We start from the raw sequence: 57,671 nt of genomic DNA on the forward strand, positions 1-57,671 counted from the left end.
TAATGGTCCTTCTTTCTTTTTCATTTTTTGGTCCATTTGATATTTTGGTTTGTAATCAGCAACTGCAGCCGATTTGATTACAATATCCTGTGTATCGAAATTTTCTAGAACAGCTTGATACATTTCTTGAGCTGTACTTACTTTTATTGTATTAATTCCAGCAATCGCCTTCAGGTGGACAGGTCCTGAAACAAGTGTCACATCCGCACCTAATTTCTTCGCCTCTTCAGCTAATGCATATCCCATTTTTCCTGATGAATGATTAGTAAAATATCTAACAGCATCGACGGATTCCTTAGTTGGCCCAGCTGTAATTAATACTTTCTTCCCTTTTAAAGGCTGCACTTGAGATTCGGACTCTTCAATTACTCTAATAATATTTTCTGGTTCTTCCAATCTTCCCTTCCCAACATAACCACAAGCCAAATAACCATCACCAGGCTCAATAAACTTATAGCCATAGTGATCTAGAGTTAATAGGTTTTCTTTTACAGCAGGATGATCATACATATGAACGTTCATCGCTGGCGCAATATAAACAGGTGCAGTTGTTGCTAATAAAGTAGTGGTTAACATGTCATCAGCTAAACCATTAGCGATGCGCCCTAATAAATGTGCAGTAGCAGGAGCTAAAATCACTAAATCTGCCCAATCAGCTAAATCGATATGTGCTATTTTTTCTGGGTTCTTTTCATCAAAAGCATTCGTATACACTGGGTTCCGTGATAAAGCCTGAAATGTTAAAGGTGTAACAAATTCAGTAGCTCCTTCTGTCATTATAACTTTTACTTCAGCCCCACTTTGCACTAATTTACTAGTTAATGCACAAGCTTTATAAGCAGCTATTCCACCTGATACGCCTAGTACAACTTTTTTCCCTTGTAACATTGTTTTCTCCTCCATTAGAGTTAATTTAAACTCCGTTAGGTCTTGATAGTAGTTTAACATGTATGAATAATCATACTTACAAATGCTATGCTAAAGTTTGAAGTTGATTCTACGAATCGCTACAGGCGGACGCTTACCGCGGGCACGGCCTCAACTTCCCCAAACTCACTACCGTTCGTTTTGCGTGATTTTCGGCTCGTGCTGTTCCCGCAGGTGTCGCCGCCTTTCGCTTTTCATATACAATATCCTATATATCAACATTAAGCTTTAACAACGCCTTGCAAAAAGAAGAACAACCTGAACTTCAGGTTGTTCTTCAGACAAAATACATTCAGACTAAAACTTTCAACCCAATCTCAGTCTAAAATGATCTATCAAGTTATACGACATCCTCATCTAATGTCAATTTTTCATCCATAATTTCTTCTAACGCCACACCAACGTTTTTGGTTGATTGAGGTGCTTCAACCATTACATTATCAACATCCTGCAATTCACGAGCACGTTTAGAAGAAACAATAACTAACGCATATTTTGAATTAATTTTAGTTAATAAGTTATCTACAGACGGTTCTAAAATCACAATTATTCACTCCCTAAAGCTTTTTTATATTGCTTTGAAACACGCTCACGCTTACAGTGTTCACTAACCACAATGGACTGTATACGTCTAACAGCGCGTTCAATTTCATCATTGACAACCACATAATCATAAGCATCCATCATATCGATTTCTTTCTTTGCTTCCATTAATCGATTACGGATTAAATCTTCAGACTCTGTTCCACGACCAATAATTCGATTCTTTAATTCTTCTAGGCTTGGTGGAAACAAGAAAATGTATACACCTTGAGGGAAACTCTCTCTTACTTTCATAGCACCTTGCACTTCAATTTCAAGAAATACGTCTTTACCAGACTCCAAAGTATCCTTTACATACTGTTTTGGCGTGCCATAGTAATTCCCTACATATTCAGCGTATTCAATTAATTCATCTTGTTCAATCATTTCTTCAAACTGTTCTCTAGATTTAAAGAAATAATCTATACCATTTTGTTCGCCTTCACGAGGTTGGCGTGTAGTAACAGAAATTGAATATTGCAATTCTGAGTCTTCCTCAAACAATTGCTTTCTTACCGTACCCTTTCCTACTCCGGAAGGGCCTGATAATATAAATAAAATCCCTTGCTCATCCTTCAAAACTTGATCCTCCTAGTTGTCAATGTTCATATCTTCATTAACGACACGTTGTCCTACTGTTTCTGGTTGTACAGCCGATAAAATAACATGATCACTATCTGTAATAATTACAGCTCTTGTGCGTCGTCCATATGTAGCGTCTACTAATTTGTTAGCATCTCTTGCTACTGTAATAATTCGCTTAATCGGGGCTGACTCGGGTGACACAATCGAAATAATACGATTGGCTGAAACAACATTACCGAACCCGATATTAATAAGTTTTAAATTCATTTCATACTCCCCTAACTGTTAATTTTATCATTAAATTTATTTGTTTGTTTTTTCTATAATTATTATTATAGTCTAAAAATAGGTAAAATCTCAAATATTATTCAATATTTTGTACTTGTTCTTTAATTTTCTCTATTTCACTTTTTAATGCTACAACAATCTTACTAATTCGAACATCATTTGATTTAGAACCAATTGTATTCGTTTCTCGTAATAGTTCTTGTGTAATAAAATCTAATTTCCTTCCTATAGGTTGATGAAGATTAACCGCCTCTTGAACTTGAGCGACATGGGAAAATAATCGTGTAATTTCTTCGGTTATATCTGATTTATCGGTTAAGATTGCAACTTCTTGAATAATACGCGACTCATCTTGCGCTGTATCATTCAAGTGGGAATGAATGCGTTCTTTAATTCTTTCCTGATATTCTTTCTGAATCGTATCAATATGTTGCTCTAGCTCATTTGTATAATCTTTAACATTATTGATTCGATTTAATACTTCTACTTTTAATGCTGCCCCTTCATCCTGACGCATAGCATTAACTTTCTGAAGAACCTCTTCTAATAATTCTATTATTTTATCTTGTACCTCTCCATCGACTTCAGCATTCTCTTCTTCTATAAAAATCCCTTCCAATTGAAGAAGGTCTTCAAACTCAATGTCACTTGATATGTCTCTTTTTTCCTTTATTTCTTCAAGTGCTTTTAAGTATTGATCTAATGTCTTCCAATTAACTTGTATGTCTTTAGAACGAACGCCTTCACCAGAAATGTTAATAAATACATCAATTCGCCCGCGGTTAAAATACTGTCTAATTTTTTGTTTCATCGCATCTTCAAATCCCAGGAATTCTCTTGGCATTTTAAATGAAAAATCTAGAAAACGATGATTAACTGTCTTGACTTCAATTGAAATGGTGGTTTGGTCTATTTTACCTTGAGCTTGACCGAAACCAGTCATGCTATTTACCAATTGCTTCACCTACTCCATTCTTTTATGTGACAAAACGACTACTTATTTATTGTTGCATTAAATAAACAACTTTTTCAATAGTTATCCTTTTACCCCTAACGTTTTAAATATTATTCATGCTATACTATTCTTCGTATAGAGGTGATTATTATGGCATTTGATGGAATCGTAACTCGAGCCGTCACTGAAGAGCTTCAACAAGAATTATCAAGCGGACGAATTACAAAAATTTATCAACCAACTGAAACAGAACTTATTTTTACAATTCGTAAAAATGGTCAGAACAAACATTTACTTATTTCAATTCACCCGAATTATTCGCGTGTTCATTTAACCGATGAGAAATATAACAACCCAAAAGAGCCTCCGATGTTTTGTATGGTATTACGGAAACACTTGAGCGCTGGTTTTATTGAAACAGTTGAGCAAGTAGAATTAGAACGGATTATTCACATATCTGTTCGCAGCAAAGATGAAATTGGTGATGAGAAAAATAAAACACTTATTATTGAAATCATGGGTAAACATAGTAATGTTATTTTAGTTGACCCTGAACGTGAGATGATTTTAGATAGCTTTAAACATATTAGCTCACTCCAGAATCGACATCGTTCTATTTTACCTGGTCAAAATTATGTATCACCACCAGATCAAGGAAAGATGAATCCATTAAAACTGGACAGTGAATCCTTTGTACGGAAATTGGACTTCAACCAGGGAAAAATGGATAGACAGATATTGAATTTAATAATGGGCGTGTCTCCGAATGTAACTCAAGCTATAGCAGGAAAAGCTTATCTTGGCACAGCAGATACGTATAAACAAGTTTTTGAAGAGTTTAAACAACAGTTATCTGATCATGATTATGCACCTTTTATAACTACTGGTAAAAAAGATGATTTTCATGTACTTGATTTAGTTAGCCAAAATGATGACAAAGTATCCTATGATCAAGTAAGCGAAATGTTAAACCAGTTTTACAAAGGAAAAGCTGAACGTGACCGAGTTAAGGGTAGAACTCACGATTTAATGCGTTGGCTAAAAAATGAGCGGGACAAAAACTTACGTAAAATCAAAAAGCATGAAAAAACATTAAAGAAAGCTGAAAAAGCCGATGAATACCAGAAAAAAGGTGAGCTTTTAACCGCCCATATGCACATGATTAAATTCGGTGATACTCAAGTGAGTGTCATGGATTATTACGATCCCGAACAAAGTGAATTAACTATTGAGCTTGACCCAAATAAATCTCCTAGCCAAAACGCTCAGCATTATTTTAAAAACTATCAAAAGCTGAAAAAGTCTAAAGAAATTGTATTAGTAGAAATTGATAAAGCTAAAGAAGAAATTGATTATTTTGAACGACTCATTCAACAACTTGAACAAGCACGTGAGGAAGATATTGAAGATATTCGTGAGGAATTACAAGAACAAGGCTATATTAAACAAAAACAACAATCTAAAAAGAAAAAAGGTAAAAAGAAAATTCAACCCGATTACTACCAAGCATCAGACGGTACGGAGATTGTAGTTGGACGAAATAATAAACAGAATGAATTTGTTACTAACCGTATGGCAAGTAAAGATGATGTCTGGTTGCATACAAAGGATATTCCAGGTTCCCATGTAATTATTCGCTCAAACGAACCAAGCGAAGACACTTTAGCAGAAGCTGCAACCATTGCTGCATTTTATAGTAAAGCAAAACATTCTTCTTCAGTCCCGGTGGATTATACGTTTGTTAAACACGTTAAAAAACCAAATGGTGCAAAACCTGGATACGTAATTTATGACAATCAACAAACGCTTTATGTCACACCTGATGAAAATAAGATCAATCAATTAAAGCAAAAATAAAAGGTTTACACTGTATGGCCTTTTAAATAATTCGTTTATGATCTTTATAAGCGAACACTTACAAAAAACAAGGCACTTTGGAATACATTCCAGAGTGCCTTGTTTTAAACTAAAATGACCTACATAAAAATTTTAGAAATAACAATTAATCCAAAAGTTAATATAAAACAGCCTATGAAAAAGTAACCTATAATTCTTATAGGTAATGGAAGATGATTCATTCTTGCAGGTTTAGTAGGCATGCCCTCTACTTTTTGAAAGTGATCAACAACATCATTAAAAGGTTTATTCGGCCCATTGTTATTAGACAATTCAATCCCTCCTATTATACCCATCACTTATATTTACCTTAACATCAGGACTGCGTTTTTTAATCTCAGATATAAAGGACTGTTTGTCTTCAGGTGAAATTTTGACACTTCCCATCCAACCTGACTTATAAAAAACTTCTAAAGCATCTCTTGAGGACAATAACCGATAACCTGTAAAAATATCTTTAGTTGTAGTAATTAATGTAATTTCTTCATAACTAATTTTACTTCTAACAGGTCCAGCCTTTACCAACAAATAGTCTTCAAACATAGTATATTTAATATCAAATGACACCCATACAATAAACCCAGTTGTGACAATAAATATTGATAAAAGCATAAGTAATATTCCATCGGTCATTTCGGGGTCAAATAAAATTGGCCATAGGATAGCAATCCCCGTGATTATGATTGAAATACATATAATATTAATAAAAAATTGATCAACTTTTGAACGAAAGACCATAACCTCTCCACCTCAACAATCTATAAATCTATATTATCATATTGATTCATGGAGAGGTTTATGTAATGTATATGGCAATTATAATGCATCTCTCCACTGCAATAATGTCTCCACTTGGTTATGATTAAAATGGTTTTTTTGCTTTAATTCTTCAATAAGTGAATCAAATGTAAGTAAACTGGTTGAGTTGTATTTATGTTTATCCATATTATCTTTACTCGCTTTCAAGTTATAGGAGAAAATAGATAGAATTCCTAAAACATCTCCACCCGCTTCTCTAACTGCGTTAGCAGCTTTAATGGAGCTTCCACCTGTTGAAATCAAATCCTCAATGACTACAACCTTCTGACCTTCTAGTAAACGGCCTTCGATTTGATTGTTTAATCCGTGACTTTTCGCTTTATCTCTTACGTAAATCATCGGCTTTTGCAGTCGATCAGCAACCCAAGCTGCATGCGGAATACCAGCCGTTGCACATCCGGCAATCACATCAACATCTGAATAAGACTCTTCAATTAAACTTACAAACTGTTTAATAACATCTTCTCTGACGTTAGGGTAAGAGATTATTAAGCGGTTATCACAATATATAGGTGACTTTAATCCAGACGTCCACGTAAAATATTGATCTGTATTAACTTTTAAAGCCCCTATATTACTTAATTGTTTGGCTATACTCATCTTCCCACTCCTTTAATGCTTGATTATAAGCTTCTTTAGGGTTATCAGCTTGTGTGACACTCCTGCCAATCACAAGATAATTTGTGCCTTGCTGTTTAGCTAATTGTGGAGTAGCTACACGTTTTTGATCATTAGCGCGATCACCTTTTAAACGTATTCCAGGAGTTAATGTCAAAAAGTCACTGCCACAACGTTCTTTTATTCGTTTGACTTCATGAACAGAACAGACAACTCCATCAATACCTGTTTTTTTTGACATCATGGCATATGAATCTATAACTTGATCAATTGGAGCGTCGATTAATAATTCATCTTTTAACATCTCAGAATCAGTAGATGTTAATTGAGTGACTGCTAATAACTTAGGGGCTTTGCCTTCCGCTCCATCACGCAACCCTTCACAAGCTGCTTTCATCATTTCAACACCACCAGCTGCATGAACATTAACCATATCAACTTCTAATTTTCCAAGACTTTTCATCGCAGCATAAACCGTATTAGGGATATCATGAAGCTTTAAATCCAAGAATATAGAATGACCTCGCTGTTTCAATTCTTTAATCAACGACGGACCTTCACGATAAAAAAGTTGCATACCTACTTTTACTGGCACTCGGTCTAATTGATGTTCATCTAAAAATTGTAATGCTAAGTCTTTGGAGGAAAAATCTAAGGCAATATACAGTGAGTCTCTCACGAAACCGCCACCTCTCTTAATTCATCAAGCGATGTAAATTTATAGCGTTTCAATGCTTCTGGTAATTCATCGATGATTTCTTTACAAACTAATGGATTATGAAAGTTTGCAGTTCCAACCGCAACAGCATTAGATCCGGCAAGTAAAAATTCAATAACATCATCCGCTGTGCAAATTCCTCCCATTCCAATGATGGGCAAATCAGTTTGTTCTCGAACTTGATGAATCATTCGAATAGCTATAGGTTTAATAGCTGGCCCCGATAATCCGCCCGTCTCATTTGCGATCAGAGGTTTACGAGTTTGCTTATCAATAGCCATCCCTGTAAGGGTGTTAATCATTGACAATCCGTCAGCTCCAGCTTCTTCAACAGCTCTTGCCAATTCAGTAATATCAGTGACATTTGGTGATAACTTTACAAATAAAGGTTTTTTTGAGACTTGCTTAACAGCTCGTGTTAACTCATAAGCTAGATTAGGGTCTGTCCCAAACTGAATCCCACCTTCTTTAACATTTGGGCATGAAATATTTAATTCAAGAGCTTTAATGGTAGGATGTTGAGATAATTTTTCTGCTACTTGAACATATTCCTCTAAAGTACTTCCAGCCACATTTGCAAAAATAGGTGTATCATATGAATCCAGGAATGGTAGTTCTTGTTCCATAATCTTATCAACGCCAGGGTTCTGTAAACCTATTGCGTTAAGCATGCCAGACGGTGTTTCTGCTACTCTTGGCGTTGGGTTACCAAATCGCTGTTCACCTGTTGCAGCTTTTATCACAACAGCTCCTAACTCACTCAAATCATAAAACTGACTAAATTCTTTCCCAAAACCAAAGCATCCTGAGGCAGGCATAATTGGATTCTTTAACTGTAATCCTCCTAAATCAACTGATAGATTCATATAATGTCACCTCATTAGAATGAAATACAGGACCATCTTGACAGATCTTCACATAACCTTTTTCATTATCAGCTTCACAAACACAAGCAAAACAAGCTCCCACACCACAGCCCATACGCTCTTCAACAGATAATAGACCTTGAGTATCCCTCAATTGGAGTTGGATAGCTCCTAACATGATTAAAGGGCCGCAAGCAAAATAGTAATCAACTTGATTTTGCATTTGGTTAATCACATCAGTTACAAATCCTTCTTCTCCATAACTACCATCATTTGTAGCGACTGTTGTGTTTGCATATTTATTGAATTTTTCTTCATAAAAAACCGAATCGCTTGATTGATAGCCTAAGACTGCCTTAACGTCATTGCGTTGACTGAGCTGTTTAGTGAGGGCGTATAGAGGAGGTACCCCCACTCCTCCACCAACTACAAGCACGTTTTGGTTAGCCAGATGGTCAATCTCAAACCCGTTCCCTAATGGCCCTAATACATTAATGAAACTCTGATCTGATTGTTTACTTAACCATTTAGAACCTTCTCCAATTACCTTGTAAATAATGACGAGTTGGTTTGTTTCAAGCGAATAATCGGCAATGGAGAAAGGGCGTCTTAACATATGTGAAAACCCTTCTCCAATTTTTATATGAATAAATTGTCCTGGCCGCTTAATTTGTTGAACTAAATCCCCTTCAAGCACCATTTCATATGTGTCTTTGGCAATAACTTTATTTGAAACAATGGATAAGTCTTGTTGTAAAATCAAACTAACACCACCGTATCCTGCTTAGGCATTGGCTGAGCAGTAAATGTCATCGACTCGATTACACTAAGAATTGCTTTTGCTGTATCTAATGAAGTCAGGCAAGCCACTCCATGTTCAACCGCTTCACGACGAATTCTAAATCCATCCGTATGAGGTTGTTTTCCTCTTGATAAAGTGTTCACGACAAATTGGACTTTTCCAGTTTCGATTAAATCGAGTAGATCATTTTGGGCTCCAATTTTGTTAACAGTTTGAACTGGAAGCCCCATTGATTCAATAACCTTTGCTGAACCTTCCGTTGCATAAAGTTCAAACCCAATGGCGTGGAATCGTCGTGCAATGGCCTGCATCTCTGTTTTATCCTGGTCTGCAACCGTTAGTAATACAGCGCCTTCAGTTGGTACTGATAGGCCGGAAGCAATCATCCCTTTGTATAAAGCTTTTTCCATCACCCGGTCTCGCCCAATGACTTCTCCTGTTGATTTCATTTCAGGCCCTAAAGTAATATCAACACTTCTTAACTTCTCAAAAGAAAATACAGGTACTTTAACTGAAATCAGGTCTTGCTCTGGAATTAACCCTTCTGAATAACCTAGTTCATGCAATGATTTACCTAACATCACTTGAGTTGCTAGATTGGCCATCGTCACTCCAGTAATTTTGCTCAAAAACGGTACGGTTCGGCTTGAGCGTGGATTAACTTCTAATACATATACTTCATTGTTGTGATAAACAAATTGAATATTGATTAAGCCGATAATGTTAAGTTCTTTAGAAATTTGTTTTGTTATTTCAACACATTGTTCTTTAATACTAGGGTGTATGTTCTGCGTAGGATAAACAGCAATCGAATCGCCTGAGTGAACGCCTGCTCGCTCGATATGTTCCATAACTCCAGGAACCACAACTGTTTCTCCGTCACATATCGCGTCCACTTCCAATTCGACACCTGTTAAGTATCGATCAATTAACACAGGTTTATCTCGATGAACTTCTACAGCATGCTTCATATAATGTTTTAGATCACTCTCGTCATATACAATCTCCATCGCTCTTCCACCAAGGACGTACGATGGGCGAACTAATACAGGAAACCCTAATGATTGAGCCTGTTCAATAGCTTCAACCTCACTAGTTGCTATGCGAGCCATAGGTCTTGGTACATTTAACTTTTCAAGCATATTTTCAAATTTATCGCGATCTTCAGCACAATCAATGGATTCTTTTGATGTACCGAGAATTGGTATACCATATTTCTCTAAACCGTCTACTAATGAAATAGCTGTTTGACCACCGAATTGTACAATCACACCTTCTGGCTGTTCTAAATCAATGACATTTAGTACATCTTCAAGCGTCAGTGGTTCAAAATATAATTTATCTGATATTTGAAAGTCTGTTGAAACTGTTTCAGGATTATTATTCATTATAATTGCTTCATATCCGGCTTCTTTGAGTGCTAACACTGAGTGTACTGTTGCATAATCAAATTCAATTCCCTGCCCAATGCGTATTGGACCAGACCCAATTACCAGAATCTTTTTTCGGCTGGTAACAATTGATTCATTTTCCTCTTCATACGTGCTGTAAAAATAAGGTGTTTCTGACGTAAATTCAGCTGCACACGTATCTACCATTTTATATACAGGTTTAAGTTGGCTGGATAAACGGAACGAGCGAACTTCTTCTTCTGTTGATTCCCAGAATCTCGCAACCGTTTCATCCATAAAACCTTTCTCTTTTGCTTCTTTCAACAGTTCTGCATTCCAATGATTAGTCTTTAAAAGCTGTTCTAGTTTAATTAACTGATCCAACTTGTATAAAAAGAACAAATCAATCTCTGTGTATTGATGGATATCTTCTAATGTAAAACCTCTTCTGAATGCTTCAGCAATTAAAAACAAGCGTTCATCATCTGCAACTTTTAGTCGTTTCATCAGTTGCTCCATCGATAAATCGTGAACTTTTGGCAGTAATAAATCTTTCGTATTAATTTCAAGTGAACGAATCGATTTTAATAATGACTCCTCAAACGTTCGACCAATTCCCATGACTTCCCCTGTTGCTTTCATTTGTGTACCAAGCTTACGGTTAGCTGCATGAAATTTATCAAACGGCCAACGAGGTATCTTTGTCACAACGTAATCTAAAGCAGGTTCAAAATGTGAATATGTGGATCCAGTAACTGGGTTGATCATTTCATCTAACGTTAACCCTACAGCAATTTTCGCTGCAATTCTTGCAATTGGATAACCTGTTGCTTTAGAAGCTAAGGCTGACGAACGGCTAACACGCGGATTAACTTCAATCACATAATAATTAAAACTATATGGGTCCAATGCCAATTGAACATTACATCCACCTTCAATTTCTAACGCTCTTATAATTTTTAATGAAACATTTCTTAATAATTGATATTCACGGTCACTCAATGTCTGTGATGGTGCAACAACTATTGAATCGCCTGTGTGGATACCAACTGGATCGACGTTTTCCATGTTACAAATAATAATAGCGTGATCTTCTCCATCTCTCATAACCTCATACTCAATCTCTTTAAAACCGGCAATGCTTTTCTCAATCAAACACTGGTTAACAGGAGAGGCATCTAAACCATTACGAATAATTTCTGTTAGTTGTTTTTCGGTCTCACATATACCTCCTCCAGTTCCACCCATCGTATAGGCTGGTCTTACAATAACTGGGTATCCAGTCAATTCAGCAAACTTTAGTGCTTCATCTACAGTTTGAACGATTTCACTTTCAGGTACTGGTTCGTTTAATTCATACATTAAACTTCTAAACGATTCACGATCTTCAGCTTGTTGAATAGCACTTAGTCTAGTACCTAATAACTCAACATTGTTCTCTTCCAGAATTCCTCTGCGGTCGAGCTCCATCGCCATATTTAATCCTGTTTGACCACCTAGAGTTGGTAAAATAGCATCTGGTTTTTCTTTTCGAATAATTTTTGCCAGGAACTCAGGAGTTAAAGGTTCCATATAAACTTGATCAGCCATTGTATCGTCAGTCATGATTGTGGCTGGGTTTGAATTGGCTAGAATTACTTCATAGCCTTCTTCTTTTAATGCTTGGCAGGCCTGTGTTCCTGCATAATCAAATTCAGCCGCCTGACCAATAATGATTGGTCCAGATCCAATTACTAAAATTTTCTCAATATCAGTTCGTTTAGGCATGAATCATTCCTCCATTTACTTTTTCTAAAAACACATCAAATAGCGTGTTTGAATCTTGAGGTCCAGGTGAACTTTCAGGATGATATTGAACAGAAAAAACTTCATATATTTCGTGTTCTAAACCCTCAACAGTATGATCATTTAATGCAACTTGGGTTTCTTTAAGACTTGTTTTTGCTAATGATTCACGTGTCACTGCATAACCATGGTTTTGAGAAGTCATCCATACTTCGCCTGTTTTCAAATCTTTTACTGGGTGGTTCGAACCGCGATGTCCAAATTTCATTTTGTGCGTATCAGCTCCACAAGCTAAAGCAATTAACTGATGACCCAGACAAATTCCGAATACAGGAACTTTGCCAATTAAACCTTTAACTAATTCAATGCCTTCTTGTACATCTTTTGGGTCACCTGGTCCATTTGACAGCATGACTCCGTCAGGTTTTAACTGTAAGACCTCAGCTGCAGTGATGTTATATGGGACAACCGTCACATGACAATGGCGTTGAGTAAACTCTCTTAAGATCCCGTGCTTCATTCCGAAATCTACTAGCACAATCCGTTCACCTTGGCCAGGTACGACATACGGTTTAACAGTAGAAACACGTTTTACTTGATCATTTCTAAGTTTCGTTTCTTTTAATTTTTCTTTAATCTCGTCTATTTGATCGATGTTGTCTGTCATAATTCCTGTCATTGTACCTTGCTGACGAATAATTTTAACAAGTTTTCTAGTATCAACATTAGCTAAACCAGGTATATCTTTCTGTTGTAAGTATTCATGTAATGTCCATTCTTTTCGAAAGTTTGAAGGGTATTCAGCACACTCTTTAACGATTAACCCTGAAATAGGTGGTTGAATCGTTTCAAAATCATCTCGATTGATTCCATAATTACCGATTAAAGGATAGGTCATAACAACAAATTGATCACAATAAGAAGGATCAGATAATGTCTCTTGATAACCTGTCATACCAGTGTTAAAGACGACTTCCCCAACTTTCTCGTTTAAAGTAGCCCCGAATGCTTTACCTTCAAAAATCGACCCGTCTTCTAGTATTAAGTAACGTTTATGCATGTACTTCTTCCTTTCTCCAAGCAATATTTCCATCCACAATGGTTAACATCGGTATTCCTTGAACTTTCCATTGATTAAAAGGCGTGTTAGAACCTTTTGAAGCAAATTTCTTAACATCAACTGACTCTAATTGTTCTAAATTAACTAGTACTAAATCTGCTGTTGAACCAATCGTTAATTTTCCATAAGGAAGGTTGAATATTTTAGAAGGCTTGATTGTTAACCAATCAACCAACTGTTTTAGAGTAAAAATATTTTTCTTAACTAGATTTGTATATAAAAGTGGAAAGGCCGTTTCTAGACCAACGATTCCAAATGGTGAGTTGAGGAAACCGTTAGATTTTTCCAGCTCTGTATGAGGAGCATGATCAGTTGCGATACAATCAATCGTACCGTCCAACAATCCGTCAATTAAGGCTTGGCGATCTGCTTTCGATCGTAATGGAGGATTCATTTTATAATTCGCATCGTCTGATGGAATATCATTTTCAGTAAGTAATAAATGATGAGGAGTAACTTCAGCTGTAACTGGAATACCAGCGCCCTTGGCATCTCGAATAACTCTTACAGATTCTTTTGTGCTGACATGACATACATGATAATGACAACCCGTTGCTTCAGCTAAAAGAACATCACGAGCAATATGAGCGGATTCACTAATGGATGGAATGCCTGGTAGGTTAAGTTCAATGTTTTTGTTGCCATCATGCATCACACCATCGTAAACAAGAGTGTTTTCTTCACAGTGTGCAACAATCGAAGATCCAGCTTTTTTTGCTTGCTTCATCGCACGATACATCATGTGAGCTGACTGAACGCCTACACCATCATCGGTAAAAGCAAATGCACCTTGTTCTTTAAGCGATTCAAAATCCACTAGCTCTTCACCCTGTTGATCTTTTGTAATAGCAACATAAGGTAATACACGAACATGAGCTGTATCTTCAATTCGTTCTAATACATGTTGTAATGTTTCTTTTGAATCAGGAACAGGATTAGTATTCGGCATTGGGCAAATTGTTGTAAATCCACCTCTAGCGGCTGCTAATGTTCCTGTATCAATCGTTTCTTTAGCTTCACCACCTGGCTCGCGTAAATGAACATGCACATCCACAAAGCCTGGGAATAAGTAGTTACCTTTTGCGTCGATCACTTCAGCTTCTGTGCTCGATAGATTTAAACCAATAGATTTTATTTTGCCTTCTTTAATAAGAACGTCTGTTAATGACTCGTGATCTAATAATTGAACATTTTTAATGAGTAATGTCATATGTTAACCCTCCTTGGTTTATATAAAAATTTATAATCGCTTGCCTCATGGCTACCCCGTTTGACATTTGTTTAAAGATACGAGACCGTTCACACTCCACTAGCGAACTATCAATCTCGACTCCCCGATTAAAAGGGGCTGGATGCATGATAATACTTTTTGGTTTCATTAGTTTTCCTCTTTCAACAGTTAATCCGTACTGATCTAAATAATCTTCACATTGATAAGTTTGTTTGTGTCGTTCGTTTTGCACTCGTAATAGCATGATGACATCAGATTCTTTAACAGCTTCATCCATAGTGACATATTCAAAAGGTAAGCTTTGATCATGCCATTCTGATTTAGCGACAAATTGAACTTTGGCACCAAGCTTTGATAAAATTTGAGCATTAGATCGTGCAACCCGGCTATGAAGTATATCACCGCAAATAGTTATAACTAGATTTTCAAAGTGACCAAAGTCTTGTTTAATCGTTAGTAAATCCAGAAGACTTTGTGTAGGGTGCTCACCTGAACCATCTCCTGCATTAATAATAGGTATGGATATTTGGTTTAATTCATCATAGTATCGTTCTTGATTATGACGAATCACTACAAATTCAGCACCGATTGCTTCAACAGTTTTTACTGTATCGTAAAGGGATTCTCCCTTTGTAACGCTTGAAGTTTCAGGTGCGAATGATAAAAGATTCACACCTGAATTTATACAAGCCATTTCAAAGCTCATTTTCGTCCGAGTCGAAGGTTCATAGAATAATAGAGCTCCTGTATGTGGTAAATGCGGCGACTCTGATGACTCAATAATCTCATTAGCATCATCAATTAATTGATGAATATCTTCTACTGACAAGTCATTAATTGAGAATAAATGATTCATATAAAGCCTCCTTAGCTTGCTTGTTTATGATCCGTTTCAAACATTTCATCATTACCCTTTGCTTCTTCTCGCCCAGGTAAAATCAAGTTCAGAATGACACCGATAATTGCTGATAGAGCCATGCCTGAAAGCTGTAAATCAAACTCTGGTAGTTGAATTTGAATATACATACCACCGATTCCAATAACCAGAATGACTGATGAAATAATTAAGTTGCGATTCTTACCTAAATCGACGTTGTTATCTATTAACATTCTTAAACCACTTGAAGCGATAATACCGAATAGAAGAATTGATACCCCTCCCATAACTGGCGTTGGTATTGATTTAATTAGTACTGAGATGATATCGATAAATCCGAAGAAAATCGCTAGTACAGCAGCTCCTCCGATTACAAATACACTGAAAACTCTTGTAATGGCTAGAACCCCAATGTTTTCGCCATATGTTGTGTTCGGTGGTCCACCAAGCATTGATGCAATAATCGTAGCTACACCATCACCTAGAATTGAGCGGTGAAGTCCTGGTTTCTTAATGAAGTTTTTGTTTGTAACTTTTGATAATACCATCTGGTCACCAATATGCTCTGTGATGGTTACTAGAGCGATAGGAACCATAATACCAACGATTGACCAACTAATCACATCAAATGGTGAAAAATCAACAAACGGTATTAGGAATTCTGGTTTTGTGAAAATAGCAGCAATCAATTCTCCAAAACCATTAGCGTTCAACAATTCGTTCCAGCTGTATTTAATTCCACTGGTGTCTACCACACCAAGTATTAGTGCGAAGATATATCCTCCAACAATACCTAGAAGAATCGGGATGATCTTCCAGAAACCTTTAAAGAAAATTGATGCGACGATTGTTATTGTTAAAGTAACAAGAGCGATTCCAATAAACGTTAAATTGTAGTTCCCATCTTTATTCATTGCCATATCAATAGCTGTAGGAGCTAATCCAAGACCAATCACCATAATCACTGGTCCAACAACAACTGGCGGTAAAATATTTAGTAACCAGTTTACACCTGCCAATTTAATAAATAAGGCGACAATTCCATAAACAACACCTACTAAGAAAGCACCAACCATTGCGCCAGCCAGGCTCTCCACTTGCGTTGCTACAACAATTGGCGTAATAAAAGCAAAACTAGAACCTAGATAAGCTGGAATCTGACCTCTAGTAATTATTAAGTAAGCAAGTGTCCCTAATCCACTTGTAATTAAAGCAATGCTCGGAGACATTTCAGTTAAAAATGGTACTAAAATTGTTGCTCCAAACATCGCGAATAAATGCTGTAAACTTAGAATTAACCACTTGTTCCAATTTGGTACGTCTCTTACATCTAATACTCTCTCATTTGTGTTCATGTTTTTCTCTCCTTATTTTTATAATTACTCTATAGTTATTGCCATAAAAAAAACTCTTTGCGAAAGGTCGCAAAGAGGTATACCTGTACATACTACTCCCGGTAATATGACACAAGTTACATTCACAACCTTCTTAGCCTCTCTGGACTATCTTTTAAAGGTTCGATCTATTAAATTATTCAAAAATACTTACTTGATCCATTTCATCCGATTCAACGAGTTGAACCTTAATGACTTCATCCTTTGAAGTTGGGATGTTTTTGCCTACGTAATCAGCTCTGATTGGTAACTCACGATGTCCTCGATCAATTAAGACAGCTAGCTGTACACTTTCAGGTCTTCCAATATCGATAATCGCATCCATTGCTGCTCGAACTGTACGTCCAGTAAAAAGAACATCATCTACAAGAATAATTTTCTTTCCAGAAATGTCCTGTTGAATATTTGTTTGGTTAACCGTTGCTTCATCGACAGAATCCTTGTTAGATAGATCATCTCGGTAAAGTGATATATCTAATTCACCAGTTTCTACCTTTACATTTTCAATTTGTTCAATATTTGTTTGAATACGTTTTGCTAAAGGCATTCCTCGAGTTTTTATTCCAACTAAAACCAAGTCATCAGTACCTTTGTTTCGCTCGATAATTTCATGAGATATTCTTTTGATTGCTCTTGCTATAGCTGCTTCATCAAGTAGCTGAGTTTTTTCTTGCATAACATCCCTCCTAAAACAAATCACACAAAAAAACCTCTTTTGGCACACAAGGTGACAAAAGAGGTTTTAGATATACTAATCCCCAAATATCCGTACAATTTGTCACCTTGATAGCCTCTCTGGACTATGTTTAAAGGTTTATATTCTAATTGCTTATTTTACTTGATAATGTATAAATGTCAATAGATTTTAGAGACATTTTCTAATGTTTCTTTAAAAATATTAGGTGGTTCACAGGTGAATTCTAACTTTTCCCCTGTGATCGGATGTATAAACGATAATTTCCTAGCATGCAGAGCTTGTCCTTGGACATCTAACGTTTTTCTTCTGCCATATTTAGGGTCACCAACAAGTGGATGATCAATGTATTGAAAATGAACACGAATTTGATGGGTTCTTCCAGTTTCTAAATCACAGTACACATGAGAAAACTTATCGAAACGTTCAACTACTGAGAAATGAGTTATCGCTGGCTTTCCATTTTCCACAACAGCCATTTTTTGACGGTCATTAGGGTCGCGGCCAATCGGCGCATCAATAGTGGCTTTATCATGATTAATGGTGCCATGAACTATAGCCTCATATTGACGTTTTATTTCTTTATTAGAAAGTTGTTCTGAAAGTTTTTCATGCGCTTGATCATGTTTAGCTACAATCAATAAACCACTTGTATCTTTATCAATACGATGTACAATACCAGGACGATAAACCCCGTTTATTCCTGATAAATCGTTACAATGATAAAGTAATGCATGTACTAATGTTCCAGTTCGATGACCATGGGAAGGGTGAACAACCATACCTTTTTCTTTATTAACAACGAGTAAATGCTCATCCTCATAAATAATATTTAGCGGTATATTTTCAGGTTCAATTTCAAGTTCTTGCACTTCTGGTTCTTCCCAAGCTAACTCGTCACTTAACTGACACTTATAATTACTTTTGACATGTTCACCATTAACTGTAACATAACCATCTTTAATCCAAGACTGGATTTGGCTGCGTGAGGCAGTTAGGTTTAATTGAGTTAATACTTTGTCAATACGCTTATTTTTGTATTCTTCTGTTACAACATATGTTTGTTTATCCATTGAATTTCTTTCCTTTGTTTTTCATTTCATCAATCAACATAAACACAATAAATAATACTACCCCTACAGTTAGTGCTGAATCAGCTATATTAAATATTGGGAAGTCATAATTAAATATATAAACATCAATGAAGTCTATTACTTCTTGAAATAAAATTCGATCAATAAAGTTACCAATAGCACCACCAAGTATAAATGCAAATCCGATCATCAAACCAGGGTAACTATCTTTGTATAAATTCATGTAATAAATCAGCACACCAATAACAATGACAGTTACTATATAGAACAGCCACATCTGTCCCTCTAAAATTCCCCAGGCAGCCCCGGAATTTCTATGAGAAGTAATGGATAAGAATCCAGGGATCACTTCTATTGATTCATACAAATCCATCGACCTTGTGACGGTCCATTTAGTTAATTGATCTAGGAAAACAATGATTAGTGTTAATATGTAATATCTCACAATGCTACCTCCATTACTAACTATCCTATTGAATTTTACCATAAAAACAACGTTAAGACGATTAATAATGGAATAAAAAAAGAAATGCCCTACTTTTGTAAATAAATAAAAGAGCCCTACTAAAATGATTAGTAGAGGCTCGTATAATTAAAAGTAATCTTCTATTCAAATAAATCTTAAAGCTGATTAGTTAAATGGCTACATTAAAGTATGTTGTTGATTCTACGAATCGCTACAGGCGGACGCTTTCCGCGGGCACGGCCTCAACTTCCCAAAACTCACTGCCGTTCGTTTTGCGTGATTTTCGGCTCGCGCTGTTCCCGCAGGAGTCGCCGCCTTTTGCTTTACGTATTAATAATTTTCACTTATTTTATCAACATTAATATTTAACAGCTCCAAATAAATGACACGATAAATCTATTTCTAAACATAATATATCTTAAAAAATTAACCTACAATATCTGCGCAACGCTCACATAATTCAGGGTGTTTTTCATTGTTACCAACCGTGTGAGATGATACCCAACAACGCTGACACTTTTCACCTTCATGTTTTTCAACAGCTACAGATACACGATTATAGGATTTAGCTAAATCGTGATTCTGAGATAAATTAACTTCAGATACGATTAAATATTGATGCAGATGTTCCATTGAGTTTAATAAATCCATAGTCGCTTCATCTTTAGGGACGATTGTTAGTTTAGCTTCTAGTGATTTTCCGATGACCTTATCCGCACGTGCTTCTTCAAGAGCTTTTAAGACATCTTCACGAATATCCATAAAGTCTTCCCATTTTTGTTTGATCGTTGCTTCGCCTTCAACAGATCTACCTTCTGGCATATCAGTTAATTGTACACTGTCTTCCTCAACACCAGGAATATATTGGTAAACTTCTTCTGATGTATGAGATAAAATCGGTGATAATAATTGACTTAAGCTAACGACCATTTCATAGTAAACGGTTTGAATACTACGACGGCGGTGATCATTCGCTTGCTCAATATATAAAATATCTTTTGCAAAATCCAAGTAGAAAGAACTTAAATCAACTGTACAGAAATTATTAACTGTATGATAAATGGTTGAGAATTCATAATCATCATAAGCTTTTCTTACTTTGCGAACCGTTTCTTGTAAGCGAATAAGCATATAACGGTCAACTTCTTCTAAATCTGAATCAGCCACTGCATCAGTTGCTGGGTTAAAGTCATGTAAGTTACCAAGTAAGAAACGGAATGTGTTACGAATCTTACGATAGACTTCAGCTACTTGTTTTAAGATATTATCAGAAACTCTTACGTCAGCTGAATAATCTGTACTTGCAACCCAAAGGCGTAAGATATCCGCTCCAAGCTGCTTCATAATCTTAGAAGGTACCATCACATTACCCATAGATTTACTCATCTTACGTCCTTCACCATCTAGCGTGAACCCATGGCTTAAGATGCCTTTGTAAGGTGCTTTACCAGTTACAGCAACAGATGTCGTTAATGAAGAATTAAACCAACCACGATACTGGTCAGAGCCTTCTAGATAAAGGTCTGCAGGTCGAGCTAAATCTTCGCGTTCTAACAATACACCTTGGTGAGTTGAACCTGAATCAAACCAAACATCCATAATATCTGTTTCTTTAGTGAATTCACCGTTAGGGCTTGATGGATGTGTGAACCCATCCGGTAAAAGCTCCTTAGCTTCACGTTCGAACCAAACATTTGAACCGTGCTCTCTGAATAAATCAGCAACATGCTCAATCGTTTCTTCAGTAATAATCGGTTCACCATCTTCACCATAGAATACAGGAATTGGTACACCCCAAACACGCTGACGAGAAATACACCAGTCTTCACGGTCTTTGACCATGTTGTGCATACGAACCTCACCCCATTCAGGATGCCAATTCACATTTTTAATCTCTTCAAGTAAAGTTTCTCTAAAATCTTTAACAGAAGCGAACCACTGAGATGTCGCACGGAAGATTGTTGGCTTTTTTGTACGCCAGTCATGCGGATACGAGTGAGTGATAAACTCAAGTTTAAGTAAAGCACCTTCTGCTTCTAATTTCTCTGTAATTTCTTTATTCGCCTTGTCATAGAATTGACCTTCAAAACCAGGTGCTTCATCAGTAAAGACACCTTTCTCATCAACTGGGCAAAGAACATCTAAACCGTATTGTTTACCAATCCAAAAGTCATCTTCCCCGTGACCTGGAGCAGTATGAACACAACCCGTACCTGATTCAGTTGTCACATGAACACCTAAAATAACTAATGAATCACGGTCATAGATTGGATGCTTAGCCACAACATGTTCTAATTCAGCGCCTTTTAATGTTTTAACTACGTTAACTTCTTGCCATTCTAGTTTTTCAGATACTTCATTAAGTAAATCATGAGCAATAACAAAATTACGTCCGTCAGCTTCAACGACTACATATTCTAGGTCCGGATGAACAGCAATAGCTAAGTTTGCTGGAATCGTCCAAGGCGTTGTCGTCCAAATGACGATTTGCTCATCACCATCTAAGACACCTTTACCATCAGAAACATCGAAAGCAACATAAATTGATGGTGAGCGCTTATCTTGATATTCAATTTCAGCTTCAGCTAATGCGGATTCAGATGAAGGCGACCAGTAAACAGGTTTCTTACCTTTATAGATAAAGTCACGTTTAGCCATCTCACCAAATACTTTAATTTGTTGTGCTTCAAATTCAGGCTTTAATGTAATATATGGATTATCCCAATCACCACGCACACCCAATTGCTTGAACTGTTCACGTTGCCTGTCAATTTGATCTAACGCATAGTCTTTACAACGTTCTCTAAATTCAGCAATAGACATTTCTTTACGTTTAATTTTCTTTTTCTTAGTTAATGCAACTTCTATTGGAAGACCATGAGTATCCCATCCAGGTACATAAGGAGCATGGAAACCAGACATTGACTTATAACGTACAATAAAGTCTTTTAAAATTTTATTTAAGGCATGCCCCATGTGGAGATCACCATTAGCATAAGGAGGTCCATCATGTAACACAAATAACGGACGACCTTTTGTACGGTTTTGTACTTTTTCATAAATATTTTCTTGATTCCAGCGTTCTTGCATTTCCGGTTCACGTTTCGGTAGATTCCCGCGCATCGGAAATTCAGTTTGCGGCATTAAGAGCGTATCTTTATAACTCATTCAAAATCCTCCTAAAATAAGTTCTTTATTCGTTCTAATTCATACTTTCTATCATTGACCAAAATAAGAAAGTATAAAAAAAGAGTTTCCTCGAATCCCTAAATAGGGACGAGAAAACTCGCGGTACCACCCTCATTGAGTAACATCAATTTGTCACTCCACTCGACATTCGTAACGTGAATGAAACGTCCTCTTTTACTTCATTCAAAAAGGAACTCCGGGATGATCTTCCTTAAAAGGTCGTTACCAGGCTTTCACCAACCCCAGCTCGCTCTAAACGATTGTCTTTTAAGTACTGTTCCCATCTTCGTTTTCAAAATTTTATTATTCTTATACGATATGAAATTATATGAAAAAATGATTATTTCGTCAAGACATTTATTCAGAAGTAGAGTATTCACCTAAACGGTGGTTGTCTTCTTCATTCGATTCAATTTCAAATAAGTCTTCCCAATCATCATTATCAATAATGTCTAGTTGAGCTTCAACAAGCATCTTTAAACGAGTACGGAATACCTTCGCTTGTTTTTTTAGTTCTTCAATCTCTATAGAAACTGATCTAGATTTTGTTAAAGCTTCATTCACAATACGATCAGCATTTTTCTCAGCTTCTTTAATGATTAATTTTGCTTCTTTATTCGCATTATTTTTCACTTCATCTGCTGTTTCCTGAGCAACTAAAATTGAGCGGTTAAGTGTTTCCTCAATGTTATTAAAGTGACCATTCTTCTCTTCTAATTCAGATACACGTTCCTCTAAAGACTTCTTTTCACGAATAACTTTTTCAAAATCCTTAATAACTTGATCTAAAAATTCATTAACCTCATCTTCATCATAACCACGAAATCCTCTTGCAAATTCTTTATTATGAATATCTAATGGCGTTAAACCCATTTTGTAGCCCCCTTTTGTATTCATACGTCTCCAGATTTATATAACTATTTCGACAAGAAATGTTGAATTCCTTCAAAATTAAACGTTATTTTAATCTGGCAGTTCTTATTCTGATTTTATTTTTCTTTGTTTCTCCCAATAATCCAACGACTTTACTACGACCTTTTTTCTTAACTGAAATTAAATCACCTGACTCAAGGCTAAATGAAGGATCACTTACGACCCGGTAATTAACTTTAACAGCTTCTTTTTGAATATATTCCTGAGCTTTTTGACGAGACACTTGATAGATATCTTTTAATATAACATCCAGCCTGGTTGAAGAAACTGTACTATCTTTTTCATACCAATTATGATTTTGGTTAATTACCACTTGGAAAGGCACTTCTTTTAATGTTATCGACGTGTTTTTTATTTTTGTTAACTGCATTTGTATAAATACTGCAATTTCTTGATCAGCTATTATTTGAAAAAATCCGTGATCAACTAAGATGTCTCCAACTTTTTTCCGATGAATGCCCAATGACATTAGAGTTCCTAGCACATCTCTATGTGTTAAAGTGACAAACTTCGTATGAAATGAACCTTGTAAAACTGTGATATTAAAGCTATTAGATTGTATATCTTCATAAAATGGAGCTAGTATTGCTTTTTTTCTCTCGGCTTGCTTGTATCCCCCATAAAAGTCAAGGATTAGATCACTTTGCTTGCCAATTATGGATTGAAGTATCGTTTGTTCTCTGGGATTCAAAAAGTCAGTGACAATGGTTTTGTACTGGATTTCAACTTGCTCTTTCCAGTCTAGCGCTTGGTCAATGAAAGGTTGTTCATCTGGTCTGTAATGTTGATAAATATCCATGTGCTACCTCACTAACTTATTAAAGAAATCTTGTAAATAAAGTTATAGCACCGTCAACGGCTAAATTCAAAACAATAATAGCTACAATTGGTGAAATATCAATCATTCCAATTGGAGGAATAATTTTTCTGAACGGCTCTAAAAATGGCTCGCAAATTTTAGCTAAAAATTGCCCAATTGAAGATTCTCTTGCCCCTGGAAACCAAGACATTAGGATATAAGCAATTAAAGCAAAAGAATAACCTTGAATAGCAAAAATAATTATGGTACCTAATAATTCCATTGATTTACCTACTTTCTATTAAATTGTTCTTCATCAAATAATTCTGTGATATTACCCGATATATTCACATGCTCGGGTGTACATAAAAAAGTTTGTTGACCTAACTTCTGTATATTTCCATTTAATGCATAGACTGTCCCACTTAAAAAATCTACAATCCTGCGTCCAGTTTGATGATCCAAGCGTTGCAAATTAACTACGATTGATTGCCTTTTCTTTAAATGGTCTGCTATGCTTTGTGTTTCATCATAGCTCGTGGGCTCACACAAAACCATTTTTGCATCATTTTGTACCGATGTTAGGCTAACGATATTATCTTTTTGATCTTGATTTGAAGGTTGTTCCCGGTAGTGTTGATGAGTTCGCTCGTTGTGTTGTACCGTTTCTTCAACCTCATCGTATTCTTCAAAGTCAAAGAAAGCTTTGAATTTATCTTTAAACCCCATAATAAACCTCCTATTGTAGCTCTTTTCCTACTAAGCTTGTCCCTATTCGCAAATGTGTGGCTCCCTCTTCAATAGCAACCTCAAAATCCTGACTCATTCCCATTGATAGGTAATGACAAGGGGCATGATTCAAGTTCATCTCTTGAATTTGATCTCTAAGATTACGCAATGACTTAAAACAGTTACGAACAACATCTTGTTCTTCAGTCAATGGTGCCATGGTCATTAATCCAACAACCTCTATATTCTCATAATCCCCTAATAATTTTATGAAATCATTCACTTGTTCAGGTTGGAGACCATGTTTTGATTCTTCACCACTTGTATTAACTTGTATAAAGCAAGGGATTTTTCTATTAGATCGTTTGTTAATTTCTTTAGCCAATGATTTACGATCTAATGAATGTATGTAATCTACATCGTCTATAATTTCTTTCACTTTTCGGGACTGTAGAGTCCCAATAAAATGCCAAGTAGCTTGTTTACCAATCACTTCAAATTTCTCTTTAAAGCCTTCTAAACGATTTTCGCCTAAATCTTGAATACCTGCTTTAATCGCTTGGTTAGCTGTTTCAATTGACACATATTTAGTTACAGCGACAACAGTTATTTCATCTTCCTGACGATTGGAACGCTGACATGCTTCATTTATTTGGCTCATGATTTGATTATAATTTTCTTTAATGGTCATTAGACATCCCCTCTTGTTGATTAACTATTGTTAAGATAAATAAATGCCATCATACGTCCAGTTTCACCTTGATCTCTACGATAGGAATAAAATAATTCCTCATCTTTAAATGTGCAATATTCAGTTATATATATATAATCACTTATGACATCAGCATCGACTAAATACAGAAAATTTAATCGTTTTAGATCTAATAAAAAATGACCTTCTGTAGTCGGAGTTAATACCTCATCATGATAAGCTTCCGGTATATGATCAACGACACGTTGGTCAACCTCATAATTCTTCTTTGAAATACACGGTCCAATAATGACTTCAATTTCACCAGGTTTTATCCCTTTTTCCATAAACTTATTAACCATTAGTGGCCCTATGTTTTTTACCGTGCCTTTCCAGCCGGCATGAGCAATCCCTATCAAATTAGAGTGTTTAGCTTTAAATAGTAATGGAACACAATCAGCATAAAAAGCCGTTAGCACATGATTAGGGGTATCGGTTAACATACCATCCGCATCAATTGCAGCCTCGTCATGCTTTAATTTATTTAAGTCCCCATCCCATGTAGTTAAATCAATAATCTCATTACTATGAACTTGATTAAGGGATTTCCAATCACTTAAAGGTCGTTTAATCCATTCACTAAACTTTTGCCTGTTTTTTAGAACATGTACTCGTTGATCCTTCACATGTAGACCTAAGTTCATAGAATTAAATGGCGCTTGACTATAACCATTTTGTCGAGTAGAAAATCCAGCTGTTACATTTGATCCTTTCCATGGTTTCACTTCTAAATAATTTTCATGATGTTCCAAGATTTCCATACGATCGCTCCTTGTATTACTCCCTATTTTACCATAGATATCAACAATTTTCTGCATATTATTATTCAAATTGTCTATTCATATGCGGTATCTTCACAAGGATTACATCTGCTCCAATTCGTTCGATGTTTGACCATCGGATTAATAACTCTTCCTCTTCACCGAATAAACCAAACCATTTGGCTCTTGTGGTTACAACTAATGCTAAAACAACCCCTATGGTGACATCAACCTCTAAATCGTTAATAAATCCAATTTTTTCACCGTTATCAACATTTATAATATCTTTTGTTTGAAGTTCTGATAATAACATGAAAATCACCCCTTTGTCTTACATATATGAAAAGACACATAAAAATAGCCCCTGAAAATTTCAGGAGCTACTTTAAAATTAGTTTTGTTAAAGTTGTGTTAATTCTACGAATCGTTACAGGCGGACGCTTTCCGCGGGCACGGCCTCAACGAAGGAACTTCAATGAATAACCCTCATTGCACCATTGCGCCGAGTAAGCTTACTTCGAAGCATTACTAGTAGACGCAGGTGCATCCAAAGCGATTTTCGCTCGTGCTGTTCCCGCGAAGACCTGGACGGTCAAGTGTCGAAGTTGGCCACAAATGCTACTTGAAATACGTCTTTGCATTAGTTTCCGCCGAGTAACCGCAGGCGCAGGACGTGGCCGTTTTTAGTCGACCAGGAGTCGCCGCCTTTCACTCTTCATTAAATTCATATATGTTACCTTTTCTTGTATTAACATTTAGCTTTAACAGTGATTAAGAACTAGTTTTCTAATACACTTTTATTCATTTCTTTAATTGCTGATTTTTCAAGTCTTGAAACTTGAGCTTGTGAGATTCCTATCTCATCTGCAACTTCCATTTGTGTTTTTCCTTCAAAGAAACGTTGATTAATGATAAGCTTTTCTCGATCATTTAAACTTTTTATTCCTTCTCGAATGGCTAAATCATTAACCCAAGAAGAATCTTTTTGTTTCTCATCTTTTAGTTGATCCATAACAAAGATTGGATCGCTTCCATCGTTATAAATAGGTTCAAACAATGAAACTGGATCTTGAATGGCATCTAATGCAAAAACCACATCTTCTTGTGGAACATCCATCTCTTTTGCAATTTCTTGAGTCGTTGGTTCAGTAGATGTTTTACTCATTAATTGTTCTTTAATTTGTAATGCCTTATAAGCTATGTCTCTTAAAGACCTTGAAACTCTTATCGGATTATTATCTCTTAAATACCTACGAATCTCACCGATGATCATAGGTACCGCATAAGTCGAAAATTTTACATTTTGACCTAAGTCAAAGTTGTCAATTGATTTCATCAAACCGATACAACCAACCTGAAATAAATCATCTACATTTTCTCCACGATGATTAAAACGCTTAATGACACTTAATACTAATCTTAAATTACCATTCACTAATTCTTCCCTTGCTTGTACTTCTCCAGACTGCATGCGTCTAAATAAGTCACGCATTTCTTCATTCGTTAAAACTGGCAACTTTGAAGTATCAACACCGCATATTTCAACTTTATGTCTCGCCATTTTTGCCCCTCCCGCATGGAGATGATGTTCAATTTAAAGTTTCTCCAGTACGGAAGTTTTTATGCGGATTTATTCATTTTCAAAATATTGTATATCTATTGATTAATTTATTTGAAATGGTGCAACCCTAGTTACTACAAGGTTTTTATACCATTTTATTAAATTCTCGTTTTAAACGTCTGATAATTTTTTTCTCTAGTCTTGAAATATAAGATTGTGAAATTCCAAGTTGTTCAGCGACATCTTTCTGAGTTTGTTCCTTGTTACCACTCAAACCAAATCGCATTTCCATAATTTGCTTTTCTCGTCCTGATAACTTTGATAATGCCGATTTTAATAAATTTTTATCAACAGACAAATCCAGGTCTTTAGTAATAATATTTTCTTCAGTGCCTAAAACATCAGATAATAATAACTCATTACCATCCCAATCTACATTCAAAGGTTCATCAAATGAAATTTCTGTTTTACGCTTATTATTCCTTCTTAAGTACATTAATATTTCATTTTCAATACATCTTGATGCATACGTCGCCAGTTTAATATTTTTCTCTGGATTAAATGTATTAACGGCTTTTATGAGTCCAATTGAACCAATACTTATTAAATCCTCAATATGAATACCCGTATTCTCAAACTTTTTAGCGATATAAACCACTAATCTTAAATTATGCTCAATTAATTTAGACTTTGCCTCTGCATCACCATTACTCACCCGATCTAACATTTCTTTTTCTACTTCTTTTGTTAATGGTGGCGGTAAGGCTTCACTCCCCCCAATATAGTAAATTTCATCAGGCTTACCTTTAAGTTTAATAATTAACGTTAAGAAAAAGAATTTAATTCGGTACCAAACTCGCTTCATTATATTACTCCTTTCACATGTTGAACCTTTGTATTTTTAGATTGAAATAATAATGGATGTAACAGGCTGTTATAATTCAGACTCTGAGAAAACTCCCCAAAGTGTACACCAACATAAACTCTTTTGGATGAATGAATAAACTGACCAACTTTAATCGAAACTTGTTTAACCTGAAATACTGGAATGTATCCATGATCTCCGCCGGCTTTTTTTAATGGAATATACTCAAAAGGCAGTTCGTAGTCTGGACTTAAATGTGATTTGTTTCTTAACTCATTAATTTTATCGCTTCCAAACCATTCAGCTGCTGTAGGTTCGTCAATTAACATAATGGGTTTGTTCATGAGAGGATGGGTTAATTGATTACCAGTATCATAAAAACCTTTTAAGTGAAAGCTCATATTCTCGTTAATTTTTACAACTACATCATATAATTGTTCATGTTTTAACTTGATAACGGAAAGGGATTGTAATCGATCTTTTGTAAACCAAAGAAATAAAGGAAAAGTAATAAGTATAAATATCCAACTAACCATATTTCCATAGCTTATATGTGTTAACCAAGGAGCATCGATATATTGAGATTGTAAAAAATAATGAAGCCCAAACAATCCACCTCCGATTGCAAAGTTAATGAAATAGAAACTAAAAAAATAAATAAAAAACTTTTTCATTGATTGGAATGAAAAAGCTATTAAGATGATGCCAATTGAATACAACGCTTTAATAATTGGTAAATTGAGCCAGTCCAAAGAAGGGATAAACGATAATGGAATAATTAATGAAGCGTAGAATCCCGCCAAAACAACACGCCATTTAGAAAAAGGATGTCGCACAACCCAAGCTACGACGAACAAAACAAGGCAATCAAAGAAAAAATTTAAAATCCATATTAAATCTAAGTATATTTGCACGACAGTCATCCCTTTTTGAAATAGAGAAAGTTTTATGCTTGTACCTAAAAGTATAAAAAAAAGAGCCGAAAAATCATGTCAATTTTTCGGCTCTTTTTGCATCTATTTTTGCAAGGTTTTGTCATAATAAAGATTAGAATGATTTGAAATCAGTTATGAAGTAGCTTCCATAGGCTGGTTTACTGAATCTGTTTGTTTATTTTTTCTGGTTAACCAGTAAAAAATCGGTGTATCTAGTGTAGCAATGCCTAACTTAATTACATATTGGCTTAAGATCATCATCCAAATATTTGGTACATTACCAATAAAAGCAATCGTAATAAATACAGTAGTATCAATTAATTGAGAAATTGCAGTACTCAAGTTATTTCTTAACCACTTAAGGCGAGTGTGTGTTAATTTTTTAAGCATTGAGAATATCCAAACATCAATGTGTTGGGATGTTAGATATGCTGCAAGTGACGCTAACACAAAACGGGCATTTTGACCAAGTAAAGTTTCATATGCAGTCTGCGATTCTTGTGCAAAAGGAGCAACCGGTAAAAGTTGACCAAATAAAATCATGATGCTTGCAAAAATTTGTGCGATAAACCCAAAGATGATCGTCTGTTTAGCTTGTTTTTTTCCGTAATTTTCATGAATGATATCAGTGATTAAAAACGTGACTGCATAAACAACTACAGCAGCTGGAACAATAAAGTTTTCACTAAACATAACAAGTTTACCAGCAATTACATTTGCAACAACTAAAGCACTTGCAAAAATGACATTAAGCAGAATTAACTTTTGATCTTTACTCATCATTGTCACGTACCGCCTTTGTGGTGAGCTCAATGCCACCACGTGCCGATTGGTATACTGTGACTTCAACATTAAGAGGCTCAATAGCAAAAACAATATCATCTGCAATTTGTGCCGCCAATGATTCACAAAATGCTCCTTGATCTCTAAATGACCAAAGATAAAACTTCAATGACTTAGATTCAATGCATTTATTTTTAGGAGTATAAGTGATTTCCACTCTTCCGAAATCGGGTTGACCCGTTTTCGGACAGACCGCAGTAAATTCTAACGCATTAAACGTAATTGATTGAACATTCGGCGCATCAAACGCCTCGTTCTTTAAAATCTCGCGCCCTTCCTCGACGCTATTCGGTCTAGGCATTGGACCTGACCTTGGTAGATAATAGTTCTCTGACATGTTAATCATCTCCTTAGTTTTGATTAAGCAGGATTTCGCGAACTGCTTATATGTGCGGTAACACAAAATATAATTATAACAGAGAAGTAATATAAGTGGAAGACACAAAAAACACAAAAAACCCTATAGCTTTTTCAGCTACAGGGTTGTACTCTTATCGATCTCTATTTCTGTTTCTTAAGAACGTAGGAATATCGAGTGTATCTTCTTCAAAAGATTTGCGACTTGGCGTTTCTTGTCTTTGTGGTTGTTGTTGAGCTTGATTTAAAGAAGGACTTGGATTTGATGCTGGTCGCTGTTGAAATCCTTGTGGTTGTCCTTGGTCTTGTTTTTTGCTCTCATCAAAGCCAGTAGCAATTACTGTTACCACAATTTCATCTTTAAGATTTTCGTTAATAACTGAACCGAAAATCACATTAACTTCCTGGTCAGCTGCTGAAGTTACGATTTCTGCAGCTTCTTGTACTTCAAATAAACTTAAGTTAGCTCCACCAGAGATGTTCATTAATACACCGTGAGCACCGTCTATTGAAGTTTCAAGTAATGGTGAAGAAATAGCTTTCTTTGCAGCCTCTGTCGCTCGGTTTTCACCTGTAGCCACACCAATTCCCATTAATGCTGAACCTCGATCAGCCATAATTGTTTTTACGTCTGCAAAGTCAACGTTAATAAGACCCGGAACAGCAATTAAGTCGGAAATACCTTGTACACCTTGTCTTAGCACATTATCTGCTTCACGGAATGCTTCTAACATAGGTGTGTTCTTATCAACAATTTCTAATAAACGATCATTAGGAATAACGATTAGTGTATCAACACTTGCTTTTAGTGAATCTACACCATTCGTTGCCTGAGTAGATCTTTTTCTGCCTTCAAATAAGAACGGACGAGTAACAACACCAACAGTTAATGCATTCATTTCTTTAGCGATTTGGGCAACAACAGGTGCAGCACCAGTACCAGTTCCACCACCCATTCCAGCAGTAACAAATACCATGTCAGCACCTTGAAGTGCTTCTTCAATAAGTTCTCTGCTTTCTTCGGCAGCTTTTTTACCGACCTCTGGGTTAGCTCCTGCCCCTAAACCTCGTGTTAATTTTTCACCAATTTGTAGTTTAGTTTCAGCTTTTGATAGATTAAGAGCTTGGGCATCTGTATTAACTGCAATAAATTCTACACCTTGTACACCATGTTCAATCATTCGGTTAACAGCGTTACTACCACCACCGCCGCAACCGATTACTTTTATTGTGGCTAGTTGATCAACATTTGATTCGAAATCTAACATCTTTTGTTCCTCCTATTGTTCAAAATTCCTTTTCAATGACTTTTGTGAAGGAATCACTAAATATTAATCGAAAAAGTAATTCTGTAATCGTTTAACTAGGTTTTCTTTATCATTTGGTTTAGATTTATCTGTATCTTTCTTAGCTTTACTTACATTTTTATCTTTCATTGGTTTGACTTTTTGTGGCTCATCAGTTTGAATACCACTAACATAGTCTTTACCTTGTATTTTCGCATTACGATAGGCAAATTGCAAGGTGCCTAGACCAACTGTAAAATGAGGTTCTCTAACACCTATATGAGTAGGTACTGATGACCTTACATTAGTCTGAAATATATCTTTAGCCAAATCAATGACTCCTGGCAGGCTCATCACACCTCCAGTTAAGACATAACCACCTGGTAAATCTCTATACCCCATTCTTCTGAACTCTTGTAATACGAAATGAAAAATTTCAGCTAATCTTGCTTCAATAATTTCCGTAATTTGTACTTGGTTAAAGATTTGTTGATCATTACTTCCAATTGTTGTGACTGAAAATGTGTTTTCTTCGATGGCATCTTTTAAATAGGCATGCCCATAGTCTTGCTTAATAATTTCTGCATCCTCTGTAGTTGTCTTCATTCCAATGGATAAATCTTTAGTAATGTTATCTCCACCAAGAGGTATTACAGATGTTTCAACCAAGTTACCGTCAGAGTAAACAGAAACTGTTGTACTACCTGCTCCGACATTAACAAGGCCTACACCTAGATTTTTTTCATCTGGTGATAACGCAACTTCTCCCGAAGCTAATGGTTGTAAACAAATATCCTGTACTTCTAAACCTGCACGTTCAACGCATTTTAGAATGTTATGTAAATTTGTTCGTCCACAAGTAATTAATGTTCCTTGCATTTCTAAACGAACGCCAATCATCCCACGTGGGTCTGTTATTTCATCTTGACCATCTACAATGAATTGTTGAGGAATGACATCAACAATCTCTCTCTCAGGCGGAATAGACATAACTTGAGAAGCCTCAATTACTCGTTGAATATCTTCATCTGAAATTTCTCTTGTTTCACTTGATACAGCAACAACTCCATGGCAATTTTGAAGTTGTATATGACTGCCGTTTATACTTACAATAACTCGACTAATTTCCATATCTACCATACGTTCAGCCTGATCTACAGCATTTTGTATTGAATGAACGGTTTGGTCAATATCAACAATAGCTCCCTTTTTCATTCCTTTAGATTCAGCTACACCAACACCAATCACATTCATTGTATCATTTGAAACTTCACCGATAATTACTTTGACTTTGGAAGTACCAATATCTAAACTGACTAATATTTCACTACGATTCAACTTCTGCACCTCCGACTAAGGCATCTGCTACGAATTCTTTTGTTTTCCTTATACATTAATTCAATGTATTTTATATAATACCTTCTACTCAATTAAAAAAATTACATTTTTGTACATATTTAAGAATCAGAGTCTTCTTCTGAAGAATCCAATTGAACTTCTTCCCCAGATTCATAAGGCTGGAAGTATGCACCAACATCAATATATAATATCCCCTTCATATCAGGTGTTAACTGAGATGAAATAGAAGGATATACTTTCATTTTTTCTGAGAAATTGTGGATGGATGCAATAACTTCTTGTCCATCAGTTGTAAACATTCTCAATTGATCTTGATTCATATCGTCTGGTTCCCAATAAATTTCAGAAATTAACTGTACAATTGATTCATCTAATTTTGAAAGATGGTTAGTCAATCGACTTAACTGTTCTTCATTTGAGAAACCATATAAAATTGGTGCATCCCCTCTAGGAGTTTCCAATTGAATTTCTTTAAGTATTTTTCCATTTTCTAATATTGGATAAAATTGATTACTAGATTTCACATAACCTACTCGACTATGCTCATTAACAATAATGTTGACTTGATTATACCAACTTCTCTCAACATCAACGTTATTGATTTCCAGATGCTCTGAAACCTTTTGTTCGACATCCTCAACATCAATCATCCAAAAAGATTGGTTTGTAGATAATTCACTTAAACCAATAATATCCTCTTCTGTAACAACACGATTATCAGACACTTGGATTGATTGAATGTGGCTTAATGGAGACTGCAAATAAACAATCACCATTATTAAGAATAAGATTACGGTTAGATAAGTGAAGAAGCGCCGATTGGCTTTCTTTTTTCTCTCTAGTTTTAATTGAGGAATTCGATCTTCTATCGAAACTACTTTTTTCTGAGCCATTCAAAAAGTTTCCCCTTAAAAAATTTGTAAATTCTATTTATTTATTATATCACAAGTCAACCCTATAATAATAAGGTATTTTTGCTTAAATTAAAGAATTTCTACTTCTGTTACCATTTCAATATCATATTTGTCTTTAACACGGTCTTTAATTAACTCAATTAATGCCATTACATCATCATAAGTCGCGTCATCTTCATTAACAATAAAATTACCGTGTAAATCAGAGATTTTAGCGCCACCTATTTGGTGTCCTTTCAACCCTAGTTCTTCAACAAGTTGACCAGCATGGTTAGGTAAAGGGTTTCTGAAAATACTACCTGCACAAGGATGATCCCACGGCTGAGTTTCGCGTCTGTATTCTTTATGCTTTTTCAATTCAGCAAGAATCTCTTGTTTGTCGCCTTTTTCTAATTGGAAAATTGCCTCAATACAATACCCTTTTCTTTCATCTTGTAAAACCGATTTACGATAATCAAATTTCATTTCTTCATTTGTGAGCCATTCAGTAGTACCATCTTCAAACAATATATGGGCTTTAACTAAGATGTTAGAGATGTCGGATCCATGAGCACCTGCGTTCATGTACACAGCACCGCCTATACTTCCTGGAATACCTCCAGCAAATTCAAAGCCACTCAGTTCATCTCTACTAATAACAGCTGATAATCTAACAAGTGGATATCCTCCACCTACACGAATTTGGTCATCCATTACTTCAAGATGGTCGAGTCCTTTACTGAATTGTATGACAGCTCCTCTAATACCTTCATCTGGTATTAGAAGATTAGAACCTCTACCAATGACTTGAACAGGAATATCGTTTTCTTTAAGTACATCTATGGCATCTTTTAAGCCTTGAATAGATTGGGGTTGAATAAACAAGTCAGCAGGGCCACCAATCTTAATGGTTGTATGTTTCTTTAGCGGTTCATTTAGACTGACTTTACCAACTGATAGTTCATTTAATCGATCTACAATTTGTTGCATTTCAATCATCCTTTGAAGATTAATTATTATATTCACTAGAATATTTATTATTATAATTAAGTCTTTAATGTGACAAAGAACTTATTTTTACTTTATTGTCGCATAACGACTGATATTTAACAATATACCAATTGATAATAGTGTTAATGTTAACGATGATCCTCCATAACTTAATAATGGTAAAGTTATACCAGTAACAGGAATTAATCCTATCACTACACTGATATTAATCATGACTTGAATCATAATCATAGATGTTATACCAAATGCCAACAGTGATGCTGATAAATCCTGAGCATGCAAAGCAATTAAAATCCCTCTCCAAACAACTATGAAAAATAATCCAAGTATAAATGCCCCGCCTATTAACCCTAGCTCTTCAGCCATTACAGCAAATATAAAATCTGTTTGTGGCTCGGGCAAATAAAAATACTTCTGCATACTATTCCCAAAACCTAAACCCATTAAACCACCAGGACCTATGGCATATAAGGATTGTATTATTTGGAAACCGTCACCTAAAGGATCTTCCCAAGGGTTTAAGAAAGCCTGAATACGATTTATTCGGTATGGTGCAGAAATAATTAGCCCGGCTAAAGCCACCAAACCCAGCATAGCTAAACCGACAAAATGACTGATTTTAGCCCCTGAAACAAATAATAGCAGCATACCCGTTAGAACGAGTACAAGCCCAGTACCTAGATCTGGTTGAAGCATAATCAGGCCAAATGGCAAAACAATTAGAGCTAACATAGGAAAGAAACCTTTCATTAAAAAAGGTAAATCATGTTGCTTTTGTGGTAAAAGTTTTGCAAATAGTAGAATCAAACCTAATTTCATAAATTCACTTGGCTGTATACTAAATGCACCGACTCCAATCCAACTATTAGCTCCCCCTCTAACCATTCCAACTCCAGGAATAAATAGAGTTACTAAGAGGAGTAGACAGACAATGTATATGGTTACAGCCAAATTCACCCATTTAAAATAAGGAATTTTAACCATTACCCAAATACCAATTAATCCTATTGATGCAAATAATAATTGTCGCTTTAAATAAAAAAAAGCATCTCCAAATTTGTATTCTGACCACACGTAAGAAGAGCTGTAAACCATCACAACTCCAATAAGTAAAAGTATTAAAACAGCTGTTAACAGCACATAATCAAGATTTGACTCATTTTTTTTCATAAAAAAACACCCCTAACTCCTTATTGAAGTCGGGGCTAATAGTAGACAAGCCCCTATTAAAACTTATGCACCAATTCAATAAACATGTCTCCACGTTCTTCAAATGATTTGAATTGATCCCAACTTGCACAAGCAGGAGAAAATAAAATAATATTTCCTTCCTCACTCAGTTGGAAAGCTTTAATAGTCGCTTGTTCTAAATTATCTACTGTTGTAATAGTTGTGTAGTGGTTACGCAATGCAGCTTCTTTTATTTTCATAGCCGATTCACCATAAGTTACACAATGCTTGACATAATCAAACGCATGGATCAGTTCATCATATTCATTCCCACGATCTAATCCACCTGCAATTAATACAATTGGTTCCTGAAAAGCTTGAATGGCTTTTAAAGTTGCTTTTATATTTGTTGCCTTCGAATCATTATATACTAAGCAGCCTTGTACTTCACCTAAAAATTGCAAGCGATGTTTGACGCCAGTAAATGCTTTAAGTACTTGTGTGATTACACTATTTTTAACATTGAAATATTTAGCCACTGCTACAGATGCTAGTACATTTTCTAAATTGTGGTCGCCAGGTAATGCAATATCTTTTCGGTCCATTATTTTTTCGCCTTTATAGTATAGAGCTTCCTTATACATATAAGCACCATTGCTGTTTTCCTTTTTTAAAGAAAATGGCATTAAAGTAGCGTCCGTTAAACGAACAGCATTAGCTACGATTAAATCATCTTCATTGTAAATAAACAAACCTTCACTCGTTTGATTCTTACTAATATTCATTTTTGATTGTATATAATCACCCATAGTTTTATGGTAATCGAGATGGGCTTCGGTAATGTTTAATAACACTGCTATATCTGGCTTGAGTTCGTTAATTGCCTTTAATTGAAAAGAGGATAGCTCCATTATTACTGGCTGATTTTCATTTTGCTCGCGTGCTACTTGTGATGCGACTTTTCCAATGTTTCCAGCGATTAACGGTTTAAGTCCAGCTGCGTTGAGTATTTCATGAATTAATGTGGTCGTAGTAGTTTTACCATTCGACCCTGTGATGGCAACAATTGGACCATCTATTAGATAATAAGCCAATTCAACCTCTGTGATGATTGGTATTTCTCTTCTTTCAGCTTCTTTTATTAACTCATGATGATAAGGAATTCCAGGGTTTTTGACGACTAAATCAACCTCTTCCAACACTGAAAATGGATGTTCGCCTGTAATGACCTCAATTCCTAAATCATGAAATCGTTTTGCAATATCATTTTCATTCAAAGGTGTTAAATCGTTAATTTTAAAGTTGATATTACTATCATATAATAATTGGGCTGCTGCCTCACCACTACGTGCCAGGCCCAGCACCAATACGTTTTGATAATCAAAATCTTGTAATGTCTTCATTATACGAACACCTCAATAAACAATCCAATTGCAGCGCAAAGAATTCCAACTAGCCAGAACGTTATAACAACACGCCATTCGGACCAACCAGAGAGTTCATAGTGGTGGTGTAATGGACTCATTTTAAAGATCCTTTTACCACCAGTTAATTTAAAATAAGTGACTTGCATCATAACCGATAAAGTTTCAATAACAAACACTCCACCAATTATGATCAGTAACAATTCCAATTTCATTAAAATGGCTACTGTAGCTAATATAGCACCAATAGATAATGAACCGGTATCTCCCATAAATACTTTAGCAGGATGACTATTAAACACAAGGAACCCTAATAGTGAACCAACCACTGCTAACGAGAAAATAGTGATCTCTGCATCTACATGATGATGCGTGCCGATAACAGCAAATGCAGCGAAAGCGATTGACGCTGTACCTGCAACTAAACCATCTAAACCGTCTGTAAGATTTACAGCATTTGATGCTCCTACTAACATGACTAAAATTAATACACTATAGAACCAGCCAAATTCAACAGATAAATCGGTACCGGGTACAGTGATTGTTGTGTCATAACCATTATTATGTAAAACAACATAAACCACTATAGCAATGAATAGTTGACCTAACATCTTCTGTTTAGACGTTAATCCTAAATTTCTCTTTTTAATTATTATTATCAAATCATCTAAAAATCCTATAAGTCCGTAACCTATTAACACGAATAAAAGTATAAAAAATTCACTTGTCATATTAGCCATTTCATATTTCCAAACCATAAATAAGGATGCAAAAATAATAGATAATATAATCATAACTCCGCCCATAGTTGGGGTCCCTGATTTGGCCTTGTGAGATTCTGGTCCTTCTTCCCTTATACTTTGTCCAAATTTTAATCGCTTTAAGAAGGGGATTAAAAGTGGAGATATAATTACTGAAAATAAAAACGCTATGCTAATCGTGATGATTAGTACAGATTGAGGCATGGTGTTCCCTTCCCTTCACATTATTTTAATTGATCAATGACTTTTTCTAACTCTATACCACGTGATGCTTTAAATAGAATAACGGTATCTTCGTCAATTTGTTTTTCTAAATAATCTGCTAAAGTAGTCTTATCGTTAAAGTGTTTTTTCTCTCCATTGAAGCCTGATGGTAATCCATTCAAAATGTGACGGCTTACATCACCGACTGTGTAAACAGCATCAATGTTAGAATCGATAGCTTGTCCAACTCTCTCATGATCGGATATGGCGTAATCACCGAGCTCTAATATATCCCCTAATACAACAATTTTCTTAATGAAGTTCATTTGTTTTAGTACATCTATTGATGCAATCATCGATGTTGATGAAGCATTATATGCATCGTTAATTATGGTAAAACCATGTTTAGATTTTAGTTGTTCAAATCTCATTGAAGGTAATTCAATATGTCGAAGTTGGTTGATTACCTTTTCAGTATCTAAATTTAAGCATTTACACAACGCATAAGCAAAAGCTGTATTCTTTGCCTGGTGTTTCCCTAATAATGGAATCTCTATTGATTGATCATTGATTTGGAATGAAGTAGATTCATTTCCTTGATTTATGTTTTCTATAATATAATCATTGTCTGAAGAGAAGCCACATGTTAAATTATTCTTAGTATGTTGGCCTTCTAACAAAGGTTCATCACCATCAATAATTAACACACTTTCTTCTCTAAAGCCTGAAGTGATTTCTAATTTAGCTTTTGCTATACCTTCACGACTGCCTAGGTGTTCAATATGAGATTCACCAATATTAGTAATAATACCGTAATCAGGCTTCACTATATTTGATAATAATTCAATTTCACCGAACGCGCTCATTCCCATTTCAACTACTAATGCCTCGGTATTCACATCCATATCTAATACTGTCATTGGTAATCCGATATGATTATTCAAGTTACCTTGAGTTTTCCAGACCTTATAGGTGGAAGATAAACAATTAGCTACGATTTCTTTAGTAGTCGTTTTACCATTAGAACCAGTAATTCCAACGACAATTGGATTAATTAGTTCCCGGTAAAATGTAGCTAATTGTTGTAAACCTTCAGTTGTGTCATTTACATAAAATACTGGAAAATTATCTTCCACTCCCTCAAGGTATCTACGACTTGAAAGGATAGCCACTGCGCCATTTTTTATGGCTTCAGGTATGAATTCATGGGCATCAAATTTATCCCCAATAATCGGTACAAACAATCCATTTTTAACTTGTTTGCGACTGTCAGTAAACACCTCGAATATATTCTTTTCATCAATTTTGCCTGAATAATTCGTGAATAATTGCTTTAATTGATTCAAGTTAAATTTCTGCATGATTTTAAGTCTCCCTTATTCGATCTTCTAAAAATGCTTTGGCGATTTCTCGATCGTCGAAATGGTATCGTTTACCTTCAATTTCCTGATAGGTTTCATGGCCTTTTCCTGCAATTAAAACAATGTCATCTTTTGAAGCTGACATGATTGCATGTTTAATGGCCTGTTTGCGATCGGTGATGACTTTGAATCGCTTATCATTCAAGTGACCAGTCATATCTTTTAATATGGCCTGGGGCTTTTCACTTCGGGGATTATCAGATGTAAAGTAGGAAAAGTCACTATACTTCATCGATACATTAGCCATTTTGGGCCGTTTAGAGCGATCTCGGTCACCCCCACACCCAACGACGGTTAATATTTTCCCTTTTTTGATTTCATTTAACGATTCTAATACATTTTCTAAAGAATCAGGTGTATGGGCATAATCAACAATCACTGGAAAGGTTTGACCTACATCAACATATTCCAATCGACCAGGAACACCTTTCGAAAGCTGTAGTGATTTTTTGACTACCTCAATTGGTATACGGTAATGGTATGCCACCGCAATTGCTGCCAACATATTGTATACGTTAAACTTGCCCGCCATATTCGATTTAATACTAAATGTATTTTGGGGTGTGACGACTTCAAAAGAAGAATACTTTGCACCCAGCTCTAAATTCTTCGCTTTAATAAAAGCCTCGTCTGATAATCCATATGGGATAATAGGAAACGATGTTGCCCGCTCCATTACTTCCGCATATCGATCATCAATATTAATAACAGCTACTTTCTGTTGATTATAATCATTACCCAACTGAGAAAACAGCAGTGATTTAGCATAAGCATAATCATTCATATTTAAATGATAATCTAAATGATCTTGAGTTAGGTTGGTAAACACAACTGTATTAAACTGTATACCATAGACTCTACCTAAATGTAATGCATGAGAAGATACTTCCATAAAAACGGTATCTATATTTTGTTTTAACATCAGATTTAAATGTTTATGCAGAAATAAACTATCTGGGGTTGTGTTAGATATAGGAAAAGTCTGGTTACCGATCTTCATATCTATTGTTCCAATAACCGCTGTCTGGTGACCATATTCTTTAAAAATTCCATCTAATAAATAGGTCATAGTCGTTTTACCGTTCGTCCCTGTTATCCCAATAATATTTAAATGTTGACTTGGATTACCATAAAAGCGATTTGCTAGTAAAGCTAAAGCTTTTACAGTATTAGGGACATAAATAACAGGTAAACTTGACTCGATTTGACGCTCTGCAATAATGGCACATGCTCCATGCTCTTCAGATTCACCTATAAAGTCATGACCATCTGAGTTAAAACCTTTGATACAAACGAAAAGAGAGTTTTTACTTACTTTTCTAGAATCCATTTCAATGTTGTCAACTAAAAGATTGGTAGGAATGTTTGCTGTGTTGTAGATCTTGAGGTCTTCTAAAAGCTCATGTAAATACATGGCATCTCCTACCTTCAACACTTATTTACATTCATAGTTATTATAGCAAAATTTAGCTTGTATAAATACGAAAGATTTAGATTTAGTTCGGGTCTCCTAAATAGACTCGGATTATAGAACCTGATTCTACTTTTTCCCCAGGACTAGGAGATTGCGATATCACTGTGTCGCCTTCTCCATGAACATCTAATCGCAAATCATACAAGTAGGTTCTTAGCTTTTTGATATCTTCTCCAACTAAACCTGGAACCTCCACTTTTGGAGAGTCTGGCCACTGATATTCCTTTTCTAAACCACCTTCACGCTTAGGTACATCTTTTTTCCTTAAAATATCACCTAATATCTTTCCACCAATAGGACTCGCAACTACACCACCGAATTGAATTGTATTTTTTGGATTATCCACCGCAATATAAACTAAGTATTCAGGGTCATCTGCAGGAGCAAAGCCAATAAATGATACGATATGGTTATTCTCTAAATACCGTCCATTAGGTCCTACTTTTTGTGCTGTACCAGTTTTTCCTCCGACTCGATAACCATCTAAATAAGCACCTCGACCTGTCCCTTTTGCTACAACAGTTTCTAACGCTCGACGTACTTCGCTAGAGGTTTCTTCAGAAATTACTCTCTCCTTAAGTGTAGGCTCTTTACTCTCAATTACTTCCCCTGTTGCAGGATCAATTAAACCTTTAACCACATATGGCTCATATAAATATCCACCATTAATTGCAGCAGCGACAGCAGTCACTTGCTGAATAGGGGTGACAGAAACCCCTTGACCGAAAGCTGATGTAGCAAGTTCAACTGGACCTACTTGTTCATCCTTAAATAATATTCCTTTACTTTCTCCTTGTAGATCAATTCCTGTCTTTTGTCCAAAACCGAATTCACGGATATAAGTGAAAAGCTTCTCTTTACCCAATTTTTGCCCCAAATTAACGAAGCCTGGGTTACAGGAATTCTGAACAACTTCTAAGTAAGATTGACTGCCATGGCCTCCACTATGCCAGCATCGAATTCTAGCGCCTCCTACTTTAATATGTCCTGAATCGTAATAAGTGTCTTTGTCTAAGTCAACCAGATTTTCTTCTAACGCCGAGGCTAAAGTGACAATTTTAAATGTAGATCCAGGCTCATAAGTACTAAATACGGGTAAGTTACGGTTATACACTTCTGGCGCGACAGATTGATATTCAGCCGGATGAAATGTTGGTCGGCTCGACATCGCTAATACCTGTCCATTATCTGGATCCATAACTATGGCTAACGCTCCATCAGGATCATACTTTGCCTGAGCAATATCTAATTCACGCTCAACGATTGATTGAATTTCTGCATCAATTGTAAGGGATAAATGATTACCGTCTTCAGGTGGGCTATAACGGTTAGATAATTGATTCAACCTTCTTCCTTTTGCATCAGAGAAAAAAGAAAGAGCACCGCGATCACCTTTCAGTTCCTCATCATAACTGGCTTCTAGGCCCATTAATCCCTGGTTGTCAATCCCAGTAAAGCCTAAGACATGAGCTAATAGTTCATCATGAGGATATAATCTTTTTGAATCTTGAGCTAGATAAATTCCAGGCTCGTTTAGCATTCTTATTTGGTCAGCTTGTTCTTCAGACAGCTTCTTACCTTCAGGATGAATAATTTCTACTGCGGCCACTTTCGTTAAATGCTTTAGCGCTTCTTCTTCAGTAATTGGTATTATATCTGCTAATTTTTTGGCAACTTCTTCTGGGTTTACAATCTGACGAGGAACGACAGCTAAGGTTGGCGCTAATTGGTTGTCCACTAAAACTTCACCATTTCGATCTAAGATTTTCCCTCTTTCAGCAAATAAAGGAATATCTCGACTCCATAATTCCTCAGCTTTTGCCAGAATCTCCTCACTGCCTATTAACTGAACATAGGCTAATCGACCGAGCATGATAATAAAATATAAAGCAATTAATAAAAAAACAGTAGTCAAACGTCTTTTCACAGTTACTGCAGCAATTCGTCTCAATGTGTCATTCTCCTTTGCACATAATCCTTATGCTTGTATTAAAACTATGAAAAAACGTATTAAATTAGACCACTGTTTCTTAAAAAGCTTTCTATAAAAGCTATTCATCTGATGATTGATTTGTATCTTGGTTTTCCGAGTTCTCCTCTTCGTTTTGATCCGTTTGTTGTTCCGTTTTAGTCTTTAGTTCTACAATCAAATGACTGTCATTAGACAGTTTTGATCCGACAGGAATATTTTGTTTAATAACAAAACCTTTTCCAAGGAAGTCAACCTTAATCTCAAGTAACTCTACCAGAGATAATACTTCTCTCAAAGTCCAATCAGAGACATCTGGCATGGTTGGCTCGCCATTCGTTTGTAAGATGATATGTTTGTTTCGTAATACCGTATCACCTTCTTTTGGTGTTGAATCTACAATTTGATCTCCATTACCAGCTACTGTTACTTTAAACTCTTGTTCTTTTAACCTACTAACTACCTGCTTAGTCGGTTGTTTGTAAAGGTCCTCTAATTTTGTTGATTTAATAGTCTGTTCGGCATCTTGGTCAGGTTCTACTTCTAAATAATGAAGACTGTTTTCCATGACAGTTTTATAAATGTATGACGTTGTATCAGATCCATAAAAACTATAATCAATTTTAGGTCGCTGAACAGCTACATACATCATTAACTCCGGGTCTTCTTTAGGTGCCATACCGATAAATGAATATAATAGATTATCAGCACCATCCATGTAGCCTCCACCTTCTGGATTAGGCATTTGTGCTGTACCAGTTTTGCCAAACGTTGAAAAGTTCTCTAGACGAAACTTTTTACCTGTACCGTCCTCTGACACGACTGTTGATTCTAATAAATCTTTTACTTTTTCAACTGTATCAGGTGATATTGGATTTCCTACATACTCAGTTTTATTTTCAAAAACTATTTCTTGGTTATTAGGATTTTTGATATGAGACGTTACGAAAGGCTTAACCATTTTACCTTCGTTGGCCAATACAGATGCAGCTTTCATAATCTGAATTGGTGTAAACGTTGAATTCTGACCAAACGCCGTTGTGATTTGGTCCATTGGGTACCTATAAGAAATCGTCCCTATTTTTTCCCCTTTCAAATCAATCCCTGTTGCTTGATCAAATTGAAACGCATGAAGATATTCCAAATATTTCTCAGGACCAAGCTGTTCCCATAGTATTTTAGCAAAGGCTACGTTTGATGAATGACGTACACCTTCATCATAAGTAATGACGCCCCAGCCTTTATCATTATAATCGCTGATATACCTGTAATTCTCATTAATTCTATATCGACCGGACTGGTAAGTATCTGACCCATTATAAACACCTTCTTCGATTGCTGCAGAAAGTGTAAATATTTTCATAGTTGAACCTGGTTCGAAAGGATACGATATGGCATCATTGTACCAGTTTTGAATGTTCTCCCGTGTGTTGGGATTAAAACTTGGTCTATTACTAATCGCTAATACTTCACCCGTATCAGGATCCATAACAATCCCGATAATTTTCTCTGGCTCATATTTTTCATCAACAGTTGTCATCGCATCTTCTAAAAATGTCTGGATTTTCTGATCAATAGTCAGATAAATGTCGTTTCCATCCTTAGGCTGCTGAACCTGTTCTTCAGCATTTAACAATTTATATCCATACTTATCTCTTTTAAAACGGATATAACCGTTCTCGCCTTTTAATTGTTCATTGTACTCTTGTTCAACACCATATGCGCCAACGATTTCTTCCTTCTGTGTTTCTTCGTTAACCTTCTCTTCTGTAAAGCCTAACACATGTGAAGCAAAGGAACCGTTTGGATAGTATCGCTGTAGTCCACTATCAAAATATAGACCTGGTAATTCTAACGACTCTATCTCTTGCTTTTTCTCCTCTGTTAAATTACTTCCAAAACGACCAAATTCAACTTGGAATTTTCCACCTTCTAGTATTTCAACAATTCTAGCTTCATTTAAACCGATAATATGTGCCAATTTCGCCGCTGTTTTTTGGAAATCTTCGACATGTAATGGCTTCGAGGAATTGCCCGTATATTCCTCATCAACAATCGCGTACAAATCATAACTAGGTTTATTGCCTGCTAATACCATACCTGTTTTGTCAAAGATTTCACCACGTTCTGCCTCTAGTTCACTGTTTGAATCTCTAAATTTATCAGCAAAATTAATTAAATCGACCGATTGTACTTCACCAGTAATTTGGATGTACATAAAACGGCCGATTATTAGCATAAATATTAGTGTAAATATACCAACGAGCATGATAGACATTACACTTTTCTGATTAATTTTTGACATATTCCCCGACACACCTTAATTAGATTGAGATGCCTGTTTAACTTTCGCGTTCTTAATGTTTAAACCATGTTCTTCAGCAATTGCCAAAATACGACTTGGTTTGCTCATTTCTTTTACCTCAGCAACTAATGTAGTGTTTTCAGATTGATAATGCGTGATGTTTTGATTAACTTGCTGAATATCACGGTTTAAGGTATCAATCGATGACGAGTATTGAACTGTAAAAATCATAGCGATGGCTACAATTATAATACCAGCCGAATATAAAACTTTTTCACCCTTAGAAAACCATGATTTTCTTAGTGGTTGTTGTTTTTTCTTTGGGGTAGGTGGTGATTGATACGTTTTTCTCTCAGGTACCATAGAATACTTTCTAATTTCTTCTGCCGCCATGATTAATTCCTCCTTCTATCCATTGAATATTGCTCTTCCCATTCTTTAACTTTCTCAGCAATTCTCAATTTAGCTGAGCGTGACCTTCTATTCTCTTCTAATTCATCTTCATTTGGTAAGATTGGTTTTCTTGTAATTAACTTAAATGGTGGTTGTACTTCATTTGGCATGATTGGTATATCTTTAGGAATATCTGGACCAGTACTCCACTTTTTCATTGATTGCTTACAAATTCGATCTTCTAATGAGTGGAAAGTAATGACTGCAATCCTTCCACCAATACTTAATTTTTTTGCAGCTTGATCTAACGCTTGTTCGAATACATTTAACTCGTCGTTGACAGCTATACGAATAGCTTGGAAGACTCTTTTAGCAGGGTGCCCACCTTTTCTTCTCGCAAAAGCAGGTATCCCTTCCTTAATTAAATCCACAAGCTCATATGTTGTTTCAATTGGCTTAGTCTCTCTGGCCTTTTCAATTTTTCTGGCAATTTGTTTAGCAAATTTTTCTTCTCCATATTTAGAAAAAGTTCTTACCAGATCTTCAAAAGCCCACTCATTCACCACTTGATAAGCGCTTAAATCACTGTCTTGATTCATTCGCATGTCTAATGGTGCGTTATACTGATAACTAAAACCTCTTTTAGCTTCATCCAATTGCGGTGATGAAACACCTAAATCAAATATGATGCCATCAACTTCTTTTATACCTAATCGATTTAATTCCTCATCTAAGTGAGCAAAATTTTCATGTACTAAAGTTAAACGATTTTCATAGTCACTTAGTTCACTTTTTGCATATTCAATTGCTTTTAAATCTTGATCAAAAGCAATCAACTTTCCATTATCAGATAGTTGTTCAACAATTCGTTTCGAGTGACCTGCACCCCCTAAAGTGCAGTCCACATAAATGCCATCTTCTTTGATGTTTAAACCTTTGATTGCTTCATTATTCAACACACTGTAGTGTTCGAACATACTGGCACCTCTTCGTTTTAAATATCAAAATCCATCATATTCTCCGCAATCTCAGCAAAAGACTCTTCAGACTCTTCAACGTAGTCTGTCCATTTATCTTTCGACCATAATTCAATGCGGTTTGATACCCCAATAATGATACATTCTTTTTCAAGGTCCGCGAAATTTCTTAGCGGAGATGGAATGTTAATTCGCCCTTGCTTATCAATTTCACATTCAATGGCTCCAGAAAAGAAAAACCTTGTAAAGGCTCGTGCATCTTTCTTAGTTAAAGGTAATTTCTTTAGCTTCTCTTCTAGAATTCGCCATTCTTCTTGTGGGTATGCAAATAAACAATTGTCTAATCCACGGGTTAAAACAAAAGAATCGCCAAGTCCTTCACGGAACTTAGCAGGAACAATAATTCGTCCCTTTGAATCTATATTATGTTGGAATTCACCCATGAACATAGACTTCGCCCCACTTTTTCATTAGTTTACCACATTCCCCCACTTTCTACCACTTCATTTTTTAATTTTTTTAAAAAAATTAAAAAACACGCATCCAGGATTAACCTGAATGCGTGTTACATCAACATTTTTAAATATAAATTTAAGGTGGGGGATGGTGGTGACTGAGTGGTTACAATTCTACCACTATGTGATCTTGTTCCCATCTAGGTGGAACATTTAACAACCTTTGAGGTAAATCCATCCCAAATTCATTCATAAAATATACGATATTCCACACTCTTTCCTGCAACCCTTGGCCAGGGTAGTAAAAACTGTTCAATTCATCTAAATAACTAACAGTTTGATTGTTTTTACGTTTAATTTCTCGTGACATCCTTTTACCTAATGTATCTAACTCATCATGAAGAATGTTTAAATTCGACTTAGCATAAGCGCCGATATCATCTTGTATTTCATAAGCTACATCCTGAATAGGTTCATGTAGTTTTGAAACTTCCCTTTTCATTTGAGCAATCAGTTCTTCCACTGGTTTTGATGTCTGGCGTTTTAACCAATTCATTTTGTACTGATTGGTTCCCTGATGAAAAAGTTTCTCTAGACTCAAACCAAATTGATTTAACCGTTGTTTGTGTTTAGGTGTTAATAGAGTTAATGACAACCTTGGGGTAACAATCGGAAATTGGAGACCCACCGCTTCAAAACTTTGCTTTAGTACAGACCAATAGGCAATTTCACCAGGTCCACCAACGAAAGAAAGAACTGGAAAAACCATTTCCTGCATCATTGGACGCGTAACTACATTATTACTAAAACAATACGGTTCGTCGTTCACTTTTTGGATTAATTCTTCTTGAGACAATTTGATTTGTTCATCTTTTGTTATCCAAAGGTTTCCATGCTTCTCTAATAATTGTCTCTCTCCATTCAAGTGATAAAACAAATGACCATCTTCTGCCGATGCATCAAGAGAAATGGTATAACCTTTTTCTGCTTGTGTATTTAATTCTTGAACGACAGAAGTTGAAATTTCTTCTTGCTTTTTGATGATTTGGATAAAATAATCTTTTTCTAACTCCCTTAAGCCCTCGTCATCTGAATCGACTAATACGAGGCCAGTATCCTTAAATAATCGATTAAGGAGTTGAGCAAAATAGTCAACAAAAGTGTCACTACCATCTATACAATCAATTAATAAACGATATAAATCCGAAGAGTATTCTGTTTCTTGCAGAGATTGGAATAAGTCCTTAATCCATTTTTGTAATTCATCTTGATTAAGTATACGGTTAGAAACCGGTGTCTTCTCAGAATCTTTTGCGTCTAATTTATACTTGTTCAACCTCTGATTCTCATAATTAAATACATGATTAATTTCTTCAAAATCATGGTCTTCTCCAGCTATCCAAAAAACAGGAATAACAGGTTGTTGTAAGTATTCACTCTGTTCTTTTGCTTGAAGAATAATAGAAATAATCTTATGGATGGTATAGAGAGGTCCAGTTAAAATACCGGCTTGTTGACCTCCAATGACTACAACTGATTTTGAATCTCTGAGCTTTTCAATATTATTTTTAACATGTTGGTCCATTCCCCATTTGTGATTTTGAGTAAGTAATACCTGAACCAATTCTTCACGTTTATAAGCCTGCTGACACAAATATTCATAACGTTTTTTGAAATTACTTAAATGATAAGGGTCATAATGAAATTGAGTATAAATAGATTCTTCTCTATTTCTATAATCAGATATAAGTGCTGATTGATTATCTAATGAGATCGACTGAACGTTCATGTTAATACCTACCTTTATCTATGTATCACGTTTTTCACTCTGATTAGTATTTTATCTAATTCTTACTAATAATTCACATCATCTGTTTCAATAAGTTAGGTAGATACCAATTGGAACTAATACCAAATAGCTTAATGCAAGCAAAATAAACCCTCCACGCCAAACTATTCGAGCTGCTTGCCATATGTTTATATCAATTTCATTCTTCCACTGGATAGTTATGACTGCTATGATGGCTAACATATATGTAATAATCGTCCATGTAAGAAATGAATTTTCAAATATGAGATAAAGCAAAGCATTAACTGCAATTATAAAAAAGACACTAGACAAATCTGCAGCAATTTTAGTTGAACGCGTAGCCTGATTAGTTACTTTTTTAAGTACGAAAAACAGAATAAAAAATGAGATGTAAGGTATAGTTGCTAGAATAGCCACTAATGTTAACAGTAAATCCATAGTGAACTCCTTAAATATTTTCTTTAGCTTTAATTAATTGATATATGAGCGAATGGGACGGTAGTGTCTCTTGAGATTGTTTTAAAATAAATCCGTTAATGTAATCAATTTCCGTCTGCTTATTTTGTTGAATATCTTTTAGCATAGATGAATGATTTTCTTTAGTTTGACTTGCTACTTTCTGAACTAATGACCATGCATGGTTTGAATCGATCTTCATTGCTAACGCCGCTTCATGAGATAATTGATGGGCTATATCTTTTAGATAATCATTTGTTAAGATTTCACCATTCTTCACTTCGAAAAGCGCAGTAAGTGGGTTAATAACACTATTAACAATTAACTTTTCATGCAAAACCTGTGATAAATTAGAAGCGAATTCAACATTTATTACGTCACGACTCAGTTGATTAGCAGTACGAATTGCTATGTCATTGTTATCGGCAACAGAAGCTATTCTGATTAGCCCCGCTCCCTTTAAACTGATTGAATGGTCCTCTAATTTACTAATACCGTAATCACAGGTACCAACTAATATATTTTTTAATTCAACAGAGACTTTTTCAATGTGACCTAATCCATTTTGCAAAAAAAGAAATGTTGTTGTTTCAGATACTTCTTTAAGTACAGGCAATAGATTATCAATGTGGGGTTGCTTCACGCAAATAATTAATAAGTCATGCTTTTTAATATTTTCTACAAGTTCAACATCAATATGAAAAGGCTTTTGATCAACCAATATTCCGTTCTTTAGAATACTTTGTCGTTGACGATCTCGTCTGCAATATCCCGTTACATTATGACTTTCAGACAATTGAGATGCAACAAATAAACCCACTGAACCTAATCCAATTACCCCAATATTCATAGGACACCTTCCCTACCTTTTCTTTTATTTTATCAAAAAATTGTATGAATAGAAGATTCTTGTCGAATAATTTATATTAGTGCTTTCATTTTCAACGAAAAATATTTATATTATAATGATATTAGCATAACTAAGGGGGCATTGTTCATGTCAGGGGAAGTAGAAAGACTGTTAATAAACTTTAAAACGCTAGAGGAATTCAAAAAATTTAAAGAGTACGGCATTCAAGAATTATCAATGTTTGAAGAGTTACAGCACAATATGATTGAAAACAATAGCGAATCCCCATTTTTCGGTATTTATTACGGAAATTCGTTAGTTGCTCGAATGAGTCTTTATCAAGTTAATCAAAAATACGATTTTTATTTTGATCCTAAACAAGACTATTTAGAGCTTTGGAAACTGGAAGTTTTAGAAAACTATCGACATAAAGGCTTTGGTCAAAAGCTAGTTGAGTTTGCTAAAAGCTTCGAGCTACCGATCAAAACAAATGCAAGAATCAATTCTCAGGGCTTTTGGGAGAAGATGGGCTTTCAACCTGCCACTTATGAAATGGAAAGAGACTTTGGAGAGAACCCATTTATTTGGATGCCTAAAGGCGTAGACGAAAAAAATAATTAAAAAAATTCTGTTAATGCACACAAAAATCTCTTCCACCTTTATTGTAGATGGAAGAGATTTTTTATTTGTGTTGAAGATTTCGCTTAACCTCTGTGATTTTCTCATAAAAATCATCTATAATCTTTTCATATTGAGCCAATTGTTGTCTCAGTTCATCATTATGTAAGCCATCCGATTGCCTCAAAGTATGAGTATCTCGTTTATAATAATCACCTTTTAGCTGTTCAAGTTGATTAATAACCTCGTCAAATGCTTGTAATCTCGGATATTCAGAAGGACTTATCTGCTTAGGTTGAGAAGTAAAAACCGTTTGATCATTTAATTTTTTTCTACTTTGCTTGGCTAAATCGATCGCTTGACGATATTGTTTCCTTAAATTAGCATTCCACCTAAAACCACACGCTTGTGGAGTTCGAGATAAACGATGACCAACCTCTTCAAACGCTTTCATTTGGGTTTTTCCTTCTCTTATATAACGTAATACTGTCTCAGCAAGAAGTAAGTCTTCATCTTTCGACCATGCATCCTGTCTCGTCGACATCACTATACACCCCTTAACTCTATTAACTTTAATATTACTCTATGCAATAACTAAAGGGGTTAGAAGAATTACTTATTATTTTTATTGAAAAATTGTTTTAAAGCTTCCTTGTGTTCCTCACTGACCCACAATTGACTGCACGCCTTTACTTCATTATCCATTTGAATAGCTAGTGAGTCTAAAGACATCTTAGATAGTCTTTGTTGTTTCCATAATGTCATTTGATCAAATGACCGATTTAAAAAAGGAGCTAATAATTCATGTTGAGAGCTGATCGTTTCTTCAGTAATGATTTTTTGAATAAATCCTATTTCTTTTAATTCTTGTACATCTTTCACATCAGCTTCAATCATCCATTGAAAAGCCTGCTGCGGGTGAATTCGTTCATATAATAATGTTCCTCCACCCCAGCCAGTCGAAATCCCAAGTTGACCTTGAATAAATCCATAATTAGCAGCATTGGTTGCGAATCTAAAATCACATGCTGATGCAATTTCTAAACCTCCGCCACGAGCCAATCCGTTCATCCAGGCAATAGTTGGAATAGGTAAGGTAGCTAATTTGTATAACACTTCTTGCATGGGTTTCAGTAAGTTATAGGCTTCATCGGCAGACATTTCACCGTGAAAATCATTCAAATCTCCACCAGCACAAAAAGACCTTGACCCAGCTCCTGTAATAATAAGAAACTTTAATGATTCAACATTTATATGATCTAAAATATCATTTAACTTTGACACCACAGATAAGGAAATGGCATTTAACTTATCTGGTCGATTAATCGTAATCACAGCGTAACCATCTGGCGATACATCATATAAAACTTTAGGCATATACACGTACCTCTTTTCTTAATGCTTTAATAAAATATAATTTTTATTTATTAAAGCTACAGGCGGACGCTTTCCGCGGGCACGGCCTCAACGAAGGAACATCTTTGAATAATCTCCATTGCACCTTTGCACCGAGGAAGCATACTGCGAAGCGTTACTAGAAGACGCAGGTGCATCCCGCGTGATTTTCGGCTCGTGCTGTTCCCGCAGGAGTGGCCGCCTTTCGCTCACTTATCCAATTTATTTTTCATTAAATGACAACAAAGAAATTCCTTTTTAAATATTTATAAGGACTATAAAAAAAGATGCCTCAATTCTGAGACATCTCTTCCTTATTTCTCTACTACCTCTTTACCATCATACTGACCACATGCTTTACATACGTGGTGAGGTTTTGTATATTCACCGCAATTTGAACATTCTACCATGCCAGGTACATGTAATTTCTTATGCGTACGACGTTGGTTTTTAACTTTTTTAGAAGTTCTTCTCTTTGGTACTGCCATGTGTTACACCTCCCTTAAAGTTGATCCAAACATTTATAAAGGATCACTAACATTAATCGTTTTTGTCATCAAAAAAGTTTTTCAATGAAGATAAACGAGGGTCCACCTTCTGTTTTTCTTCTTCTTCATCTTTAGCTTTTAAGTCTTCATGCTCATCTTCTTGAAGAAGATCCCAACCATTTCCTTCAGAAATGATGTTATCCATCGTTGCCTCATCACTGTAAACTCTAATGGGTACTTCCAATAGAATATTTTCCTCGATATAAGGCAGTAAGTCAAGCAATTCTTGATCAATATAATGAATATCTTCATCTTCTTTAGCTGCGTATTCTACAGTAGTAAATTGATCAACAGCCTGTACTGTAAAATCATAAGGAACATCAACTAATGTTCTTGCACAAGGTAACGTCATGGTACCTTTAATAGAATAGCGAAATGTAAACGTTTCTCCAGATACGCTTACTTCACCATCAACTTTAACATCATTGATTTCTCTAATATCATTTTCCATACGCTCCAGTCCACTAACATTAACTGTTTCACTGAAATCATATGGTGCTTCTCTTTTAATTTTTTGTAAGGAAAAATTCATAGTATCACCTCAAGGCAACAAGAGTTATTGTAAAAGGAAATTAACCTTTTGTCAATATTTTTTCTTAACACCACAAAATTAAACACAGATAAACTTGATTTTATCTTTAGTTCCTTCTAAATTAGATTATAGAATATTTAATTAGGCGGTGTCATTCATGAAAGCATGTGGTTTAATTGTCGAATATAATCCGTTTCATAATGGTCATGTGTACCATCTCCAGCAATCTAAAGAAGAAACTCAAGCTGATGTAATGGTAGCAGTAATGAGCGGTTCTTTCTTACAACGTGGTGAACCGGCCATTATTGATAAGTTTCATCGCGCAAAAGCAGCATTACAAAGTGGTGTAGATATTGTTTTAGAATTACCTTATGTTTATGCTGTCCAATATGCTGATTTATTTGCACGAGGTGCCATCTTAACATTATCAAGTTTAAATGTCGACCATGTATGCTTCGGAAGTGAAGCAGGGAATATAGTACCTTTTATAAATGGCTATCATCATTATATACAAAATGAAAAACAGTTTGAATCAAAACTTCATCAATTTTTAGATGAAGGTCTGTCTTTCCCTCAAGCAAGTAAAAAAGCTTATGAATCAATTGATTTAACTTCAGGTGAAGTTGATTTAAGCCAACCGAACAATATTTTAGGTTTTAGCTATGTTAAAGCTGTAAAAGAACTGAATGCTTCAATAAAACCTGAAACGATTCAACGAACTAAGAGTGGTTATCACGATGAAAAGATCGAACATGATATTGCAAGTGCGACAAGCATCCGAAAAGAAATACTTCAACAACAGTCCATGACATCAAATGCTCGAAATGCTCTTCCAACTGCCACTGTGGAACAGCTTAACAATTACATGCATTCAAGCGGACGCTGGCATAGTTGGGAAGATTATTTCCCATTCTTACAATTACTCGTACAAACTCGAACACTGGATGAGCTTAAGTCTATTCATGGAGTCATTGAAGGTCTTGAATATCGGTTAAAACAAACAGTTCAAGAAGCTGAATCTTTTGAACACTGGATGCAATTATTAAAAACAAAGCGTTACACATGGACACGTATACAACGAATGTTTGCACATTTATTAACAAATACCACAAAAGAAGAGATTGAAACTTATAAATCTATAAACCAATCACCTTACGTTAGAATTTTGGGTATGACTGATAAAGGACGTTCATATATTCAATCGATTAAAAAGGATATTGACGTACCATTAATATCGAACATCCAACAGTTTAACCATTCAATGTTGGACATTGAAGAAAGAGCAACTAATGCTTATTACTCTCCGTTACCTTCATCAGTCAAAAAAGTATTTAAATCGCAGGAATTAACAGGACCTATTATATTAAAAGAGACAGGAATTTAATTTCCTGTCTCTTTTTCATCTAATTCATTTAAATAATTTAAAGCATCTTCAAAAGTATCGACTGCAACTACTTTCATATCTGTTCCAATTTCTTCAGCAGTCTCTTTAGCTACTTGGTAATTAGAACCTTCCCGTCCCTCTTCATTAGGGGCAAAGAAAATATCTGCTCCTTCGTTATCAGCTGCAACTACCTTTTTATCAATTCCACCAATTCGATAAACATTTCCATCGTAATCAATTTCACCTGTTCCTGCAATTTGATATCCTTTTGTAATATCTTCAGAAGTTAACTGATCATAAATTTCCAGAGTTAACATTAATCCTGCACTTGGTCCGCCAATACCACCGCTGTCAAATTCAATCTCTGGTTCCACGGAAACATCACGATCTGTCACAAGGGAAATACCCATCCCTGCACGATCAGGGTCATTTGGAAATGATCCCAGCGCAAAACTAACATTAATCTCTCTTTCAACCTCTTCTTCTTCACGGATTACGGTTAAATCGATGCTTTCTCCTTTTTCTAGAGGAGATATTATATCTAATACTTCTTGAGCAGAAGTGACATCTTGACCATTTATTGCAATGATACGATCTCCACGCTCTAAATGGCCTTGAGCTGGCATACTATCTACAACAGCCATTACGTAGACACCTTTATAATCTATTGTGATATCCTTATTAGCTGCCTTATATGCCACTACCGTTGCCGCTTCTTGTGATGTTTCCATAAAATGAATTTGTGTTTCCATATACTCTTCTTGACTAACACCTTCTGGGCGAATTTGTTCTAAATCATAGATTTGATAAAAAGGTCTAATTTTTGCCCACAAGTAATATATAGGGGTGGCTTGCCCACCTCGAACAGTGACTAAATGGAGTTCACCTTCGCTATCAAAATGACCTTCAACATCCACCACATCATCTAATGCATATATACCACCTGGTTGATAGATGTAATAATCTAATTTATAACTTGTTAAGAAAAATATAAGTCCTAATAATATGACAAAGAAAATAAGCTGTTTCCGTTTAATTTGCATCTGAACCCTTCCAATCTGCTATTACATTTTTTATTTGATCGATATGCTTTATTCCTTCTTCTTCCCCCTTAGAGATTATTTCTTCAATTTGAGAATAATTCCTTGAACTATATGAATAAACTTCAGGACGCATAATGATATCTGCATCAACCATTCGATAATTTGTAATTTCATTTTGCATGATATCAATACTCTGCATGATGATGTCATATATTGAGTACACTTCAGTATTTTTCTCAAACTTTGAGCAATCAACCGCTATAACGATATCTGCTCCCATGTCTTTTACGACAGAAATAGGAATTCTATCTATTACACCACCATCAACCAGTAAATGGTCACCAACTTTTACAGGAACAAAAACCCCTGGAATAGAAATACTGGCTCTAACGGCAGTTGCTGCATCTCCTTCAGAAAAAACAACCTTTTCACCGTTGTAAACATCTGTTGCCACAATTGAAACGGGAATCTTAAATTCTTCCAGCTTTTTATTAAATGTAAACATACTAATATAGGATTTGATTCGATCCCCTTGAATCAAGCCCATCTTAGGTACAATAATATCCATAAAATATTTCCGTTTAAAAGTAAGGGCTAATTGATACATGTTTTCCACAGTTTGACCAGATCCGTAGAAAGCACCAACTAGTGCCCCCATACTACTTCCAGCAATATAATCTATTGGAATCCCATGTTCTTCTAATACTTTAATAACACCTAAATGAGAAAATCCTCTAGCTCCTCCAGAACCTAAGGCTAAACCTATTTTTGGTCGGCTCATAGGCTCCCTCCTGTCAAAATTATTTCATCTATGCATAAGTAAACAACTATCTTGCGTATAGTGTATAAGAAGTTCGTTATCATTATATTTTACTATTTGATGTTCTATTCGTACAGCCATCTTCATGATTAGGAGGCAGATTAGTGATCGATAAAGTCCGGACAATTCTTTATACGATTAGCACAATATTTTTGGCACTTGCCATTATTATATACCCTGATGATTCGTTTGAAGCCTCAATCAGAGGTTTAAATTTATGGTTAGAAATAGTATTCCCTTCTTTATTACCCTTTTTCATCGTAGCTGAATTACTATTGGCAT

At 35.5% G+C, this 57,671-nt stretch carries 59 protein-coding genes and 1 other annotated feature (2 of these 60 only partly in view); of the genes, 4 read left to right on the plus strand and 55 right to left on the minus strand.

Annotated elements, in window-relative coordinates; all coding sequences use genetic code 11:
- The 5 genes from coaBC to E3U55_RS05455 all read right to left on the minus strand — a co-directional run.
- Nucleotides 1-888: the 5' portion of a bifunctional phosphopantothenoylcysteine decarboxylase/phosphopantothenate--cysteine ligase CoaBC gene (gene coaBC / locus E3U55_RS05435; protein ID WP_134339334.1), read on the minus strand. The gene continues 318 nt to the left of window position 1, outside the view; only the first 888 of its 1,206 coding nucleotides appear in the window; its start codon is at nucleotides 886-888; the stop codon falls past the left edge of the window.
- A 379-nt stretch (nucleotides 889-1,267) separates the two neighbouring features.
- Nucleotides 1,268-1,468: a DNA-directed RNA polymerase subunit omega gene (gene rpoZ / locus E3U55_RS05440; protein ID WP_134339444.1), complete on the minus strand. Its 201-nt coding sequence runs from the start codon at nucleotides 1,466-1,468 to the stop codon at nucleotides 1,268-1,270.
- A 5-nt stretch (nucleotides 1,469-1,473) separates the two neighbouring features.
- A complete protein-coding gene (gmk, locus tag E3U55_RS05445; RefSeq protein WP_134339335.1) occupies nucleotides 1,474-2,088 on the minus strand; it encodes a guanylate kinase in 615 nt (204 codons plus the stop codon).
- Nucleotides 2,089-2,100: 12 nt separating this feature from the next.
- Nucleotides 2,101-2,361, minus strand: coding sequence for an extracellular matrix/biofilm regulator RemA (gene remA / locus E3U55_RS05450; RefSeq protein ID WP_134339336.1), 261 nt, complete (start codon nucleotides 2,359-2,361; stop codon nucleotides 2,101-2,103).
- 97 nt (nucleotides 2,362-2,458) lie between these two features.
- A complete protein-coding gene (locus tag E3U55_RS05455) occupies nucleotides 2,459-3,346 on the minus strand; it encodes a YicC/YloC family endoribonuclease (protein ID WP_134339337.1) in 888 nt (295 codons plus the stop codon).
- A gap of 141 nt (nucleotides 3,347-3,487) precedes the next feature.
- Between E3U55_RS05455 and E3U55_RS05460 the strand changes: the two genes are divergently transcribed.
- Nucleotides 3,488-5,194 (plus strand): Rqc2 family fibronectin-binding protein, encoded by a 1,707-nt coding sequence (locus E3U55_RS05460; RefSeq protein ID WP_134339338.1) that lies wholly within the window; start codon nucleotides 3,488-3,490, stop codon nucleotides 5,192-5,194.
- A gap of 119 nt (nucleotides 5,195-5,313) precedes the next feature.
- Here E3U55_RS05460 and E3U55_RS05465 read toward each other — a convergent pair whose 3' ends face one another.
- From E3U55_RS05465 to E3U55_RS05680, 44 genes are all read right to left on the minus strand, one after another.
- A complete protein-coding gene (locus tag E3U55_RS05465) occupies nucleotides 5,314-5,505 on the minus strand; it encodes a hypothetical protein (RefSeq protein WP_228547477.1) in 192 nt (63 codons plus the stop codon).
- A gap of 1 nt (nucleotide 5,506) precedes the next feature.
- Nucleotides 5,507-5,971: a PH domain-containing protein gene (locus E3U55_RS05470; protein ID WP_134339340.1), complete on the minus strand. Its 465-nt coding sequence runs from the start codon at nucleotides 5,969-5,971 to the stop codon at nucleotides 5,507-5,509.
- A 78-nt stretch (nucleotides 5,972-6,049) separates the two neighbouring features.
- Nucleotides 6,050-6,652, minus strand: coding sequence for an orotate phosphoribosyltransferase (pyrE, locus tag E3U55_RS05475; protein ID WP_134339341.1), 603 nt, complete (start codon nucleotides 6,650-6,652; stop codon nucleotides 6,050-6,052).
- A complete protein-coding gene (pyrF, locus tag E3U55_RS05480; RefSeq protein WP_134339342.1) occupies nucleotides 6,627-7,349 on the minus strand; it encodes an orotidine-5'-phosphate decarboxylase in 723 nt (240 codons plus the stop codon). Before pyrF ends, pyrE begins: the two co-directional genes overlap by 26 nt.
- Nucleotides 7,346-8,254: a dihydroorotate dehydrogenase gene (locus E3U55_RS05485; RefSeq protein WP_134339343.1), complete on the minus strand. Its 909-nt coding sequence runs from the start codon at nucleotides 8,252-8,254 to the stop codon at nucleotides 7,346-7,348. Before E3U55_RS05485 ends, pyrF begins: the two co-directional genes overlap by 4 nt.
- A complete protein-coding gene (locus E3U55_RS05490) occupies nucleotides 8,238-9,017 on the minus strand; it encodes a dihydroorotate dehydrogenase electron transfer subunit (protein ID WP_228547478.1) in 780 nt (259 codons plus the stop codon). Before E3U55_RS05490 ends, E3U55_RS05485 begins: the two co-directional genes overlap by 17 nt.
- Nucleotides 9,014-12,214 carry a carbamoyl-phosphate synthase large subunit gene (gene carB / locus E3U55_RS05495; RefSeq protein ID WP_134339344.1) on the minus strand — a complete coding sequence of 1,067 codons (3,201 nt, stop codon included), beginning with the start codon at nucleotides 12,212-12,214 and terminating at the stop codon, nucleotides 9,014-9,016. The genes E3U55_RS05490 and carB overlap by 4 nt, the downstream gene beginning before the upstream one ends.
- Nucleotides 12,207-13,292 carry a carbamoyl phosphate synthase small subunit gene (locus tag E3U55_RS05500; protein WP_134339345.1) on the minus strand — a complete coding sequence of 362 codons (1,086 nt, stop codon included), beginning with the start codon at nucleotides 13,290-13,292 and terminating at the stop codon, nucleotides 12,207-12,209. Before E3U55_RS05500 ends, carB begins: the two co-directional genes overlap by 8 nt.
- Nucleotides 13,285-14,562, minus strand: a complete 1,278-nt coding sequence (locus tag E3U55_RS05505) for a dihydroorotase (RefSeq protein ID WP_134339346.1) — start codon at nucleotides 14,560-14,562, stop codon at nucleotides 13,285-13,287. Before E3U55_RS05505 ends, E3U55_RS05500 begins: the two co-directional genes overlap by 8 nt.
- Nucleotides 14,546-15,439, minus strand: a complete 894-nt coding sequence (locus E3U55_RS05510; RefSeq protein ID WP_134339347.1) for an aspartate carbamoyltransferase catalytic subunit — start codon at nucleotides 15,437-15,439, stop codon at nucleotides 14,546-14,548. Before E3U55_RS05510 ends, E3U55_RS05505 begins: the two co-directional genes overlap by 17 nt.
- A gap of 11 nt (nucleotides 15,440-15,450) precedes the next feature.
- On the minus strand, nucleotides 15,451-16,815 hold the full coding sequence (locus tag E3U55_RS05515; protein ID WP_134339348.1) for a uracil-xanthine permease family protein: 1,365 nt from the start codon (nucleotides 16,813-16,815) through the stop codon (nucleotides 15,451-15,453).
- A 175-nt stretch (nucleotides 16,816-16,990) separates the two neighbouring features.
- Entirely contained in the window at nucleotides 16,991-17,530 is a 540-nt protein-coding gene (gene pyrR / locus E3U55_RS05520; protein WP_134339349.1) for a bifunctional pyr operon transcriptional regulator/uracil phosphoribosyltransferase PyrR, read from the minus strand.
- A gap of 179 nt (nucleotides 17,531-17,709) precedes the next feature.
- Complete coding sequence (locus E3U55_RS05525) at nucleotides 17,710-18,621, minus strand: RluA family pseudouridine synthase (protein ID WP_134339350.1); 912 nt, start codon at nucleotides 18,619-18,621, stop codon at nucleotides 17,710-17,712.
- Complete coding sequence (lspA, locus tag E3U55_RS05530) at nucleotides 18,614-19,090, minus strand: signal peptidase II (protein WP_323740403.1); 477 nt, start codon at nucleotides 19,088-19,090, stop codon at nucleotides 18,614-18,616. The genes E3U55_RS05525 and lspA overlap by 8 nt, the downstream gene beginning before the upstream one ends.
- Nucleotides 19,091-19,534: 444 nt before the next feature.
- The gene (gene ileS, locus E3U55_RS05535) at nucleotides 19,535-22,276 is read right to left on the minus strand and encodes an isoleucine--tRNA ligase (protein ID WP_134339352.1); all 2,742 of its coding nucleotides are present in this window, start codon (nucleotides 22,274-22,276) and stop codon (nucleotides 19,535-19,537) included.
- A gap of 101 nt (nucleotides 22,277-22,377) precedes the next feature.
- Nucleotides 22,378-22,593: a binding site (T-box leader), on the minus strand.
- A 61-nt stretch (nucleotides 22,594-22,654) separates the two neighbouring features.
- Nucleotides 22,655-23,170 (minus strand): DivIVA domain-containing protein, encoded by a 516-nt coding sequence (locus E3U55_RS05540; RefSeq protein ID WP_134339353.1) that lies wholly within the window; start codon nucleotides 23,168-23,170, stop codon nucleotides 22,655-22,657.
- A gap of 85 nt (nucleotides 23,171-23,255) precedes the next feature.
- Complete coding sequence (locus tag E3U55_RS05545; RefSeq protein ID WP_134339354.1) at nucleotides 23,256-24,029, minus strand: YlmH family RNA-binding protein; 774 nt, start codon at nucleotides 24,027-24,029, stop codon at nucleotides 23,256-23,258.
- A 19-nt stretch (nucleotides 24,030-24,048) separates the two neighbouring features.
- Nucleotides 24,049-24,312: a YggT family protein gene (locus E3U55_RS05550; RefSeq protein WP_134339355.1), complete on the minus strand. Its 264-nt coding sequence runs from the start codon at nucleotides 24,310-24,312 to the stop codon at nucleotides 24,049-24,051.
- Nucleotides 24,313-24,320: 8 nt separating this feature from the next.
- A complete protein-coding gene (locus tag E3U55_RS05555) occupies nucleotides 24,321-24,758 on the minus strand; it encodes a cell division protein SepF (protein ID WP_134339356.1) in 438 nt (145 codons plus the stop codon).
- Between the two features lie 10 nt (nucleotides 24,759-24,768).
- Nucleotides 24,769-25,449 carry a YggS family pyridoxal phosphate-dependent enzyme gene (locus E3U55_RS05560; protein ID WP_134339357.1) on the minus strand — a complete coding sequence of 227 codons (681 nt, stop codon included), beginning with the start codon at nucleotides 25,447-25,449 and terminating at the stop codon, nucleotides 24,769-24,771.
- A 20-nt stretch (nucleotides 25,450-25,469) separates the two neighbouring features.
- Entirely contained in the window at nucleotides 25,470-26,270 is an 801-nt protein-coding gene (gene pgeF / locus E3U55_RS05565) for a peptidoglycan editing factor PgeF (RefSeq protein ID WP_194840826.1), read from the minus strand.
- Between the two features lie 61 nt (nucleotides 26,271-26,331).
- A complete protein-coding gene (locus E3U55_RS05570) occupies nucleotides 26,332-26,583 on the minus strand; it encodes a YlmC/YmxH family sporulation protein (protein ID WP_134339359.1) in 252 nt (83 codons plus the stop codon).
- A gap of 465 nt (nucleotides 26,584-27,048) precedes the next feature.
- Nucleotides 27,049-27,831 carry an RNA polymerase sporulation sigma factor SigG gene (gene sigG, locus E3U55_RS05575; protein ID WP_134339360.1) on the minus strand — a complete coding sequence of 261 codons (783 nt, stop codon included), beginning with the start codon at nucleotides 27,829-27,831 and terminating at the stop codon, nucleotides 27,049-27,051.
- A 145-nt stretch (nucleotides 27,832-27,976) separates the two neighbouring features.
- Complete coding sequence (sigE, locus tag E3U55_RS05580; protein ID WP_134339361.1) at nucleotides 27,977-28,696, minus strand: RNA polymerase sporulation sigma factor SigE; 720 nt, start codon at nucleotides 28,694-28,696, stop codon at nucleotides 27,977-27,979.
- The gene (locus E3U55_RS05585) at nucleotides 28,696-29,610 is read right to left on the minus strand and encodes a sigma-E processing peptidase SpoIIGA (protein ID WP_194840827.1); all 915 of its coding nucleotides are present in this window, start codon (nucleotides 29,608-29,610) and stop codon (nucleotides 28,696-28,698) included. The genes sigE and E3U55_RS05585 overlap by 1 nt, the downstream gene beginning before the upstream one ends.
- Before the next feature lie 153 nt (nucleotides 29,611-29,763).
- Nucleotides 29,764-30,414 carry a queuosine precursor transporter gene (locus E3U55_RS05590; RefSeq protein ID WP_134339363.1) on the minus strand — a complete coding sequence of 217 codons (651 nt, stop codon included), beginning with the start codon at nucleotides 30,412-30,414 and terminating at the stop codon, nucleotides 29,764-29,766.
- Nucleotides 30,404-30,811 carry a preQ(1) synthase gene (queF, locus tag E3U55_RS05595; protein ID WP_134339364.1) on the minus strand — a complete coding sequence of 136 codons (408 nt, stop codon included), beginning with the start codon at nucleotides 30,809-30,811 and terminating at the stop codon, nucleotides 30,404-30,406. The genes E3U55_RS05590 and queF overlap by 11 nt, the downstream gene beginning before the upstream one ends.
- A 154-nt stretch (nucleotides 30,812-30,965) precedes the next feature.
- Nucleotides 30,966-32,099, minus strand: coding sequence for a cell division protein FtsZ (gene ftsZ, locus E3U55_RS05600; protein ID WP_134339365.1), 1,134 nt, complete (start codon nucleotides 32,097-32,099; stop codon nucleotides 30,966-30,968).
- A gap of 63 nt (nucleotides 32,100-32,162) precedes the next feature.
- A complete protein-coding gene (gene ftsA, locus E3U55_RS05605) occupies nucleotides 32,163-33,455 on the minus strand; it encodes a cell division protein FtsA (RefSeq protein ID WP_134339366.1) in 1,293 nt (430 codons plus the stop codon).
- Nucleotides 33,456-33,574: 119 nt separating this feature from the next.
- The gene (locus E3U55_RS05610) at nucleotides 33,575-34,369 is read right to left on the minus strand and encodes a cell division protein FtsQ/DivIB (protein WP_134339367.1); all 795 of its coding nucleotides are present in this window, start codon (nucleotides 34,367-34,369) and stop codon (nucleotides 33,575-33,577) included.
- Between the two features lie 90 nt (nucleotides 34,370-34,459).
- Nucleotides 34,460-35,359 carry a UDP-N-acetylmuramate dehydrogenase gene (gene murB / locus E3U55_RS05615; protein ID WP_134339368.1) on the minus strand — a complete coding sequence of 300 codons (900 nt, stop codon included), beginning with the start codon at nucleotides 35,357-35,359 and terminating at the stop codon, nucleotides 34,460-34,462.
- An 87-nt stretch (nucleotides 35,360-35,446) separates the two neighbouring features.
- The gene (gene spoVE, locus E3U55_RS05620) at nucleotides 35,447-36,550 is read right to left on the minus strand and encodes a stage V sporulation protein E (RefSeq protein ID WP_134339369.1); all 1,104 of its coding nucleotides are present in this window, start codon (nucleotides 36,548-36,550) and stop codon (nucleotides 35,447-35,449) included.
- A 56-nt stretch (nucleotides 36,551-36,606) separates the two neighbouring features.
- Nucleotides 36,607-37,953, minus strand: coding sequence for a UDP-N-acetylmuramoyl-L-alanine--D-glutamate ligase (gene murD, locus E3U55_RS05625; RefSeq protein WP_134339370.1), 1,347 nt, complete (start codon nucleotides 37,951-37,953; stop codon nucleotides 36,607-36,609).
- Nucleotides 37,953-38,939, minus strand: a complete 987-nt coding sequence (gene mraY / locus E3U55_RS05630) for a phospho-N-acetylmuramoyl-pentapeptide-transferase (RefSeq protein ID WP_134339371.1) — start codon at nucleotides 38,937-38,939, stop codon at nucleotides 37,953-37,955. Before mraY ends, murD begins: the two co-directional genes overlap by 1 nt.
- Nucleotides 38,940-38,959: 20 nt before the next feature.
- Nucleotides 38,960-40,300, minus strand: coding sequence for a UDP-N-acetylmuramoyl-tripeptide--D-alanyl-D-alanine ligase (locus E3U55_RS05635; RefSeq protein ID WP_134339372.1), 1,341 nt, complete (start codon nucleotides 40,298-40,300; stop codon nucleotides 38,960-38,962).
- Between the two features lie 4 nt (nucleotides 40,301-40,304).
- Nucleotides 40,305-41,774, minus strand: coding sequence for a UDP-N-acetylmuramoyl-L-alanyl-D-glutamate--2,6-diaminopimelate ligase (locus E3U55_RS05640; protein ID WP_134339373.1), 1,470 nt, complete (start codon nucleotides 41,772-41,774; stop codon nucleotides 40,305-40,307).
- Between the two features lie 82 nt (nucleotides 41,775-41,856).
- A complete protein-coding gene (locus E3U55_RS05645; protein ID WP_134339374.1) occupies nucleotides 41,857-43,785 on the minus strand; it encodes a stage V sporulation protein D in 1,929 nt (642 codons plus the stop codon).
- A 100-nt stretch (nucleotides 43,786-43,885) separates the two neighbouring features.
- Entirely contained in the window at nucleotides 43,886-46,108 is a 2,223-nt protein-coding gene (locus E3U55_RS05650; protein WP_134339375.1) for a penicillin-binding transpeptidase domain-containing protein, read from the minus strand.
- Between the two features lie 15 nt (nucleotides 46,109-46,123).
- On the minus strand, nucleotides 46,124-46,501 hold the full coding sequence (gene ftsL, locus E3U55_RS05655) for a cell division protein FtsL (RefSeq protein ID WP_134339376.1): 378 nt from the start codon (nucleotides 46,499-46,501) through the stop codon (nucleotides 46,124-46,126).
- Nucleotides 46,502-46,503: 2 nt separating this feature from the next.
- The gene (gene rsmH / locus E3U55_RS05660; RefSeq protein ID WP_134339377.1) at nucleotides 46,504-47,478 is read right to left on the minus strand and encodes a 16S rRNA (cytosine(1402)-N(4))-methyltransferase RsmH; all 975 of its coding nucleotides are present in this window, start codon (nucleotides 47,476-47,478) and stop codon (nucleotides 46,504-46,506) included.
- 17 nt (nucleotides 47,479-47,495) lie between these two features.
- Complete coding sequence (gene mraZ, locus E3U55_RS05665; protein WP_134339378.1) at nucleotides 47,496-47,927, minus strand: division/cell wall cluster transcriptional repressor MraZ; 432 nt, start codon at nucleotides 47,925-47,927, stop codon at nucleotides 47,496-47,498.
- Between the two features lie 172 nt (nucleotides 47,928-48,099).
- Nucleotides 48,100-49,722: a bacillithiol biosynthesis cysteine-adding enzyme BshC gene (bshC, locus tag E3U55_RS05670; protein ID WP_134339379.1), complete on the minus strand. Its 1,623-nt coding sequence runs from the start codon at nucleotides 49,720-49,722 to the stop codon at nucleotides 48,100-48,102.
- Between the two features lie 87 nt (nucleotides 49,723-49,809).
- Nucleotides 49,810-50,181: a DUF3397 domain-containing protein gene (locus E3U55_RS05675; protein WP_134339380.1), complete on the minus strand. Its 372-nt coding sequence runs from the start codon at nucleotides 50,179-50,181 to the stop codon at nucleotides 49,810-49,812.
- Between the two features lie 10 nt (nucleotides 50,182-50,191).
- On the minus strand, nucleotides 50,192-51,049 hold the full coding sequence (locus E3U55_RS05680) for a 2-dehydropantoate 2-reductase (RefSeq protein WP_134339381.1): 858 nt from the start codon (nucleotides 51,047-51,049) through the stop codon (nucleotides 50,192-50,194).
- A gap of 147 nt (nucleotides 51,050-51,196) precedes the next feature.
- On the opposite strand from E3U55_RS05680, the gene E3U55_RS05685 reads away from it, so the two are divergent.
- On the plus strand, nucleotides 51,197-51,670 hold the full coding sequence (locus E3U55_RS05685) for an N-acetyltransferase (protein ID WP_134339382.1): 474 nt from the start codon (nucleotides 51,197-51,199) through the stop codon (nucleotides 51,668-51,670).
- A 61-nt stretch (nucleotides 51,671-51,731) separates the two neighbouring features.
- Here E3U55_RS05685 and E3U55_RS05690 read toward each other — a convergent pair whose 3' ends face one another.
- The 4 genes from E3U55_RS05690 to E3U55_RS05705 all read right to left on the minus strand — a co-directional run bounded on the left by E3U55_RS05690 (nucleotide 51,732) and on the right by E3U55_RS05705 (nucleotide 54,142).
- A complete protein-coding gene (locus E3U55_RS05690; protein ID WP_407644097.1) occupies nucleotides 51,732-52,211 on the minus strand; it encodes an RsfA family transcriptional regulator in 480 nt (159 codons plus the stop codon).
- Between the two features lie 68 nt (nucleotides 52,212-52,279).
- Nucleotides 52,280-53,044, minus strand: a complete 765-nt coding sequence (locus E3U55_RS05695; protein WP_134339384.1) for an enoyl-CoA hydratase/isomerase family protein — start codon at nucleotides 53,042-53,044, stop codon at nucleotides 52,280-52,282.
- A gap of 332 nt (nucleotides 53,045-53,376) precedes the next feature.
- Nucleotides 53,377-53,550: a 50S ribosomal protein L32 gene (gene rpmF / locus E3U55_RS05700; protein ID WP_134339385.1), complete on the minus strand. Its 174-nt coding sequence runs from the start codon at nucleotides 53,548-53,550 to the stop codon at nucleotides 53,377-53,379.
- Nucleotides 53,551-53,602: 52 nt separating this feature from the next.
- Nucleotides 53,603-54,142 (minus strand): YceD family protein, encoded by a 540-nt coding sequence (locus tag E3U55_RS05705; RefSeq protein WP_134339386.1) that lies wholly within the window; start codon nucleotides 54,140-54,142, stop codon nucleotides 53,603-53,605.
- A 157-nt stretch (nucleotides 54,143-54,299) separates the two neighbouring features.
- Between E3U55_RS05705 and E3U55_RS05710 the strand changes: the two genes are divergently transcribed.
- Nucleotides 54,300-55,526, plus strand: a complete 1,227-nt coding sequence (locus E3U55_RS05710; protein ID WP_134339387.1) for a nucleotidyltransferase — start codon at nucleotides 54,300-54,302, stop codon at nucleotides 55,524-55,526.
- Here the strand turns inward: E3U55_RS05710 and E3U55_RS05715 are convergent.
- The gene (locus E3U55_RS05715; protein WP_134339388.1) at nucleotides 55,523-56,569 is read right to left on the minus strand and encodes a SepM family pheromone-processing serine protease; all 1,047 of its coding nucleotides are present in this window, start codon (nucleotides 56,567-56,569) and stop codon (nucleotides 55,523-55,525) included. The two genes, E3U55_RS05710 and E3U55_RS05715, sit on opposite strands and share 4 nt — an antisense overlap.
- Entirely contained in the window at nucleotides 56,559-57,350 is a 792-nt protein-coding gene (locus E3U55_RS05720) for a patatin-like phospholipase family protein (protein WP_134339389.1), read from the minus strand. Before E3U55_RS05720 ends, E3U55_RS05715 begins: the two co-directional genes overlap by 11 nt.
- 143 nt (nucleotides 57,351-57,493) lie before the next feature.
- On the opposite strand from E3U55_RS05720, the gene ylbJ reads away from it, so the two are divergent.
- On the plus strand, nucleotides 57,494-57,671 hold the 5' end (the start) of the coding sequence (gene ylbJ / locus E3U55_RS05725) for a sporulation integral membrane protein YlbJ (RefSeq protein ID WP_134339390.1). 1,040 nt of this gene lie beyond the right edge of the window; only the first 178 of its 1,218 coding nucleotides appear in the window; the start codon lies at nucleotides 57,494-57,496; its stop codon lies beyond the right edge, outside the window.

Source organism: Filobacillus milosensis, from assembly GCF_004402015.1.
GTDB lineage: Bacteria > Bacillota > Bacilli > Bacillales > Alkalibacillaceae > Filobacillus > Filobacillus milosensis.

What these genes read in the sequence shown, in the direction of transcription:
- remA (WP_134339336.1), bottom strand. Translation starts at nt 2,361, where the DNA reads ATGAATTTAAAACTTATTAATATCGGGTTCGGTAATGTTGTTTCAGCC.
- E3U55_RS05460 (WP_134339338.1), top strand. Translation starts at nt 3,488, where the DNA reads ATGGCATTTGATGGAATCGTAACTCGAGCCGTCACTGAAGAGCTTCAA.
- E3U55_RS05470 (WP_134339340.1), bottom strand. Translation starts at nt 5,971, where the DNA reads ATGGTCTTTCGTTCAAAAGTTGATCAATTTTTTATTAATATTATATGT.
- pyrE (WP_134339341.1), bottom strand. Translation starts at nt 6,652, where the DNA reads ATGAGTATAGCCAAACAATTAAGTAATATAGGGGCTTTAAAAGTTAAT.
- E3U55_RS05485 (WP_134339343.1), bottom strand. Translation starts at nt 8,254, where the DNA reads ATGAATCTATCAGTTGATTTAGGAGGATTACAGTTAAAGAATCCAATT.
- carB (WP_134339344.1), bottom strand. Translation starts at nt 12,214, where the DNA reads ATGCCTAAACGAACTGATATTGAGAAAATTTTAGTAATTGGATCTGGA.
- E3U55_RS05500 (WP_134339345.1), bottom strand. Translation starts at nt 13,292, where the DNA reads ATGCATAAACGTTACTTAATACTAGAAGACGGGTCGATTTTTGAAGGT.
- E3U55_RS05505 (WP_134339346.1), bottom strand. Translation starts at nt 14,562, where the DNA reads ATGACATTACTCATTAAAAATGTTCAATTATTAGATCACGAGTCATTA.
- E3U55_RS05510 (WP_134339347.1), bottom strand. Translation starts at nt 15,439, where the DNA reads ATGAATCATTTATTCTCAATTAATGACTTGTCAGTAGAAGATATTCAT.
- E3U55_RS05515 (WP_134339348.1), bottom strand. Translation starts at nt 16,815, where the DNA reads ATGAACACAAATGAGAGAGTATTAGATGTAAGAGACGTACCAAATTGG.
- pyrR (WP_134339349.1), bottom strand. Translation starts at nt 17,530, where the DNA reads ATGCAAGAAAAAACTCAGCTACTTGATGAAGCAGCTATAGCAAGAGCA.
- E3U55_RS05525 (WP_134339350.1), bottom strand. Translation starts at nt 18,621, where the DNA reads ATGGATAAACAAACATATGTTGTAACAGAAGAATACAAAAATAAGCGT.
- ileS (WP_134339352.1), bottom strand. Translation starts at nt 22,276, where the DNA reads ATGAGTTATAAAGATACGCTCTTAATGCCGCAAACTGAATTTCCGATG.
- E3U55_RS05540 (WP_134339353.1), bottom strand. Translation starts at nt 23,170, where the DNA reads ATGGGTTTAACGCCATTAGATATTCATAATAAAGAATTTGCAAGAGGA.
- E3U55_RS05545 (WP_134339354.1), bottom strand. Translation starts at nt 24,029, where the DNA reads ATGGATATTTATCAACATTACAGACCAGATGAACAACCTTTCATTGAC.
- E3U55_RS05550 (WP_134339355.1), bottom strand. Translation starts at nt 24,312, where the DNA reads ATGGAATTATTAGGTACCATAATTATTTTTGCTATTCAAGGTTATTCT.
- E3U55_RS05555 (WP_134339356.1), bottom strand. Translation starts at nt 24,758, where the DNA reads ATGGGGTTTAAAGATAAATTCAAAGCTTTCTTTGACTTTGAAGAATAC.
- E3U55_RS05560 (WP_134339357.1), bottom strand. Translation starts at nt 25,449, where the DNA reads ATGACCATTAAAGAAAATTATAATCAAATCATGAGCCAAATAAATGAA.
- pgeF (WP_194840826.1), bottom strand. Translation starts at nt 26,270, where the DNA reads ATGGAAATCTTGGAACATCATGAAAATTATTTAGAAGTGAAACCATGG.
- E3U55_RS05570 (WP_134339359.1), bottom strand. Translation starts at nt 26,583, where the DNA reads ATGTTATTATCAGAACTTCAAACAAAAGATATTATAAATGTTGATAAC.
- sigG (WP_134339360.1), bottom strand. Translation starts at nt 27,831, where the DNA reads ATGGCGAGACATAAAGTTGAAATATGCGGTGTTGATACTTCAAAGTTG.
- sigE (WP_134339361.1), bottom strand. Translation starts at nt 28,696, where the DNA reads ATGAAGCGAGTTTGGTACCGAATTAAATTCTTTTTCTTAACGTTAATT.
- E3U55_RS05590 (WP_134339363.1), bottom strand. Translation starts at nt 30,414, where the DNA reads ATGATGAGTAAAGATCAAAAGTTAATTCTGCTTAATGTCATTTTTGCA.
- queF (WP_134339364.1), bottom strand. Translation starts at nt 30,811, where the DNA reads ATGTCAGAGAACTATTATCTACCAAGGTCAGGTCCAATGCCTAGACCG.
- ftsZ (WP_134339365.1), bottom strand. Translation starts at nt 32,099, where the DNA reads ATGTTAGATTTCGAATCAAATGTTGATCAACTAGCCACAATAAAAGTA.
- E3U55_RS05610 (WP_134339367.1), bottom strand. Translation starts at nt 34,369, where the DNA reads ATGGCTCAGAAAAAAGTAGTTTCGATAGAAGATCGAATTCCTCAATTA.
- murB (WP_134339368.1), bottom strand. Translation starts at nt 35,359, where the DNA reads ATGCAACAAATTGTAGATCGATTAAATGAACTATCAGTTGGTAAAGTC.
- spoVE (WP_134339369.1), bottom strand. Translation starts at nt 36,550, where the DNA reads ATGAAAAAAAATGAGTCAAATCTTGATTATGTGCTGTTAACAGCTGTT.
- murD (WP_134339370.1), bottom strand. Translation starts at nt 37,953, where the DNA reads ATGAAGACATTACAAGATTTTGATTATCAAAACGTATTGGTGCTGGGC.
- mraY (WP_134339371.1), bottom strand. Translation starts at nt 38,939, where the DNA reads ATGCCTCAATCTGTACTAATCATCACGATTAGCATAGCGTTTTTATTT.
- E3U55_RS05635 (WP_134339372.1), bottom strand. Translation starts at nt 40,300, where the DNA reads ATGCAGAAATTTAACTTGAATCAATTAAAGCAATTATTCACGAATTAT.
- E3U55_RS05640 (WP_134339373.1), bottom strand. Translation starts at nt 41,774, where the DNA reads ATGTATTTACATGAGCTTTTAGAAGACCTCAAGATCTACAACACAGCA.
- E3U55_RS05650 (WP_134339375.1), bottom strand. Translation starts at nt 46,108, where the DNA reads ATGTCAAAAATTAATCAGAAAAGTGTAATGTCTATCATGCTCGTTGGT.
- ftsL (WP_134339376.1), bottom strand. Translation starts at nt 46,501, where the DNA reads ATGGCGGCAGAAGAAATTAGAAAGTATTCTATGGTACCTGAGAGAAAA.
- rsmH (WP_134339377.1), bottom strand. Translation starts at nt 47,478, where the DNA reads ATGTTCGAACACTACAGTGTGTTGAATAATGAAGCAATCAAAGGTTTA.
- mraZ (WP_134339378.1), bottom strand. Translation starts at nt 47,927, where the DNA reads ATGTTCATGGGTGAATTCCAACATAATATAGATTCAAAGGGACGAATT.
- bshC (WP_134339379.1), bottom strand. Translation starts at nt 49,722, where the DNA reads ATGAACGTTCAGTCGATCTCATTAGATAATCAATCAGCACTTATATCT.
- E3U55_RS05675 (WP_134339380.1), bottom strand. Translation starts at nt 50,181, where the DNA reads ATGGATTTACTGTTAACATTAGTGGCTATTCTAGCAACTATACCTTAC.
- E3U55_RS05680 (WP_134339381.1), bottom strand. Translation starts at nt 51,049, where the DNA reads ATGAATATTGGGGTAATTGGATTAGGTTCAGTGGGTTTATTTGTTGCA.
- E3U55_RS05685 (WP_134339382.1), top strand. Translation starts at nt 51,197, where the DNA reads ATGTCAGGGGAAGTAGAAAGACTGTTAATAAACTTTAAAACGCTAGAG.
- E3U55_RS05690 (WP_407644097.1), bottom strand. Translation starts at nt 52,211, where the DNA reads ATGTCGACGAGACAGGATGCATGGTCGAAAGATGAAGACTTACTTCTT.
- E3U55_RS05695 (WP_134339384.1), bottom strand. Translation starts at nt 53,044, where the DNA reads ATGCCTAAAGTTTTATATGATGTATCGCCAGATGGTTACGCTGTGATT.
- rpmF (WP_134339385.1), bottom strand. Translation starts at nt 53,550, where the DNA reads ATGGCAGTACCAAAGAGAAGAACTTCTAAAAAAGTTAAAAACCAACGT.
- E3U55_RS05705 (WP_134339386.1), bottom strand. Translation starts at nt 54,142, where the DNA reads ATGAATTTTTCCTTACAAAAAATTAAAAGAGAAGCACCATATGATTTC.
- E3U55_RS05710 (WP_134339387.1), top strand. Translation starts at nt 54,300, where the DNA reads ATGAAAGCATGTGGTTTAATTGTCGAATATAATCCGTTTCATAATGGT.
- E3U55_RS05715 (WP_134339388.1), bottom strand. Translation starts at nt 56,569, where the DNA reads ATGCAAATTAAACGGAAACAGCTTATTTTCTTTGTCATATTATTAGGA.
- E3U55_RS05720 (WP_134339389.1), bottom strand. Translation starts at nt 57,350, where the DNA reads ATGAGCCGACCAAAAATAGGTTTAGCCTTAGGTTCTGGAGGAGCTAGA.